We start from the raw sequence: 57,671 nt of genomic DNA on the forward strand, positions 1-57,671 counted from the left end.
GTGCTCATGCGCTCAAACGTTTCGGTGACGTACTGCGATGGGTAAGGGATCGCGGCGGCAAGCCGGCGACCAGCTTGTCAAGCACGGCCTTGGCGCGAAACAGGGCCATGCTGCGACGGGGGACATGATCGCACGAAACTAAATACGTAGCAAATCACGAGTTGGCTAGCGTCGAAGGTTTCGGAATGCATTTGCGCGCGCCTAAATGAAAAGCCGCCCGAAGGCGGCTTTGACGGGGTGAATATATTTAGCCTCGGGTGACGCGCATGCCGATCGATGGCGCCACAAATTCTTTCAGTATCGCAGCGTCAAAGATCTCTTCGCACTTGATATTTTTGGCATCAAACCAGACGCACTTCACGCCGTCCGATGAAGCAGGGCTGTAATCTCCGACATCCGCTACCGACATTTTTTGCCCGCCGCTGACCAACTGAACAACCATACCCTTGGTGAAACTGGACATTTCGCACTCCCATGTTTATTAATGGAAATGCATTATATACCTAACAACTACTCAACCTCGGCCGTCGCGCTTCCGGCCGGTTCAGTTTCGTTCGTCGCACTCGGCGCGCGTCTGGCGCTCGGCGTTGATCAGGGTCAGGCCGAGCTGGCGCCGAATCTCGTCGTTCGACGGCTGCTCGACTACCTCGGGCGTGCCGCGCACCAGGTGGGCGCGGGGCTGATGGTGCGGCGGGCTAATCTTTTATTGCGCTTTTAATAGAAAGCAAAATGCCGACAAAAAAAAGATCTGACAATCGTTCATTGCGTTATTATTAAATTTCCTACAATTAACAAAGGAATAGCTATGGCAAACCTTAAATTAAAGCTTGGCCAAGAAGTGGAAATAGGAAAGATTGACAGTGCTATAACTATCACGAACACGAACAATAAGAAAATCGGCGAACTGCATTTCAGCAAAGGCTCGGTTGAGTGGTGGCCAAAAGGCAATAGTGTCAATTGCCGCACATACAATTGGACTAAGCTTGCAGAATTATTAAGCGCTAATGGGCAGTTGAAAAAAGTGCCAAAAATAAAGGAGGTCAAAACCACGGCAAAAAAAATGCCCGTCGAGGTAGTTAAGCCGGTCGTTAAACGGATCCCGAGAACCCCGCTGAAAGAGGTAGGTTAAAAACTGGGGGAGCAATGCAAAAAGCCACCGCATGGGTGGCTTCTATCTGCTCCCGCACTATCTGCGTGGTGAGCGTTTCATTCGGGCGCGGCGAAGCATCAAACTTCTCGGCTTCAGGTGCACCGCTGCCCTGCTCCGCGCTTTGCGCTCGGCTTGAATTATGCGCGCTGGATGGATCGTAAGGCGAGCAGTGAGGCAATTATATACCTGTGTTTACAAACAGTGAATCGTTTTTCGCACAGGTGTCACAAATCCATTTCCGACGCCAGGCGCTTCATCGTTTTTCCGGCCGCGTGCGCCACAATGGCGTCCAACGCCTCGACCATATCCTCGACCAGGTGCACCAGGTTGTGCTTCGCCAGCACCGCGCGCTTGCCGCCGCCGGCGCACGCACGGTACGTCCGACATGGTGCTTGCCTTGCCGCGCACCGGCTCGTAGCCGCGCCCCGTGCACGCCAGGCAGACGTCGTTGAGCCAGTGGTCGAGCGACAGGCGCGCCACCTTCGCGGGGCTGACGTCGGCCGGCCAGGTGCGATGCGCCGCCTTGGTAATGACCACTTCGCGCCACGCTTCCAGCAGCGCCGGGTAGCTCGTCGCGTCGCCGGCGTACTTCACGCGGAACAGCTTGGTGCCCAGGTCGTGGCACAGCGCCGCGGCGGCCAGCACCTCGGTGCTGTGGTGGTGCGCGTCGTCGCGCAGGTTGGAGGAGCCAAGCGCCCGGGTATATTTTTGGATTACGTTCATTTCAGTCCTTGTTCAATTTTCGTTGTCGATCTGCTGGTGCGCGCGGGTCAACTGCTGGCCGCGTTGCGCAGTCGGATCGTCCGCTCGTAGCCTGACATTTTCGGACACTTCCATTTGATAAACTTGTCAAAGGGAGTGAAAACATGAAATCAACTACATACACGCCGGAGTTCCGGGCCGAGGCGGTCAAACTGGTACTGGCGCAGGGATTGACGCTAGAGGAAGCCGCGCAGCGGATCTTGGTGCCCAAAGGGACGTTGGCTAATTGGGTGAGCGCTGCCAAGCGCGGCACGGACCCCAAGGCGCCACCCGGCAGCCGCAGCGTCGCCGAGCTGGAAGCCGAAGTAACCAAGCTTCGCAAGGAGCGGGCAGTCGAACGGATGGAAAAGGAAGTGCTAAAAAAGGCCACCGCGTACTTTGCGAGGGAGTCGCTGCCCGGTACGCGTTCATGAAGTTGGTGCGACTCGAATACCCGCTGGGCTTGTTGTGCCGCGTCTTCGGTGTGTCGCGCAGCGGCTTCTATGCGGCGCTCGAGCGCCCGCCATCGCAACGCGCGCAGGACGACGAACGGTTGAAGGTCGCCATCAAGGCGGCCCACGTCCAGACCCGTGAAACCTACGGGCCGTTGCGCCTGCAGCCGGAACTTGTCGCCCAGGGATTCGACACCGGCCGTGATCGTATCGTTCGACTGCGGCGAGAACTTGGCCTGCGCTGCAAGCAAAAGCGCAAGTTCAAGGCCACGACGAATTCGAGCCATAGCTTCCCGGTGGCACCGAACCTGTTGGAGCAGACCTTCGCACCGACGCGCCCAAACGAAGCCTGGGTCAGCGACATCACTTACGTCGCCACCGACGAAGGATGGCTCTACCTGGCAGGCATCAAGGACGTCTTCACGTGCGAGATGGTGGGCTACGCTCTCGGCGCAAGGATGACGCAGGAGTTGACGGCGCAAGCGCTGTGGCGAGCCGTTCGAGAAAAGCGGCCTGCGCCAGGGCTGATTCTCCACTCGGATCGCGGCAGCCAATACTGCGCCGACGACTATCGAAAATTGGTGGCGCAGTTCGGCATGCAGGCATCCATGTCGCGCAAAGGGAACTGTTACGACAATGCCCCGATGGAGAGCTTCTGGGGCAGTCTGAAGAACGAAATGATTCATCATCAGAGGTATGCGACGAGGGCCAACGCGGAAGCAGCCATCAAGGAGTACATTGAAATCTTCTACAACCGCCAGCGGCGTCATTCGCGCCTTGGCTATGTGTCGCCGGCTTCGTTCGCTGAAAATTATAGAAAACAGGTGCTGGCTGCTTGAAACGGACGTGTCCACTATTAACAGTGCACCTCAATCAGCATGATCGCGAAGGGCGACATGGCTTAGGCTGCAGGCCGGTTGAATTCGGTATATACCTTACCGAATGGCGAATTTTGCAATGCAAACTTGCTATCATCTGCTTGCTGCTTGTATTCGACAGGCAACAGTTCCCCGGAACCATTCGTATCGAAGACACGCACGACCTTACCTTTTTCCAGTATTCGAGCGTGTCGGGACTCATGGATGTGGCTGGGGTGATGATGTTCATGATTTACCTTCAGGAGTGATTAATGTCAAAAACTTGTTACGACACCGCGCACGAGGCAATCAACGCACTTGAGCTATTCGAGACCGCCTATGCATCAAGCACTGAGTTTCAAAACCGTAAGACCGAGATAATCGCGATCCTTAAAAATCGGGGAGAGCAACAACAGAGCCCTGGCACATGGCTCGTTCGCGCATTAGCTTCCGGCCTGGAAGGCACGAACTAAGCCGCGCTGAAGAAGAAAAGCCGCTGACGCATGGATGCGGTCAGCGGCGAAGGGCCAGTGGACGCCGAGCGAGGAGACTCAGGAGCGGATATCTCGACAACGTGATGGCCTAGCGCCATACGAGTTCCAGCTCTGGTTGCAGATGTGACACTATCGATAAGCAGCCAAATCTGGGGCTGTAACCCACATCAATGAGAAATAGCGAATGAATACTGAAAAATTGAACGAATATGTGTTTTCCCAAATGGTTTTAAAAAGAGCCAAAGAGATAGCAAGGGATGCAAATGGAAACTCTGTTCTGCCGACAGAGCAACATATACAGAATGCGTATGAAGAACTTGCGTCCGAAAAAGCGCAAGTTTTGAAGGTAATTCAATCTCGGCCAGGGCGGGTATCCGCGCTCACCGCAGATTTCTCCGACGAAAACTAAGCCTCGGCGCAATAAAAAAGCCCGCGACCATAAGGTGGCAGGCTTTTTTGTTCAGACGTAGCAGAGCATCAAACTTCTCGGCTTCAGGTTGGCCGCTGCCCTGCTCCGCGCTTTCGCGCTCGGCTTAAGTTATGCGCGCTGGGTGGATCGCAAGGCGCGCAGTGAGGCAATTATATACCTGTGTTTACGAACAGTGGAAAATTTCGTCTTGCAATCACAATAAATTTTGAAGAGGGATCATGGACTTAGAACAATGGTTAAAATTGGCCACCTGGCTGGCCCCTGCTGCACTCGGCTGCGCAAGCCTATGGTTATCCACTCGCCAATTTCCATGGGGCGCGCGCACCGCATACCGAGAGGAATACAAATTCGCCAAGAGTTTCTTTGAAGATCTGGAACAGCATCCAAAAATGCATGCGTTCGCTCAACAAAAGGGCTACCAAGCCATCGTAGGAAGTCAGGATTTATCCGCCAGCCTGATCAAACATTTGATGTCGCTATTGGATCCCGGTCTGGCACTGCAAGATTATGTCCTTTCCAAAAGCTATTTAAAGCATACGCCTGGCCGGTCCAATCGCCAACTGAGTTTTGCAAGCGCTGCCTTCTCCACACGTAAGCGGTGTCAGGCCATTGGCGTTGCGTACTTTGTTGGTTTTCTGGTCTTCTATACTAGTGCATTTTTGCCACTTTTTCTTTGGACTTGGGCAAAAATTTCCTCCCCGCTCGCGATCAGCCTGACGGTATTCACGCTTCCAGTTGGCCTATTCTGCGCCTTTTTCTTTGCCCGAGAATTTAGGCGGCTACGAGGAGCAATGGGCTTAATTAAACGACAAAATGATGAGGCTGACAGTAATGAGCTCGCTGACGATGAAAGAGATTAAATCTCAACCGCCAGCCCTTCTGACGGGAAAGTAACAGAAATCCGCCTACAGCTTCATGTCCAATGCCAGGCACTTCGTCGTCTGGCCGGCCGCGTGCGCCGAAATCGCATCCAGCGCCTCGACCATATCCTCGACCAGATGCACCAGGTTGTGCTTCGCCAGGACGGCTAGCTTGCCGCTTCCGGCGCACGTGCGACACGCCACATCCGACATCCGCGCCTGCAGCACGTCAGCGTAGTCGGACATCATGTCCTCGATGCGTTCGGGCTCGTGCGCGGTCTTCCTCTGCGCCATCGCCTCCAGCTTGGGTGCCACCAGATCGATGCAGGCGGCGACCTGCTGCTGCGACGTCAAGCTCCTGCATTTCGATGCCGAGCGCCACCAGCGCCCGCTTGCCGGCCTTGTCCGCAATAATTTCGGCGTGGTGCCGGATATTGACGGCGCTGACGGCGGAGTGGCGCAGCGCGGCCAGGTACTTCAGGCAATCCTCGACCTTGTCGCCGACCTTGGCGAACACCGTCATCGCATCGGCGCGCTGGCCGGCCACCACCTGGCGCCGGATCTCGTCGAAGACGACGCGGTGGTCGTGACGGTAAAAATGCGCGGCCTCCAGGTCGTCTACGCGGTCGAGGGCATCGTAGTCCAGCAACAGGGCGCCAATCACCGCCTGCTCGGCGCGGATCGAAACAGCGTGGTCTTCGTGGTGCTCGGTCATGCGATTTCCTTGTGGGCGTTTTCGGTTTGAATGCCGGTGGTGGTCAGCGCATAGCTGCCGTCGTTCGATGCGTACCCTCTTCCAGACCGATATGGATGCCGCGCGCCGGGCCGCCAAGAAGCTCGAACTGGCGTCGCCATTCAACGCCAACCGCGTGGCACTGCTGCGCGCCGAAGCCGACGAGATTAAGCCGAGGTTCCGCAGGGCCATGGAGATGCAGCGCAAGATAGGTGCCGTCCTGCTCAACAACGCCGCCAATCTCGACGCCGCGACGACGCTGGAGCAGCACTTCGAGCTGCTCAACACGAACGTCGCCGACCGTGCCGACGTACCCGCCGGCACCGGCCTAACCCACCTGGTGCTGGTTTATTGCGTAGAGGACTCGGCGGCGCACCGCGGCGAGGACTGGCACGACGCCCCCATGGGCAATGCCGCGCGCTGGGCCGTGTTCCATAAGATGGCCACCACGCCCGAGGGCAAAGTGGCCATGGATGAGATGTGGGAAAAGGAGGCCGCCCCGGGCGGCCTGTTCGAAGGCATGTTCGCCACCTACCACAGGCAGCCGGATGGCAACATGCGCCGTGCGCCACCGCGCCTGACGGTGGTCGGCGCCACCCCATCAACAACAGAGCAAAGATCCGAACAATGAGCACAACGAAAAAATTCCTGCGGCTGCCGGCCGTGATCGACGCCACCGGCCAATCGCGCAGCACCATCTTGCGGGCGGTGAAGGCCGGGAAGTTCCCGTCGCCGGTCCACATCGACCCGCACGCCATCGCCTCGGATTCCACCAATGTATCGAAATGGCAAAAACGATTGCATCGCAGCCAGAAAGCCCCCCGCCTATTGATTTCAGGTGGTGCCAAAGCGTCTTTTATGAGGCAAAAAAAACTGTAGGGGTAAATATAGGGGTAATTTTCACGAATAAGAAAAAGGCCAACCCGAAGGTTGGCCTAAGTCTTTGATTCTATTGGTCGGGGCGAGAAGATTCGAACTTCCGACCCCTTGCACCCCATGCAAGTACGCTACCAGGCTGCGCTACGCCCCGACGAGCTGCGAATTATAACAGAGCCTTTTACGTTTTTGCCATCCTTGCCACGGACAAAGTGCAAATACCCGCAAAATTGTTGCACCCCGCCCCGGGGCGCAGCGCCGCGGCCGCATATTTCTATGCTTAACTGAACAGCAACGGCGTCAGCGCCAGCCGGAACGAGGCGACCAGGCTGGCCACGTCCAGGCCGGGGTGGTGCAGCGCGCGCAGCGACAGGCCCTGGTACATGGCGATCATCATTTCGACGCGGCCGTCCAGCGTGGCGTCGTCGACCGCCAGTTGACGCCGCTGCCGCGCCCGTTTGATGATGCTGCGCAGCTCGCCGCGCGGACGCGCGTCCGCGTCGTGCAGCACGGCGGCAATGGTCGGGTTGCGCGCCGCCTCGGAGAAAATTTCCAGTTGCAGCCCCCACAACACCGGGTCGAGGTTTTCCTTGACGTGCTGTTCGGCGTTGTCGAACATCGCTTGCAGCGGCTCGTCGTGCTGCTCCAGGTCGCGCAGGATGGCGGCGACCCGTTCCAGGTTTTGTTCGACGAAGGCTGCGATGATGGCGTCCTTGCTGTCGAAGTAGTTGTAGATGTGGCCCGCGCTCATGCCGGCCGCCTTCGATATCTGCGCCATGCTGGCGCCGTGGAAGCCGCTGCGCCGGAAGCAACTGGCTGCCGCGTCCAGCACCTGCTTGCGCCGGCTGAGCGTGCGTTGCTGGTCGCTGCGCTGTTTTTCTGTGATGATCATGTACTTTTCCGTTGTCACGCTGGCGCGGGGGACTGCCCGGCCACCACCGGCCACTTTACCCGATGCGGGCCGCCGTTACCACCGTCGGCGCGCAAAATGCTGTTTTTTTGCCATCACGTGTTGAATGGGCGGCCGGCCTAGTGCAGCAGCAGCGCCGTGAGGGCCAGGCGATAGCCGTCGATCACGGCCGTCTGATCCATGCCGGGGTGGTGCAGCGCGCGCACGTGCAAGCCCTGGTACATGGCGATGATGGTGTCGACGCGGCCGTCGAGCAGGCCGTCGTCCGTCGCCAGCCCGCGGTGTTGCCGCGCCGTCTTGAGGATGGTGCGGAACTGGGCGCGCATGCGCCGGTCGGCGCCGTGCAGCAGCGCGGCGATTTTCGGGTTGCGCGCCGATTCGGAAAAGATTTCCAGCGGCAGCGCCCAGATCTCCGGGTCCAGGCTTTCGCTGACGTTCTGGGCGACGTTGTCGATCATCTTTTGCAGCGGGTCCTCGTCCTGCTCCAGGTCGCGCATGTGGGCCGACACGCGCTCCATGTTTTGCTGGACGAAGGCGGCGATGATGGCGTCCTTGTTGTCGAAGTAGTTGTAGATGTGGCCGGCGCTCATGCCGGCCGCCTTCGATATCTCGGCCATGCTGGCGCCGTGGAAGCCGCTGCGCCCGAAGCAGCTGGCGGCCGCGTCCAGCACTTGCTTGCGCCGGCTGTGCGCGCGCTCCTGGTCCGGGTGTCTCTTCTCTGTCGAGTTCACGGTGCTGTCCTGTGCTGCGGCGGCCGGAACGCGCGCCCGGCCGCCTGCTTCGCTGTCGCGGTTATCGGGCGCCGGCGGCGCCCTGCACGGCCGCCGTCGCCGGCGCCCCCTCTGGCTGCCAGCCGCCGCCCAGCACCTTGTACAGGGTCACCAGGTTGGCCTGCTTTTGCAGGCGCGCGCCGATCAGGCTTTGCTGGGCCGCGTACTGGGCGCGCTGCGACACCAGCGCGTTCAGGTAGGACTCGGCGCCCTGGCGGTAGCGCGCCTCGTGGATGCGGTAGCTTTTCGACGCCGCCTCGACCAGCGCTTCCTGCGAGGCCAGGCGCTCGCCCAGCGTGCCGCGCTGCGCCAGCGCGTCCGACACTTCGCGGAAGGCGCTCTGGATGGACTTCTCGTAGCGGGCCACGGCGATGTCGCGCTCGACCTTGGCGATGCCCAGGTTGGCGCGGTTGACGCCGCCGTCGAAGATCGGCAGGCTCACTTGCGGCATGAAGCTCCACGTCGAGCTGCCGCCCTTGAACAGGCCAGACAGATTGTCGCTGACCGTGCCGGCCGAGGCCGTCAGCGAGATGCGCGGGAAGAAGGCGGCGCGGGCCGCGCCGATGTTGGCGTTGGCGGCGCGCAGCGTGCGCTCGGCCTCCAGCACGTCGGGACGGCGCTGCAGCACCTCCGACGGCAGCCCGGACGGGATGTCGGTCAGCGCCGTGACGCTTGCCTGCGGCCCCTGCGGCAGCAGGCCGGCCGGCAGCGGCGCGCCCACCACCAGGGCCAGCAGGTTCTGGTCCAGCGCCACCTGGCCCGTGTACAGGGCCACGTCGGAACGGGCCGCCTCGACGCTGGTCTGCGCCTCGTACATGTCCAGCCCAGAGGTGGCGCCGGCCTGGAAGCGGCTCTGGCTCAGCGCATACGACACTTGCTGGCTTTTCAGGGTTTCCTGCGCCAGGCGCAGGCGCTCCTGGTCGGCCAGCAGCGTCAGGTAGTGGCCCGCCACTTCCGCCACCAGGCTGATCTGCGCGGCGCGGCGCGCCTCCTCGGTGCCCAGGTATTGCTGCAGGGCCGATTCGGACAGGTCGCGCACGCGGCCGAAGAAGTCCAGCTCGTAGGCGGCCGCGCCCAGGTTGGCGCTGTACTGGTGCGTCACTTGCGCCTGCCCGTTCGGGCTGGCATTGGCCGCCGAGCGCTGCGCGCTGCCGCTGCCGTTCGCCGCGATCTTCGGCAGCAGCGCGGCGCTTTCGATGCCGTAGCGGGCGCGCGCCTTTTCGATGTTCAGCGTGCTCACGCGCAGGTCGCGGTTGTTCGCCAGCGCCAGCTCGATCACCTGGCGCAGGCGGGCGTCGGCGAAGAAGTCGCGCCACTGGATGTCGGCCGCCGGGCGGGCGTTCGCCGCCGCCGCGTCCGCCTGGTAGGCCGGACCGGCCGGCCAGCCGCCCGCCACCGGGCTGTCGGGGCGCTGGTAGGTGGGCGCCAGGCTGCAACCGCCCAGCAGGGCCAGCGCGGCGAGGGAGAGTAGGGTTTTTTTCATGTTAATGCGCTTCCGTTATGACTGTGGCGGCTGGCTGCGGCGCGGCTGGCTTGGGTTTGAAAAAGCCGCGCACCAGCACGAAGAACACCGGGACGAAGAAGATGCCGAGGAAGGTCGCCGACAGCATGCCGCCCAGCACGCCGATGCCGATGGCGTTCTGGCTGCCGGAGCCGGCGCCGCTGCTGGTGGCCAGCGGCAGCACGCCCAGGCCGAAGGCGATCGAGGTCATCAGGATCGGCCGCAGGCGCAGGCGCACCGCCTGCAGGGTGGCCTCCTTCAGTTCCACGCCCTTGTCCTGCAATTCCTTGGCGAATTCGACGATCAGGATCGCGTTCTTCGCCGACAGGCCGACCACGGTCAGCAACGCCACCTGGAAGTAGACGTCGTTCGACAGGCCGAAGAAGGTGCTGCCCAGCACCGTGCCGATGACGCCCAGCGGCACGACCAGCAGCACCGAGAACGGGATCGACCAGCTTTCATACAGGGCGGCCAGGCACAGGAAGACGATCAGCAGGGAAATGGCGTACAGCTGCGGCGTCTGCGAGCCGGAATCGCGCTCCTCGGCCGACACGCCGGTCCACTCGAAGCCGATGCCCGGCGGCAGTTGCGCCACCAGTTTTTCCACTTCGGCCATGGCCGCGCCCGAGCTCTTGCCCGGCGCCGGCATGCCCAGCACCTCGACCGACGACAGGCCGTTGTAGCGCTCCAGACGCGGCGAGGCATACACCCACTCGCCCGAGGCGAAGGCCGAAAACGGCACCATGTCGCCGGCGTTGTTGCGCACGAACCATTTGGCCAGGTCTTCCGGCACCATGCGCGAGTCGGGCTGGCCCTGCATGAACACCTTCTTGACGCGGCCGCGGTCGATGAAGTCGTTCACATAACTACTGCCCCAGCCGACGCTGAGCACCTTGTTCACTTCGGCCAGCGACAGGCCAAGCGCGGTGGCTTTCTGCTGGTCGATGGTGATCTTGTATTCCGGCGTGTCTTCCTGGCCGTTCGGGCGCACGCCCATCAGCAGCGGATTCTTCGACGCCATGCCCAGCAACTGGTTGCGGGCGCCCATCAGGGCATCATGTCCGAGGCCGGCCTGGTCCTGCAGCTGCAAGTCGAAGCCGCTGGCATTGCCCAGCTCCAGCACGGCCGGCGGGGCGAAGGCGAACACCATCGCGTCCTTGATTTTCGAGAACGAGGCCATCGCCTTGCCGACCACGCCGGGGGCGCGCAGATCGGGGCGCTTGCGCACGTCCCAGTCCTTCAGGCGCACGAAGGCGATGCCGGTGTTCTGGCCATTGCCGCCAAAGCTGAAGCCGGCCACGGTGAAGATGGACGCGACCGCCTCCTGCTGCTCGACCATGAAGTGCTCCTCGACCTTTTCGATCACCTTCAGCGTGCGCTCCTGCGTGGCGCCCGTCGGCAACTGGATCTGCGAGAACAGCACGCCCTGGTCTTCGGCCGGTAGGAAGGACGTCGGCAGACGCATGAAGACGAAGGCCAGCGCGCCCAGCAGCAGCGCGTACATCAGCATCGAGCGGCCGCTGCGGCGTATCATGTTGCCGACCCAGCCCTGGTACTTCGCGCTGCTGCTGTCGAAGCTGCGGTTGAACCAGCCGAAGAAGCCGCTGTTGCTGGCGTGGTGGCCTTTTTCGACGGGCTTCAGGAAGGTGGCGCACAGCGCCGGCGTAAACACCATCGCGACGATCACCGACAGCACCATCGCCGAGACGATGGTGATCGAGAACTGGCGGTAGATCACCCCGGTCGAGCCGCTGAAGAAGGCCATCGGCACGAACACGGCCGACAGCACCATGGCGATGCCGACCAGGGCGCCGGTGATCTGGCCCATCGACTTGCGCGTCGCCTCGACGGGCGAGAGGCCCTCCTCGCTCATCACGCGCTCGACGTTCTCGACGACGACGATGGCGTCGTCGACCAGCAGGCCGATCGCCAGCACCATCGCGAACATGGTCAGGGTGTTGATCGAATAGCCGAACGCCGACAGGATGGCGAAGGTGCCCAGCAGCACCACCGGCACGGCCAGCGTGGGGATCAGGGTGGCGCGGAAGTTTTGCAGGAACAGGTACATGACCAGGAACACCAGCACGATCGCCTCGGCCAGGGTCTTGACCACTTCCTCGATCGACAGCTTGACGAAAGGCGTGGTGTCGAAGGCCACCTGGGCCTTCATGCCGGCCGGGAACTGCTTGCCCAGCTGCTCGACCTTCTTCTTGACCAGCTCGGCCGTTTCCAGCGCGTTCGCGCCCGAGGCCAGCTTGATGGCGATGCCGGTGGCCGGCTTGCCGTTGAAGCGCGCCACGGTCTTGTAGTTCTCGCTGCCCAGCTCCATGCGGGCGACGTCGCGCAGCATCACGCTGGCGCCGTTGGGCGTGGTCTTCAGCAGGATGGCGCCGAACTGCTCGGCCGTCTGCAGGCGGCTCTGGGCCGACACGGTGGCGTTCAACTGCTGCCCCGGCGCGGCCGGCGTGCCGCCCAGCTCGCCGGCGGACACCTCGGTGTTTTGCGCGCTGATGGCGGCGCTGACGTCGGCCGGCGTCAACTGGTAGCTTTGCAGCTTGGACGGGTCCAGCCAGATGCGCATCGCGTACTGCGAGCCGAACAGCGTGACCTCGCCCACGCCCTGCACGCGGCTGAGCGGATCGACGACGTTGGCGGCCACATAGTCGCCCAGGTCGACCTGGCGCATGCTGCCGTTCTCGGACGTGAAGCCGAGCACCATCAGGAAGTTTTTCGTCGCCTTCGACACCACCAGGCCCTGCTGCGTCACCGCGGCCGGCAGCAGCGGCGTCGCCAGTTGCAGCTTGTTCTGCACCTGCACCTGGGCGATGTCGGGGTTGGTGCCGCTCTTGAAGGTCAGCGTCAGGCTGATGCCGCCGGTCGAATCGCTGCTCGACGACATGTAGTTCAAGCCGTCGATGCCCTTCATCTTCTGTTCGATGACCTGGGTCACCGCGTCCTCGACGGTCTTGGCCGACGCGCCCGGATAGGTGCCGCTGATCGAAATCGACGGCGGCGCAATGCTCGGGTACTGCGACACCGGCAAGCCGAGGATGGCAATCACGCCGGCCAGCATGATCACAATCGCGACCACCCAGGCGAAAATCGGGCGGTCAATAAAGAAACGTGCCATTCTTAATCTCCTGAATTAGTGGGCGCTTTTGGCGTTCGCGGCGGGCGCGGCGCCGGCCGGCGCGCCGGCGACGGCCGGGGCGGCCGCGGCGACATTGGCCTGGGCGCCCGGCTTGACCTTTTGCACGCCCTCGACGATGACGCGGTCGCCGGCGGCCAGGCCGGACGTGACCAGCCACTTGTCGCCCAGCGTGCGCGCGGTCGTCAGGATGCGCTGCTCGACCTTGCCCTCGGGGTTCAGCACCAGCGCCGTCGCCTGGCCTTTCGGATTGCGCGTCACGCCCTGCTGCGGCACGACGATGGCGCTGTCGTTCAAGCCGTTTTCCAGCACGGCGCGCACATACATGCCCGGCAGCAGGTCGCCCTTCGGGTTCGGGAACAGCGCGCGCAAGGTCACGTTGCCCGTGCCGGGGTCGACGCTGACGTCGGAGAATTGCAGCTTGCCCGCCTCGGCATACTTGCTGCCGTCGGCCAGCAGCAGCGTCACCCTGGCCTGGCCTGAGCCGGCCTTCTTCAGGCTGCCGCTATCCATTTCGCGCTTCAGGCGCAGCAAGTCGTTGCTGGACTGGGTCACGTCGACGTAGATCGGGTCGAGCTGCTGCACGGTGGTCAGCGCCGTGGCCTGGTTGGCCGTCACCAGCGCGCCCGGCGTCACGTTCGAGCGGCCGATGCGCCCGCCGATAGGCGCGAACACATTGGTGTAGCGCAAATTGATGCTGGCCGCTTCCAGCGCCGCCGTGGCCGACTCGACGTCGGCCTTGGCCTGCTCGCTGGCGGCGACGGCGTCGTCGTAGTCCTGGCGGCTGACGCCCTCGATGGCGACCAGCTCCTTGTAGCGCGCCACTTTCGGGCCGCTCGTCAGCAGGTTCGCCTTGGCCTTGTTCAAGGCCGCCTTGGCGGCGTTGTAGGCCGCCTGGTAGCTGGCCGGGTCGATCTGGTACAGCGCGGTGCCGGCCTTGACGTCGGCGCCCTCGACGAACAGGCGTTTCTGGATCAGGCCGCCCACTTGCGGACGCACCTCGGCCACCTGGTAGGCGGCTGTGCGGCCGGGCAATTCCGTCGTCATCGACAGGGCTTGCGTGGTGACCGTGAAGACGCCCACCTCCGGCACCTTGGCCGGCGGCGCGCCGGCCGGGGCTTTGTTGCAACCGGCAACGATCAGGGTGGCGCAAACGGCGGCGAGGGTGCCGGCGACGCGGCGCGACGGCAGGGAGAAGCTGGATTCCATCATGGATTTTCCTGTATGAACACTACGCAAAACGATGTATAGAAAGCGGAATTCGATTGTCACAGGTCAAAGAATGAACGATCATTCTATTTCCGTCAAGCGTAGTTACAATTGTCACAGGCGCGCCGGCAAAGCGGGCGCGGGCCCGCCGCAAGCCGCCCCATGCACCTGCTTTTCAGGCAATTCTATTGAAATGTCACGTTTTTCCCCATTTGCGCTAATATTAATGATGTACGCGCCGCCGCGCGACGTTTGGGAGTGCGCTCATGGGCCAACAGGACGACAACTACCCCCACCTCGCCTCCACCGGCGTGCCGGGCCTGGACAAGGTGCTGGCCGGCGGCCTGACGCCGGAGCGCCTGTATCTGGTCGAGGGCGAGCCCGGCACCGGCAAGACCACGCTGGCGCTGCAATTTATCGGCGAGGGCGTGCGCGCGGGCGAGGCGGCGCTCTACGTCACGCTGGGCGAGAGCGCCGCCGAGCTGCGCGCCAGCGCCCGGTCGCACGGCTGGGACATGGCCGGCGTGTCCATCGAGGAAATCATCCCCGGCGAGGACATCCTCGACCCGGAGCAGCAGTACTCGATCTTCCACCCGTCCGAAATCGAACTGGGCATGACGACCCAGCGCATCCTCGCGGCCGTCGAACAGCACAAGCCGCGCCGCATGGTGCTCGACTCGCTGTCGGAACTGCAGTTGCTGGCCGAGAGTCCGCTGCGCTACCGGCGCCAGATGCAGGCGCTCAAGCAATACCTGTCCAGCCGCGCCTGCACCGCCCTGTTCGTCGACGACCGCGCCGCCTTCAGCGGCGAACTGCAGGTGCGCAGCGTGGCGCACGCCGTCATCGCCCTGGAACTGCTGCCCCAGGCCTACGGCGCTGACCGGCGCCGCCTGCACATCACCAAGTACCGCGGCGTGGCCTTCCGCAGCGGCGCCCACGACTACAAAATCGTCACCGGCGGCCTGCGCGTGTTCCCGCGCCTGGTGGCGGCCGACACGCGCCAGGAGGGGCCGCGCGCGCGCCTGTCGAGCAACCTGGCGGCGCTCGACGCGCTGATGGGCGGCGGCCTGGAAGAAGGCATGAGCACGCTCATTTCCGGCCCGCCCGGCACCGGCAAGTCGACGCTGGCGACGCAATTCGTGCACGCCGCCACGCAGCGCGGCGAGGCGTGCGCGATGTTCCTGTTCGAGGAATCGCGCAACAATCTGCTGAACCGCGCCAGCGAGGTCGGCCTGGGGCTGCAGGCGGCGCTGCAAACGGGCCTGCTGAGCATCCAGCAAGTCGATCCGGCCGAGCTGTCGCCGGGCGAGTTTTCCCAGTCCGTCGTCGACGCCGCCGAACGGGGCGCGCGCCTGGTCGTCATCGACAGCCTGAACGGCTACCTGAACGCGGTGCCGGACGAGCGCTTCCTGCCGACCTATCTGCACGAGGTCCTCAGCTACCTGGGCCAGCACGGCGTCGCCAGCGTGCTCGTCGGCGTGCAGCAAAGCATGCTGGGCACGACCATGACGACCTCGGCCGACGCCAGTTATGTGGCCGACAACGTCATCATGCTGCGCTACTTCGAGTCCGGCGGCGAGGTCATGCAGGCCATCTCCGTGTTCAAGAAACGCGGCGGCGCGCACGCGCGCACCATACACCGCTTTGAAATTGGCCCCCGCGGCATCGAAATCGGCCCGGCGCTGCGCGGCTTCCACGGCATCCTGACGGGCGTGCCGACGAGCGACAGGCACGCCGCCGCGGCCGCCGGCGGCTAGGCGCGATGGAAAGGCGCATCCTGATCCTCGCCCCGACCGGGCAGGACGCCCCCCTGGCGGCGCAGGTGCTGGCGTTGGCGATGATCCAGGGACACGTCTGCCAGTCGGCGGCCGAGCTGGCGGCGCAACTGGAGCTGGGCGCGGCCGGCGTGCTGGCGGCCGATGAGGCGCTGCCGGCGGGCGCCTTCGCGGTGCTGGGCGAGTACATCGCGCGCCAGCCGGCCTGGTCCGACCTGCCCATCATCCTGCTGACGGCGCGCGGCGGCAGCGATTCGCCGCGCGTGCGCCAGGCCGTCGCCGGGCTGGGCAATCTGACGCTGCTGGAACGCCCGGTGAACACGCTGACCCTGGTGGCGTCGGCGCACGCGCTGCTGCGCGCCCGCACCCGCCAGTACCAGGCGCGCGAGGCGGAGCGGCGCAAGGACGAGTTCCTCGCCAGCCTGGGGCACGAACTGCGCAACCCGCTGGCGCCGATCAAGACCTCGGTGGCGCTGCTGGGCCAGTTGTATCCGGACGTGGCGGCCGTGCAGCGCATCAAGGACGTCATCGACCGCCAGGTGACCCATTTGACGCGGCTGGTCGACGATCTGCTCGACGTCGCCCGCATCACCAGCGGCAAGATCGCGCTGCGGCGCGAGCGCGTCCTGTTCGGCGCGGTGCTCGACCATGTCAAGGAACTGTGCCTGCAAAACGCCGCCAACAAGCACATCCGCATCGACTTCGCGCTGCCGCCGCACGACGTCGCGCTGCACGCCGACGCCGCGCGCGTCGTGCAAATCCTCGCCAACATCGTCTCGAACGCGATCAAGTTCACGCCCGTCGACGGCCGCATCGCCGTGCGCGCCTGGCTCGACGCCGGCCAGTTGAGCATCAGCGTCAAGGACAACGGCGTGGGCCTCAAAGCCGAGGCGATTCCGCGCATTTTTTCCATGTTTGAACAAAGCCAGACCGTCTCCGGCCAGATGGCCAGCGGCCTGGGCATAGGATTGAGTCTGGCGCGCAAATTCGCCGAGATGCACGGCGGCAGCGTGCAGGCGAGCAGCGAGGGGCCCGGCAAGGGCAGCGAGTTTGTGATACGCCTGCCGGTCGCGGCGGCGGAGACGGCGGCGCCGGCCGCGCCGCCGGACGCGGCGCCGGCGGCGGCGCAGCCGACCCGGGTGCTGGTCGTCGACGACAACCGCGACGCCGCCGACTCGCTGCAAGCCCTGTTCCAGATGGCCGGCTACGACGTTGCCACGGCCTACGACGGCCAGGCGGCGCTGGCCGCCGTCCAGGCCGGCATGCCGCAGTTGATCGTCATGGACCTGGGCATGCCGGGCATGGACGGCTACGAGACGGCGCGGCGCATCCGCCAACTGCCGCGCGCCGGGCGCATCATGATGATCGCGCTGACGGGCTGGGGCCAGGGCGACGCCCGCAGCCGCACGCTGGAGGCCGGCTTCGACTTCCACCTGATCAAGCCGGTCGACTTCGCCGACATCGTCGCCCTGGCCGGGGCGGCGCCGCAGCCGCCGGCGCCATGAGCGCCGCGCTTACTTGGCGCGGCGCCAGCTCGACACGGTGACGAACACGCCGTCGCTGCCGCGCCTGTCCTCGACGAGGACGCGGTAGCGGCCGGCGCCGTCGGCGCCGTCAAACGTGGCCTTGCGCTCGGACTCCTCGAAGCGCGCGCCCTTGGCCAGACCGCGGTACTGGTCAACGACGCTGTCGAAGTCGGCATAGCTGAGCAGGATCACCTGGGCGTCGGGCCATTTTTCGCCCTGCTGCTGGGCCGCCTGGTACTGCGTGTACATCGGCAGGCCGGCCAAGCCCTTCGGCAGCACCACCTTGCCGGCGCTGGCCGTGCTGCGGATCTCGGCCGTCGCCACCAGCAGCGGCGCCAGCGACGCCGGGAAGCCGCGCGGCACCTCGGCCTTGCTCCAGCCGGCCACATCCAGCGGCGCCGTCACATACTCGACGCTGGCGATTTTCTGCGCGGCGGCGACTTCCTCGGGATCGTCGCTTTCGGCGGCCAGCGCCAGCATGCCCGGCAGTTTTTTGCTCCACGCCAGCAGGGGCGCGGCGTCCGCCTCCTTGGCGCCGGCCGGCTGGAACACCGTCAGCACGGTTTGCGGCTCGGGATTGCACACTTTCGCGTCGTCGCCCTTGCGCGGGCGGCAATGGCCGTTGACCAGGCCCGCGGCCAGCAAGTTGTCCTTGCCGTCGAGCAGCAGCGCGGCCCGTTCGCGGCCGTGGGCCTCCGGGTTGATCGAGGCGAACACCTTGCGGCCGTCCGGGAACACGGTGCGGGTGATGTCGTGCCGGGAACGCATGCTCTCCAGCAGCTGGGCGATGACCAGGCCATCGCCGTCCGTGTAACTGCCGCGGGCGTAGCCGACCAGCTTGAGCACGCTGGCGCGCACGCGCGGATTATCTTTCAGGCTTTGCGCCGGCGCCGGCACCTCGCTGGTGATGCCGGCTTCGGCGCCGGCCTGCGCCAGCGCGCCGTTCGCCGCGCCCAGCGTCAGCGCGAATAAGAGGGATGCTGCTTTCAATTCGACTCCTTGACCACCCCCCTGCCCGAAACCAGTGCCGGGACCGAAGAAGCATGGCGGGCCAATTATAGAACCTCCGCAACAATCTGGCGCACGCAGCAAGATTGCCTTGCAATCAATGCAAGGCGGCGGCGCCGGGCGCCGCTATTTCCAGTTGCCGCGCAGCTTGCTGACCTGCTGCTGCAGGAACTCCGGCGTCGCCTCGGCCGGCGCCACCGGCTGGCCGACGGCCAGCGCCAGCCGCGAGCGCCAACCGCCGCGGAAGGTGCGCTCGAAGACATTGCTCTTGTTGCGGCTGAGCCAATGCCCCCACAGGCCGCGCAGCGCCATCGGGATCACCGGCACCGGCGAGCGCGCCAGGATCTTGGCGATGCCACCCTTGAACTCGTTCATCTCGCCCGTCGTCGTCAGCTTGCCCTCGGGGAAGATGCAGACCAGGTCGCCCTCGTGCAGCGCCTGGGCGATGTCGACGAAGGCTTTTTCCATCAGCCACGGGTCTTCCTTGGCCGAGGCGATCGGGATCGCCTTGCCGGTTTTGAAAATCCAGCCCAGCAGCGGCATCTTGAAGATGCGGTGGTCCATCACGAAGCGGATGGGGCGCGGGCTGGCCGCGACGATGACGATGGCGTCGACGTAACTGACGTGGTTGCACACCAGCACCGCCGCGCCCTCGGCCGGGATGCGCTCGGCGTCGACGCACTTGACCCGGTGTATGGTGTGGATCAGCAGCCAGGCGAGGAAGCGCATCAGGAATTCCGGCACCAGCGAGAAGATGTAGACGGCCACCAGCGCGTTCAGCACGGCCGTAATGAGGAACAATTGCGGGATCGTCATGCCCTGCCCCAGCAGCACGATGGCGACGCCGGCCGCCGCGACCATGAACAGCGCGTTCAGGATGTTCATGCCGGCGATGGTGCGGGAAATGTGTTCGCGGTCGCAGCGGGTCTGGATCAGCGCGAACAGCGGCACGATGAAGAAACCGCCGAAGACGCCGATCATGACGATGTCGAACAGGATGCGGTAGGCGCCCTGCTGCGCCAGCAGCGCGACGGCGTCGACGACGTAGGTATTCACGTAGCTGTTGCTGGCGAAGTAGAGGTCGACGCCAAACAGCGACAGGCCGATCGAGCCGAACGGCACCAGGCCGATTTCGATCTTGCGCCCGGACAGGCGTTCGCACAGCAGCGAACCGGCGCCTATGCCCAGCGAGAACACGGTCAGCAGCAGCACGAAGACGCCGTGGGTGCCGTGCAGATAGTCTTTGGCGTAAACGGGGAACTGGGCCAGGATCAGCGCGCCGTAGAACCAGAACCAGGAGTTGCCCAGCATGGCCAGGAAGACGACGCGGTTCTGCCGCGAAAAGCCGAGGTTGCGGATGGATTCCGACAGCGGGTTCCAGTTGATCTTCAGTTCCGGCGCGGCGGCCGGCGTCAGCGGCACGCGGTAGCTGGCGATCAGGCCGACGACGGCGACGGCGATGGTGGCGCCGGCCACCAGCTCCACGCCCAGCGGCTTGTGCACGACCAGCACGGCGCCGAGGATTTCGCCGAGCAGGATGCCGACGAAGGTGCCCATTTCGATCAGGCCGTTGCCGCCGATCAGCTCGTCCGCTTTCAGCTGCTGCGGCAGATAGGCGTATTTGACGGGACCGAACAGGGTCGAATGGATGCCCATGCCGACCACGGCCGCCACCAGCAGCCATAAGGTGTGCGTCATCCAGCCCGCCGCGGCGATGGCCATGATGGCCACCTCCAGCCATTTGACGAAGCGGGCCAGGCCGGCCTTCTCGAATTTGTCGGCGATCTGCCCGGCCGTCGCGGAAAACACCACGTAGGGCAGGATGAACAGGCCGGGTATCAGGTTGGTGATGGTCGAGGCGTCGAGCGTGGTCCAGCTCAACGCATCATAGGTGAGTATCACCATCAGGGCGGTCTTGAACAGGTTGTCGTTGAAGGCGCCGAAAAACTGCGTCCAGAAAAACGGCCCGAAACGGCGCTGCGACAACAGGGAAAACTGGCTGGCGTGACTCATGGGCGGGATGGGTAAGTGGGAACAGGATGACAAAATACAGGACTACGCCGCGCACGACAATCTTAATTACCGTGGCGCGGGACGGTTCGGCCGGCAAGCTGCGCCAAAACAAATCGGGCGGGCGGCGCGGGCCTGGCGTCCAACTGAAATTCAGTTGCCGGAACTTTTACATTATCATCCGAGTAATAGTGAAACGATACACTTGTTTTCCAGCAGTAAGGCCAGCGTCGTTTCCCATCATAATAAACACCAGATAAACACAAGAATCGAGCATCATGGAATCATTGATCAGCGTTCTCATTCTGGCCGGGGTGGTGTACCTCCTGCTGCCGTTCATCGCCATGGCCAAGGCCAGCGGCGCGCGCCGCCGCGTCGACGCGCTGGAGTCCGAAACCAGCCGCTTGAAAGAGGAATTGCGCGACCTGCAATCGCAGGTCGCGACGCTGCGCAACGCCGCCGCGGCCAGGGCGGCGCCGGCCGAGGCGCCGGCGACGGCCAGCTACGCGCCCGCGTCCAAGCCGGCGCCGGCCGCCGTTGTGCCGCCCACGTTTGCGCTACCCGCCGCCGCGCCGCCGGCGCCCGCCCGGCCGGAAACCAGCCAATCCACCCTGCCCGCCTACCCCAGCCTGCCCGAGCGGGCCGACACGCCCGCCGCGCCACGGCCGGCGCCGGCGGCCGACGGCCGCGCCGACGAGTTTTCGCCCGGCTATGTGCAGCCGCCGCCGGCCTGGGCCGGCGCGGCCAGCGCCCTGTTCGGCAAGGCGAAGAACTGGCTGCTCAGCGGCAATCTGGTGGCGAAGCTGGGCCTGATCATCCTGTTCATCGGCGTCAGCTTCCTGCTCAAGTACGTCGCCGGGCAAATCAGCGTGCCGATCGAGCTGCGCCTGGCCGGCATCGCGCTGGCCGACATCGCCCTGCTCGGCTGGGGCTGGCGCATCCGCCAGACGCGCCCCGGCATCAGCCTGCCCGTGCAGGGCGCCGCGCTGGCCATCCTGATGCTGGTCGTGTTCGGCGCCTTCCGCCTCTACCACCTGATCCCGGGCGGCCTGGCCTTCGCGCTGCTGCTGGTGCTGACCGCCTTCACCTGCCTGCTGGCCGTGCTGCAAAACGCCGTCTGGCTGGCCACCTTCGGCATCGTCGGCGGCTTCGCCGTGCCGCTGCTGGCCTCCACCGGCGGCGGCAGCCACATCGGCCTGTTCAGCTATTACGCGCTGCTCAACGCCGGCGTGCTGGCGATCGCGCTGAAACGCTCGTGGCGCATGCTCAACCTGCTCGGTTTCGCCTTCACCTTCATCGTCGGCACGGCCTGGGGCGTGCTGAAATACGCGCCGGAACACTATCTGTCGACCCAGTTGTTCCTGATCCTGTTCTTCCTGTTCTACGTCGCCATCGCGCTGGCTTACGCGGCCCACGAGGCGCCCAAACTGCGCCACTACGTCGACGCCACGCTGGTCTTCGGCACGCCGCTGCTGGCGATGGGCCTGCAATACGGCCTGGTCAAGGCGCTGCCGTTCGGGCTGGCCTTCTCCGCGCTGGCGCTGGGCCTGTTCTACACGGGGCTGGCGCTGGTCCTGTGGCGCCGCGCCGCCACCTTCAAGCTGCTGGCCGAAACCTTCCTCGCGCTGGGTATCGTCTTCGGCACGCTGGCGCTGCCGTTCGCGCTCGACGGCCGCTGGACCTCGGCCGCGTGGGCGCTGGAAGGCGCCGGCATCGTCTGGGTCGGCCTGCGCCAGCGCCAGCCGCTGGCCTGGATCTTCGGCCTGCTGGTGCAGGCCGGCGCCTGGCTGTCCTTCCTCGGCGCCGTCAGCGGCCTGGACCCGGCCGCCGCGCTGCAGCAAAACCTGTGGCTGGGCTTCCTGATCCTGGCGGCCAGCGCGCTGTTCATGGCGACGACGCTGCGCAAGGCGCCGGCCGAATCGGGCGGCGCCGCGCTGTCCTGGCTGGCGCTGCTGTTCCTCGGCGGCGCCACGCTGTGGCTGCTGGCCGGCAGCTGGACCGAAATCTTCCTGCGCACCGACGGCGCGACGCAACTCAATCTGCTGACCGGCAGCGCCGTGCTGATCGCCATCGCGCTCGGCCTCATCGCCACGCGCCTGCAATGGCGCGCGGCCGGCAACTATGCGCTGCTGGTGCAGGCCGCCGCCGGCGTGGCGCTGCTGGCCAAGGTCGGCACCGGCTGGATCGACGCCTCGCCGGCGCTGTTCGACGGCCCCTTCCTGAGCGCCCTGATGCTCGGCGCCGCCGTCTTCCTGAGCGCCTGGTTCATCGAACGCCAGGCGCGCCGCGACCAGGCCCCGCAACTGGCGCGGATGGCGGCCATGCTGCTGCCCGGCGCCGGATTTTGCTGGTTTGCGCTGGTGTTGACGGCGCTGGCGAGCTGGTTCACCGCCTACGCCCCGCCGCAACTGCCCGCCGACGACTACCTCCATCCGGAACGCTGGTTCTCCGCCTACGTCATCGCGCTGGCCCTGTCCACGCCGCTGTTCGGCTGGCTGGCGCGGCGCCTCGACTGGCCGGCGCTGCGCTGGTTCACGGCGCCGGCGTGGCTGGCGCTGGCCGCGAGCTGCGCCGCCATGCTGGCCGCCCTGTACCTGGAGGAGCGCATCCCCGGGCGCCTGGCGTGGACCGCGCTGGCGGCGGCCTGGCTGGCCGGCGAATACCTGCTGCAACTGTGGCCGCGCGCCGGCTGGCGCCTCGGCGTCAAGGCGCAGCAGGCACTGCACAGCGTGCGCACCGGCGCCCCGTGGCTGATGCTCTGGCCGCTGGGCGTGCACTACCTCTCCGCCTGGCTGCTGGCCGGCGCCAGCGAGCCGGAGCGCATGCTGGCGCAAGCCGGCTGGGAAGTCAGCGGCAGCTGGGCCCGCTATCTGCCGGCCTGGGCGATGATGCTGCTGGCGGCCCTGCTGGCGCGCCGCAGCCGCGACGGCGGCTGGCCGCTGGCGCCGGTGGCGGCGTGGTATCGGCGCTGTCTGATTCCGCTGGCGGCGCTGTGGTCCTGCCTGCTGGTGGCGGTCTGGAACATCGCCTACAACGGCGCGATGGCGCCGCTGCCCTATCTGCCGCTGCTCAACCCGCTCGACCTGAGCACCGGCTTCGCCATATTGCTGGCCGTCACAGCCTACCGCCTGCTGCGCGCCGAACACCCCGCGCTGCCGCAACTGTGGCGGGGCCGCCTGCCCGTCGTCGCCGGCTGCGTCGTCTATGCCTGGCTCAACCTGATGCTGCTGCGCAGCGTGTCGAACTATATGGACGTGCCCTACCGCTTCGAGGCCATGCTGGACTCGCGCTTCGTGCAGGCGCTGCTGTCGCTGGTGTGGAGCGTCACGGCGCTGATCCTGATGCGCCACGCCACGCTGCGCCAGGCGCGCAAGCAATGGAGCCTGGGCGCCGTCCTGCTCGGTCTGGTGGTGCTGAAACTGTTCACCATCGACCTGTCCAACGTCGGCGGCATCGAACGCATCGTCTCCTTCGTCGGCGTGGGCGGGCTGATGCTGCTGATCGGCTATCTGGCGCCGTTTCCCGGCAAGCTGGAAGCGGCCGACACGGCGGCGCCTGAAACGCCCCGCCCCATTTGATATAGAAAGTTATTCCCGATGAGAGCAGTCTTGATCCTGATGGCCACGCTGGCGCTCGCGCCCGGCGCGGCCGCCGCCAAACCGGACAGCGACACGCCGGCCGATTACACGCACAGCCTGCCGCTGAGCGTCAGCGGCAAGGCCGGCGTCGTCGCCTACCGGCTGCCGCAGGCCGTCTACCTGCACGCCAGTTCGTCCGAGCTGGACGATGTGCGCCTGTTCGACCGGCAGGGCAGCAAGCTGGCCTTCGCGCTGCGGCGCCCGCCCGCGCAGGCGCGCACCAGCCGGCGCGACCTGCCGGTCAGCATCTTCCCCGTGGCGGGCGGCCAGCCGGATACCGGCGCCGGCGACGAGGCGGGCGGCCTCGACATCCGCACCGGCGCCGACGGCCGCCTGCTGTCCGTCACGCGCAGCGCGCGCGGCGGCGCCACCGCCTCCAAACCCGGGCTGGGCAGCCTGGTCCTCGACATCGGCGCGGCCGGCAAGGACCCGGCCGCGGCGGTCGGCGCGCTGCGCTTCCGCCTGCCGGCCGGCACCGGCAACTACAACGCCCAGGTCTGGCTGGAAGTGAGCGACGACCTGAAGCGCTGGGACGCGCTGGGCGCGGCCTCCCTGAACTGGCTCGTCAACAGCGACACGCAGACGCTGGCCAACGACAGGATCGAATTCGAGCCGCGGCGTTTCCGCTACGCCCGCCTGAGCTGGCGCGAGGGCGCGCCGCTGCTGTTTGCCGGCATCAGCGCCGAATCGCTGAGCCAGACCGAGGTCGCCGCGCCGACCGAGCAATTGCTGCTGCAGCCGGCGCCCGGACAACTGCCCCAGGACCTGGTGTATCGCGGCGCCGCCGCCATCCCGGTGGAAAAGGTGGGCCTGCAGTTTGCCGAACAAAACATCGTGCTGCCGGCCGTACTGGGGCGCTACCGGGAAGTGCCCAGCCGGCAACTGGGCCAGCCTTCCACCCTGGCCTTCGAGCCGCTGCTGCGGACGACTTTTTACCAGATCACGCAGGCCGGCCAGCGGCGCGGCGCGGCCGACCTGGCGATGGCGCAGCAGCACGCGGCGCAGTGGGTGCTGCGGCCGGACGCCGCCAGCGGCGCCAGACCGGCGCTGCGCCTGGTCTGGTCGCCGTCCTCGCTGGTCTTCCTCGCCAACGGCATGGGGCCGTACACGCTGGCCTTCGGCCGCGCCGGCGCCCACCGCGCCGCCATTGCGCTGGAACAAGTGGCGCCCGGCTTCAGCGAGGCAGAATTGCTGAACCTGGAACAAGCCCGGGCCGGGCCGCTGGCGGCGAACCCGGCGGCCGCCGCCGCGCCCGGCGGCGAGGCGGACCGCGCGGCCCAGTTGCGCCTGGCCGCCCTGTGGGGCGCGCTGCTGCTGGGCGTGGCCGTGCTGGGCTTCTTCGCCTGGCGGCTGCTGCGGCAAATGCAGGCGCAGGACCGGACGCCCTGAGCGCCGCGCGCCGGCCGGCGCGCCCCGTGCGTGCGCGCACACTGAATTAAAGTACAATCATTGCATCACAGCATCATCACAAGGGAAAACTCATGAAACGCATGCTCTCCATTTGTCTGTTTTGCGCCGCGGCCACCAGCGCCCACGCCGGCGTGTCGGAAGTGTCGTCGGCGTCGGAAAACGTCGGCATGGCCTCCGGCATCGTCTTGCTCGGTTCCATGTCCATGCTGGCCGCCTCCGGGCAAGTCATCGTCAGCGGCGTCGAATCGGTGGCCGAAGGCAGCGTCGTCGTGCTCAAGGGCGCCTCCGACGCCGGCACCGCGTCGATCAAGCTGACCGGCAAGGCGGCGCGCGGCCTGTCGCTGGCGGCCGGCACCGTCGTCAGCGTCGTCGCCGTCTCGACGGGCCACGCGCTGGTGCTGTCGGGCAAAATCATCGCCTACATTCCGAATGAAATCGGCAAATCGCTGCTGCACCACTCGCGCGTGCCGGGGGCCGGCGCGTGAGCCTCGCCCGCCTGGCCCTGCCGGCCCTGCTGCTGGCGCTGGCCGCGCCGGCCCAGGCCGGCCGCCCCTGCGAGCCGAAGGCCGGCGACCCGGCCATCGTCGTCAAATCGCTGGACCTGGCCTACAAGGCGCGCCAGGCGCTCGACGCCAGCGGCGCCCAGGTGGCGCTGATCGCCCGCGCCGGGCAGGACTTGAGCAAATACAATCTGCGCTATTCCCACATGGCGCTGGCCTGGCGCGACCATCCGGCCGGGCGCTGGGTGGTGGTGCATGAATTGAACGACTGCGGCAGCGCCGAATCGGCCCTGTTCAACGAGGGCCTGGGCAATTTCTTCCTCGACGACATCTTCGAGTACAAGACCAGCATCCTCGTGCCGAATGCCGCCACCCAGGCGGCGCTGGCGCGGCTGCTGGCGTCGGACACGCCGCGGCGCCTGCACGGGGCGCACTACAATATGCTGGCCTACCCGTATTCGACCAAGTACCAGAACTCCAACCAGTGGGTGCTGGAAACGTATGCGGCCGCCAGCGCCGCCCAGGGCAAGATCGAAAACCGCGACGAGGCCCAGGCCTGGCTGAAGAAGGCCGGCTACGCGCCGATCACGCTGCACATCCCGGCGACGACGCGGCTGGGCGCGCGCATGTTCCGCGCCAACATCGCCTTCGACGACCATCCCTTCGACCGGCGCATGGCCGGCCAGATCGACACCGTGACGGTCGATTCGATGCAGCAGTTCATCAAGCGGCGCGACATCGAGGTGCGCGAAATCAATATCGCCGCCGATTAAGCGCCGGCGCGCCGGCGGCCCGCCCGCCTGCGCGCCCTCCCCCGGGCGCCAAAGTATTGCCAAACGACACCAAAATACCAGCCAGGCGATACGCCGGGAAATTCTATTGAACAAGCAGCCGGGATCGACAATGATGGCCGCGCCCTGTCCGCAATGACGCGGACGGCCCATCCATTCAATAGGACTTCCGAACATGAAACAAGCACTTGCCCTCACCCTGATCGCCTCCGCCCTGAGCCTGCCCGTCGCGGCCCACGCCCAAAGTTTCTACGTCGGCGGCAACATCGGCAGCGCCAAGGCCAAGGTCAATTCGACCAGCCAGACGGCCGACGACAGCGGCGCCGGCTTCAAGGTCTACGGCGGCTACCAGCTGACGCCGAACTTCGGCGCCGAAGTCGGTTACAGCAAATTGGGCAACACCGACGCCAGCTACAAGGGCGTCAAGGGCGCCCACATCAAGCCGCACGCGCTGTACGCGGCCGCCACCGCCACCATGCCGCTGTCCGATCAATTCTCCCTGTTCGGCAAAGTCGGCCTGTCGGCCAACCGCAACAAGTTTGAACAGCCGGGCGGCAAGCTGACGGACAAGTACAGCAAGAACGGCATCATGTTCGGCGTCGGCGCGGCCTACAACATCACGCCGGCGCTGGCGCTGGTGGCCGAGTATGAAAACTACGGCAAAGTGCAGAACAACAACCTGGCCACGGTCAAGGCGGACATGTTCTCGGCCGGCCTGCGCTACAAGTTCTAAGCCTGGCCGCCCGCCTGCGCCTGTTCCCGGCGCGCCTTAAAACGAGGCGCGCAGGCTCAGGCGCATGGTGCGCGGCTCCAGCGGATGCACCAGGCGGCCGGCTATGCCGCCGCCGCAACTGCCGTCGGCCTGTTCGCCGCGCGTGCAGGCGCCGCCCCAGTATTCGATGTCATTGGCCTTGCGGTCGAACAGATTGAGCACGTCCACGCCCAGTTGCAGCGTCGGCGTGATGCGGTAACCGAGCTTCAGGTTGGCCAGCCAGAACGGCACCGACTTGTGGGTGTTGCTTTCCTCCAGGGCGTAGGCGCCCAGATAGCGCAGGCGCAGGCCGCCGAACCAGGCCCCGCCCGGCTCGTAACTGAGGCCCAGCGAGGCCGTCAGCGGGATGGCGTTCGGCACATGCGCGCCGCCGCCGTCGACCGGCTCCCTGAAGCGGGCGTGCGACCAGGCCAGGTCGGCGTCGATGTTGACGGCGCTGCTGGGCGCGAAGTAATTCGACCATTCCACACCATGCCGGCGCGACGCGCCGCGCGCCTCGGTGACGCCCTCGTCACCGACAAACACCAACTCCGACGCGGCGCTCATCCGCCACAGGGACAGACTGGTATTCCAGCCCGGCAGCGGCTTGCTGCGCAGCCCGATTTCCGCCCCCGTCGACTTGGCGAACAAGGCCAGCTTGTCGGCCGGGCTGCCGTCGGCCGGATGGGTCGCCGAGGTGGCGCCGCGCACGTCGTTGCTGTGGAAACCGTAACCCCAGTTGAGATACAGCTCGGTGTCGCCCCGGGCGCCGGACGGGCGCAGCACCAGTGCCAGTTTCGGGCTGGTCTGGCCGGCGCCGACCTTGCCGCCATTGTCCATATTGAAGGCGCCGCCCGTCGGCGTGACGCTGGCGCGGATCTGGTCGCGGCGCAGCCCCAGCGTGCTGCGCAACCACGGCGTCCACTGCCGGCGCGCTTCGACGTACAGGCCGACGGCCGTCTCCGTCAGCCGGTCCTGGCGCACCGTGCCGCTGCGCACCCGGTCCACGGTTTCATACAGGCCGACCTGCCTGACGCGGTCCTGGCGCAACTGCACGCCGGCCGTCACGTCGACCTCGCCCAGGCGCAGCGACTGGCGCGCCGCGCCGCCCCAGATGAGGCGCCGGTCGGCCTGCTCGTGCTGGTCGCCGCGCGGCCCGCTGATGAAACCGGACGGCGCGGCGAAGTAATTCAAGCCGTAGTCGATCACATAGGCGTTGACGCGGCTGGCGCCGGCCGCGTTGGCGCCGGCCCATTCGCCGGACAGGCTGTAGCGGTGCGTCTGGCCGCCGTCGCTGCCCGACAGCGCGCCGTAGCGGCCGATCTCGCCGCCGGCGATGGCGCGCTGCGGCACGTGTTCGGTGGCGCGCCAATCCGACTCGTAAGCCATCGCCGTGACGCTGAAACCGTCGTCGGCGCTGCCCTTCGACAGGCGCGCGACGCCGTTGCGCTTGCGCAGCCGGGCCGGCAAGTCCCAGGGGCCGTCGTTGCCGGCCGCCTCCACGGCGCCCATCAGGTCGAAGCCGCGCCATTCGCCGCTGCCGGCGGCCAGCACGCGGCGGTGGCGGTGCGCGCCCAGCGTCACGTCGACGAAGGGTGCCTTCAACTGCCGCTGGTACTCGATGCGCGACGAGCCCGTGTTGGAAAAATCGCCGTCCTCGGCCGCGTAGACACCCTTGTGGAACTGGATGCCGGCTATCAGCTCCGGCATCAGGAAATTCAAGTCCATATAGCCCTGGCCATGGGCGTGGCTGGCGACGTTGGCCGGCATGCCCATGACGCTGGTGGCGAAATCGCTGCCGTGGTCGAGATTGAAGCCGCGCAGGAAGTACTGGTTGGCCTTGCCGTCGCCCGAATGCTGGGTGACTATCATGCCGGGCAAGGTTTCCAGCAACTCGGCGGTGCGCAGCAGCGGCCGCGTCGCCAATTGCCTGGCCGTCACCGTGGCGTCGCCGGCGGCATCGGCGACGCCGATCAGGCCGGGCCGGTTGCCGATGACGGTCACTTCCGGCAGGGGCGGCGCGGCGGCGGCGCCGGCCTGTTGGCTGGCCGCCAGCAAGGCCGCCAGCAAGGGTGTTCGAATAATTATATGTCGCATCTGTTTCATTTCCTAAGATCACATCGATGATCCGGGCATGACACGAGAGAGCAGTGGCCGCGTGGCCCCGGCCGGCGTCGCCGGCGCACGCCGCGCGCGCGGGCACGGGCGCCTGAAGGCGCCGCGCATACGGGACGGCAACATTGGAAACGGACGGAAAACGGGACACGACGGACAAAACCAAACCCCGGGTTTTGCACCAGCAATACACGCGATGGCCGGTCTTCTGGCTCGCCCTCATCCTTTCCTGCCCTGCCTTCCCATGCAATGCACAGTGGCTTACGGACAAGATCGTCAGGCATACAGCAGCGGGGGCTGCGCCGGCATGCAGGGAAAATCCCTGGTCACCGGCTTCCCGTTTCACCCTCCGGCAGACCAGCCGGAGGACACCATCGCGTCAGTGGCGCATTTTACATCAGCCGCGCCGGATGGCCTCTGCGCTTTTTACGCTCGCGCAATTGGCATAATACAAACCAGATAAAAATAATGAATAACAGATATTCAAAAATATAATATCTCGCCGCCGCGCGGCAATATCCAGCCCCTTATCGGCATTCAAAAGGATTCATCCAATTTCCTTAAACCGCGCATTCCGCAAATACGCGTTGCCCGAAAACAACATATCTAATTTAATTTCATTTTAATTAAACTTTCTATTGGGGAATCCACGCTCCAGCGTATAAAATCCACCCGTCTCAAGTTGCAGCGTGAGCCACAACTCAGAGCCTCTGCCAACAATTTAATTTAGGATGAATCATGAAAAAACAATTTATCGTTGCCCTGATCGGCGCCGCTTTTGCTTTCCCTATCGCTGCCCAAGCTGACAACACCTACGTTGGCGTGAACGTCGGCCGCGGCGAGCAAAAAATCAGCATCCCAGTCGTGTCGGGCAAAGAAACCAAAACCAGCTACAAGCTGTATGGCGGCTACAACTTCGACAAGAACTTTGGCGTCGAAGGCGGTTATGTTGATTTCGGCAAAGCAAAATTCACCAACAAGACTTATTCCAGCGAAGCGAAAAGCAAAGCGTTTTACGTTGCAGCAACGGGCACCCTGCCAGTCAGCGACGAGTTCGGCGTGTTCGCTAAAGTTGGCCTGTCGGCAAACCGTGTGAGCTACGATTTCAAAGACACCGGCATGCGTGGCAGCTCCAGCGCAAACCGCAGCTCGCTGATCTTCGGTCTGGGCGCGTCGTACAATGTAACGAAGGAAATCGCTATCGTTGCTGAATATGAAAACTTCGGCAAAATCGCCAAAGGCGACGGCGGCGGCGACATCAAAGCCAACACCTTCTCGGCTGGCCTGCGTTACAAGTTCTAATTCAGAACGCGTTTTCGCATGAAAAAAAGCCGGCTGCGAAGCCGGCTTTTTTGCGTCTACCCTTCCCTCTTCTCAAAACACCCAGAGCTTGTCGGCAGGCATCTGCAACCAGTACATGCCGGCCTCCAGCTTGTATTTCGAGTAGGCCCGCAGGCTGATCTCGTTGTGGCCGCTGCGGTGGAACAGGCACTCCCAGCGGTCGCCCAGGTACATGCAGGTCAGCAGCGGCAGCTCGATCGCGTTCTCCACCGGCGTCGCGCTGATCTTCACTTCCTCGACGCGGATCACGGTGGCCACGTCGGCGCCCGTATTGGCGCCGCGCGCCGTGCCCTGCATCGTCACGCCGTCGACGCTCAAGACCACCTTGCCGCCGTCGCGCCGGATCACCTGGCCCGGCAGGCGGTTGTTGCTGCCCATGAACTCGGCGGTGAACAGCGTGTCGGGCGTCTCGTACATGCTTTGCGGCGAGCCCTGCTGCTCGATCTTGCCGTTGTTGAGCAGCAGGATGCGGTCGGAGATCGCCATCGCCTCGGCCTGGTCGTGCGTCACCATCAGCGCCGACAGGCCCAGGCGCACGATCAGCTCTCGCAGGAAGGCGCGCGCCTCCTCGCGCAGCTTGGCGTCCAGGTTCGACAGCGGCTCGTCGAGCAGGATCACGGGCGGGTTGTAGACCAGCGCGCGGGCGATCGCCACGCGCTGCTGCTGGCCGCCCGACAACTGGTGGGGGAAGCGCTCGCCCAGCAGGCCCAGGCCCAGTTGGCCCAGCACCTCGTTGACGCGGGTGGCGATTTCGCCGGACGCCATCTTGCGCAGCTTCAGGCCGTAGGCGACGTTGTCGAACACGGTCTTGTGCGGCCACAGCGCGTAGGACTGGAACACCAGCCCCAAGTTGCGCTGCTCGGCCGGCATCTCGAAGTCGCTGGCGCCGTCGAAGACGCCGCGCTCGCCGATGTGGATGCTGCCCGCCTTCGGGCTTTCCAGCCCGGCCACGGCGCGCAGCAGCGTCGTCTTGCCGCTGCCGGAAGGCCCCAGCAGCGCCACCACTTCGCCTTTTTTCAAATGCATCGACACGCCCTTCAGGATCGCGTTGGCGGCGGCGCCGGTGCCATAGTCGAGGTACAGCTCGTTGACGGATAATTCATTCATGATGGTGTCTCGTTATAGGTGGAATTAGTTGTGCAGCTTGACGCCGAAGCGCAGCGCCACGCCGAGGCCGACGGCGACCAGGGCGATGTTGATGAAGGACAGCGCCGCCACCAGGTCGGTCGACCCGCCCGCCCACAGCGACACCAGCATCGCGCCGATCACCTCGGTGCCGGGCGAGAGCAGGTAGACGCCGGTCGAGTATTCGCGCTCGAAGATCAGGAACACCATCAGCCAGGCGCCCAGCAGGCCGTATTTGATCAGCGGCAGCGTGACGTCGCGCGTCACCTGGCCGCGGCTGGCGCCGACGGCGCGCGCCGCCTCCTCCAGCTCCGGCCCGACCTGCAGCAGCGCCGTCGAGATCAGCCGCATGCCGTAGGCCAGCCACACCACCGAGTAGGCCAGCCACAGCGCGAAGATGGTCGAGCGCACCTCGCGCAGCACGGGGATCACATGGCCGCTGAGCCACAGCGCGACGCCGTTGTCCATGCCTTTCAGGATGCCGTCCAGCCAGGCCGGCACGAACAGGAACATCCACAGGAAGGACAGGCCGGCCAGCAGGCCGGGGATGGCGCGCGGCACCAGCACGCTGTAGTCGAGCAGGCGGGTGATGCCGTCCGGCTTGCGGTGCATGGCCAGCGCGATGCCGCTGTAGCACAGCACGGCGAGCGCGCCGCCGACGACGCCGATGAGTATCGTGTTGACGATGCCGCGCACCAGCGAGGGCTGCTCGAAAATATCGCGGAAATGCTGCAGCGTCAGCACGTCGGCCAGCTTGACGCCCTCGCCCCAGTACTGGACGAAGGAGCGCAGCAGGATGCCCGACAGCGGCAGGATGATCGTGAACAGCAGCCAGCCGGCCAGCAGCGCGAACGCCAGCCATTTCCAGCGCCCCAGCGGCATGGCCTTGCTGCGCGCGCCCTTGCCCTTGATCGACACGTATTTGTTGGCCGACTTCAGCAGCCAGCGCTGCAGCATCACCAGCGGCATCGTCACCATCACCAGGCAGACGGCGACGGCCGCCATCAAGTGGTAGGACGGCGTGCCGAGCTTGTTGGTGAGCTTGTACAGATAGGTCGCCAGCACCAGGTGGCCCTCCGGGTCGCCCAGCACCAGCACCAGGCCAAACACCTCGAAGCCGAGGAAGAACACCAGCACGCCGGCGTAGGCCAGCGCCGGCATGATCATCGGCAGCGACACGTTGAGCATCACCTGCAGCGGCGAGGCGCCGGCCACGCGGGCCGCCTCCTCGACGTCCGAGCCGAGGCTTTTCAGCGCCGACGAGGCGTACAGGTAGACGTGCGGCACGTGGGTCAGGCCGGCGATGACGACGATGCTGGTGAAGGAGTAGATGTTCCAGGGGATGAAGCCGAGCAGCTGCTTGGCCCACAGCGAATAGAAGCCGACCGGCCCCATCGAGACGACGTAGCCGAAGCCCATCACCATCGGCGAGACGAAGATCGGCACCAGCAGCATGGGCGCGATCCAGCCGCGTCCGGGCAGGTCGGTGCGCACCATCAGGAAGGCCAGCATGCCGCCCAGCGGCACGGCGATGACGGCCAGGCCGGTGGCGAGGATCAGGCCGTTCTTGAACGCCATGCCGAAGTCCGGGTCGTCGAGGATGAAGCGGTAGGCGTCCAGGCCCAGTTCCTTGACCGGCATGAAGAACGGCGCCGACAGGAAGCTTTGATAAAAAATCAGGAACAGCGGCAGGAAGATGGCGACGCAGGTCAGCGTCACGACGACGCCGCGCGGCCAGTTCAGGCGCCGCCGCGAGGGGCGCGCAAGGGTTGCAGTTTGCATGACGAATCCGATGAATGTGGGGCCGCCCGGCTCCATGGAGCCAGTGGCCGGAATCTGGGGGCGGAGGGCAATCGCCGCGGCGGCTGCAAGCGGCTGCGACGCCCGCCGCGGCGGCGCGGGCTTACTTCTTGCCGGCCGTTTCTTTCCACTGCTTCAGGAAGGCCATGCGCTTGGCCGGCCCGAGAAACTGCAGGATGATGGGATGCACCGGCACCGGCTTGACGTTGGCCGCGCCGATCACCTTGATCAAGTCGGCCGAAGTGGTTTCGCCCGTCACGTCGGCGCGGATGGCGAACAGCTTGGAGTCGTTGGCGATGATGGTCTGGCCGCGCTTGGACAGGATGTAGTCGAGCCACAGCTTGGCGGCGTTGGCGTTCTTCGCCGCCTTGTTGATGAACTGCACGCGCGAGAGGATCAGCGTGTAGTCCTTCGGCAGCACCACGCCGATCGACGGGTCGGTCTTGGCGCGCACCAGCGCATACGAACCCAGCACGTTGTAGCCGATCAGGTTCTCGCCCGAGGAGATGCGCTCCATCATCGTGCCGGTCGAGGACTGCACCCGCACCCGGGCTTCGCCGAAGGCCTGCTCCAGTTCGAGGAACTTGGGGTACTCGCGCGCGTCCTGGGTCATGAACATGAAGCCGACGCCGGACTTCTCGATGTCGTAGGTGGTGACCTTGTCCTTGAACTTGGGCTGGACGATCAGCTTGGCGAAGTCGGTGTGGTTCTGCGGCACCTCCTTGGGGTCGAGCAGGCGCTTGTTGTAGACGATCGCGGCCGGCTCGAACGTGGTGCCGTAGGCGGTGTCGTTCCACACGGCCCAGCCGGGGATCTTCGCCGCCTCGACGGACTTGTACTGCAGCGCGTAGCCGTCCGAGGCCAGGCGCATCTGCAGGTCCATCGCCGACGACCACATGACGTCGGCCGTGTTGCCGCCGGCCGCCACCTCGGAGATGAAGCGGTTGTACACCTCGGTCGAGTTCATGTCGTTGTATTCGACCGAGATGCCGGGATACAGGGCGCCGAAGTCTTTGATCAGCGGCGCGGCGGCCTTGCTGTCGGTGGCGCCGTAGACCACCACCTTGCCCTCTTTTTTCGCCGCGTCGACGATCTTCTGGTAGTCGGCCGGATAGCCGGGCGGCAGCTGCGCCAGCGCCGAGGATGCCAGGGTTGCCAGTGCCGCGCCCATCAAGGTTTTTGCAAACATGTCTGTGTCTCCGTTATCGTTAATTATGTGCCGGCTTGTGCGGCGTATTACCATCCTGGCGGCGAAGCCGGGTCTGCCCCCGCCTTTGTTCTAGCGCACCAGCCCCAACTCGCTGGCCCGTTTGCCGTAGTCGTCCACGGCCTTCTTCACGTACTCCGTCAGCGCCGCGCCGGTCAGGCCGAAGGGGTACAGGCCGTAGTCGGCGCGCAAGCGCGCGAATTCCTTCGTCTCCAGCATGCGCGCGAAGGTCGCCACCCATTTCTGGTAGTCGGCGTCGCTGACCTGCGGCCCCATCCAGACGCCGCGGATGACGGGCCAGACCACGTCGATGCCCTGCTCGCGCGCCGTCGGCACATTCGCCAGCACGCCGGGCAGGCGCCGCTCGGACAACACGGCCAGCACGCGCGTGTTGCCGCGGCCCTCGTTGAGCGTCGCCTCCGAGGCGTCGCCCGGCACCACCTGCACATGACTGGCCTGCATCGCCGTGAACGCCTCGCCGCCGCCCTCCAGCGCGACAAAGCGCAGCGCCTTCGGATTGATGCCGGCCTGCTTGGCCACCAGCGCCATCTTCACCCAGTCCTGGCTGCCGATGGTGCCGGAGACGCCGATCAGCACCTGCTCCGGGTTGCGCTTGAGCGCCGCCAGCAAGTCGGCCAGCGTCTTGAACGGCGAATCCTTGCGCACCGCGATCATGCCGTAGTCGGCGCCCAGCGCCGCCACCCAACGCACGTCGCCGGGGCCGGCCTTGCCGAACTTGCCCTGCGCCAGATTCAGCAGCGAGCCGCCGGAAAACACCACCAGCGTGTCCGGCTCGGCGCGGCGGCGCTGCGACACCAGCGAATGCCAGGCCACGGCGCCGATCCCGCCGGGCAGGTAGCTGATGCGGACCTCGCGCGGCGCGTCCGGCAGCAGCTGGAAACCCTGTTGCGCCAGCTTGCAGGTCAGGTCCATCGCCCCGCCCGGCTTGGACGGCACGATGCACTCGACCGGCGCCGCGGCGGCCGGCCGCGCCAGCGCCAGCAGCGTCAGCAATATGATGAGCTTGTGCGGCATCGCGTCTCCGTGATTCAGGCAAGCGCCGTCGGCACCCGGCCGGGCCGGGTGCGCCGGCGGCTTAGAAGCGATGCTGGATGCCGGTGATGATGCCGCGCTGGCTGCCGCCCAGGCCGGCGTCGTCGCGCGACAGGCCGACCAGTTGGCCGTTCTTGGCCTTCGCGTAGGCGGCCGCGACATACAGGTCGGTGCGTTTGGAGAGCGCGTACTTCAGGCGCGCCACGTACATGATCGGATCGGCGTCGGCGCCGGCGGCGACGTTCTTCACGTTCTGGTAGTAGAGCGCGCCGGTGAGCGTGATGGCGGGCGTGCTCTGGTAGTTCACGCCGGCCCAGTACATCGTGCCCTTGACGTCGGGGGAACCGATCTTGGCCGGGTCCATCTTGTAGTCGCGCAGCGCCGCCTGCACCTTCAGCGGGCCGTTCGAGTACATCGCGCCCAAGTGGTAGGTGCGGGTCTTGTCGCGCTCGACCAGCGGCGCCACGGTGTTGCCGTTGATCGCCTCGTAGGTCGCCAGCAGGGTGACCGGGCCGATGGCGTAGGTGGCGGCCAGCGCGTACTTGGCGCTGTCGGCGGCGCCGCTGGACTGCTCGCCGAAACCGTAGGTTGCGCCGAACTTGAAGTCGCCGGCCTGGCCGGTGTACTTGACCAGGTTGTCGAAGGCCGTGTTCATGCCGAACTTGCCCTGCTTGGTGGTGGCGTTGCCCGACGTCGCCCACGAGTAGGACGGCGCGTAGGCCATCGGATCGAAGGGCAGCACGAAGTCGTACACCGAGGTGAAGGAACGGCCCACCACGACGCGGCCGAAAGCGCCGTCCAGGCCCACATACGCCTGGCGCTTGAACAGCACGCCGTCGGAGTTGCCGCTGTCGAGCAGGATGCCGCCTTCCAGGTTGAAGACGGCTTTCAGGCCGTTGCCCAGGTCCTCGTTGCCGCGGATACCCCAGCGCGAGGTGTTCATGCCGCCCGAGCTGACGCGGGTCGACGTCGGCGCGTTGCTGGTGTTGTCGACGCCGGCGTCGATCAGGCCGTACACGCTCACGTTCGATTGCGCCTGGGCGCCGAAAGCGGCGCTCAGGGCGGCCAGGGCGACCAGCGAGGATGCGGTTTTCTTCATGTGGATCTCCAGATATAGTTATTGGTGATGAGCCTGATCAATTGCATGAATCAGGCGTCCACTATAGGATCGGCTTCCTTTCAATTCCCTTTCAACGGCGGCGCTGTCGCTGCCGCGCCACAGTCGGCGCCGACAAATTCGCCGCCGGCCCCGTTGGCGCGGCGCTTCTGGGCTTACACTGCATCATTTCCAGGGCGGTTGCGGGCATATATGCGGATTTTATTAGTGGAAGACCACGAGGAGCTGTCGCGCTGGCTGGCCAAGGCGCTGCGCGACGCCCACCTGACCGTGGAGACGGTCGACAACGGCGCCGACGCCGACGCGCTGCTGCACACCCAGGAATATTCGCTGGTGCTGCTGGACCTGACCCTGCCGCGCATGGACGGCCTGGACGTGCTGAAACGGCTGCGCGCGCGCGGCGGCCCGCGCGGCAAGACTCCCGTCATGATACTCACGGCCCGCGGCGGCCTGGACGACCGCGTCCAGGGCCTCAACCTGGGCGCCGACGACTACCTGGCCAAGCCCTTCGAGCTGGCCGAGCTGGAAGCGCGCGTCAAGGCGCTGCTGCGCCGCAGCCAGGGCAACGAGGCGCTGGTGCACCACTGCGGCGCGCTCAGCTTCGACACCGTCACGCGCATGTTCAGCTACGCCGGCGCGGCGCTGGCGCTGACGCCGCGCGAGCACGCCGTGCTGGAGGCGCTGATCACCCGCTCCGGGCGCGCCGTGTCGAAGGAAAAGCTGTTCGACGAGGTGTTCGCGCTGGAAGACGACGCCAACCTCGACGCCATCGAGCTGTACATCCACCGCGTGCGCAAGAAACTCGAAAGCAGCGCGCCGGACGCGGCCGCCATCACGACGCTGCGCGGCATCGGCTACCTGCTGCAACCGCGCAGCGCGGCGGCCGCGGCGCGCTGACGTGGGCGGCGCGCTGGCCAGGCTGACGGGCAGGCTGGCGCCGGGCGCGCCGCTGGGCAGCCTGCGCAACGAGCTGCTGCGCTGGCTGCTGATCCCGCTGGCGCTGCTGGTGGCGCTGAACGCCGTGTCGGTCTACCGCAACGCCCTCGACGCCGCCGACATGGCCTACGACCGCTCGCTGCTGGCCTCGACGCGGGCGCTGGCCGAGCGCGTCTCCATCGTCGCCGGCAAGGTCGTCGCCGACGTGCCCTACGTCGCCCTGGACAGCTTCGAGACGGACACGCTGGGGCGCATCTACTACAAGGTCACCGGCATCGACGGCGAACTGGTGTCGGGCTACGGCGACCTGCCGCCGGTGCCGGCCAACGTGCCGCGCTCGGAAACCTACCCGGCGCTGGTGCGCTTCTACCACGCCGACTACAACGGCGAGCCGGTGCGCATCGCCGCCCTGCTGCAGCCGGTCTACGACGACTCGATGCGCGGCATCGCCCTGATCCAGGTCGGCGAAACGCTGGACGCCCGGCGCGGCCTGTCGAACCAGATCCTGTTCGACACGCTGCTGTGGCAGGCCGGCATGCTGCTGGCCGTGGCGACGCTGGTCTGGGTCGCCTTGCGCCTGGTGCTGCGCCCGCTGATGCGCCTGAAAAGCGCGCTCGAAACGCGCGCGCTGACGGACCTGTCCGACGTCGATCCGGCCCTGGTGCACAAGGAAATGCGCCCCCTCGTGAAAGCCATGAATGTCTCGACGGCGCGGCTGCAGAACCTGATCGCCAGCCAGCGCCGCTTCATCGCCGACGCCTCGCACCAGCTGCGCACGCCGCTGACGGTGCTGAAGACCCAGGCCGAGCTGGCGCAGCGCGAAATCGAGCGCGGCCCGGCCGACCCGGCCGCGCTGCGCGAAGTGCTGCGCTCGATCGCCGCCACCACCGACTCCACCGTGCACCTGGCGAACCGGCTGCTGACGCTGGCCCGCATCGAGCATGGCGGCGAGGCGGCCGGCATGGCGCCCGTGTCGCTGCGCGCCGCCGTCCACCAAGTGGCGCTGGAAATGGCGCTGGCCGCCGTCAAGCGGCGCATCGACCTGTCGCTCGAAGCCGAGCACGACGTGATGGTGCGGGGCCAGGCCCTGCTGCTGCACGAACTGGTGGCCAACCTGGTCGACAACGCGCTGTGCTACACGCCGGCCGGCGGCAGCGTCGTGCTGCGCGTGGCGCGCCAGGACGGCGGCGGCGCCACGCTGCAGGTGGAAGACAGCGGCGCCGGCATCGCCGCCGCCGAGCGCGAGCGCGTCTTCACGCCCTTTTACCGGGCCGCCGCCGCGCTCGAAAGCAACCCCGGCGGCGCCGGGCTGGGGCTGGCGATCGTGCGCGACATCGCCGCCCTGCACGGCGCCGGCATCGCGCTCGACGACGGTGCCGGCGGCCGCGGCCTGAAGGTGACGCTGGCATTTCCCGCCGCGCCGGCCTGACCCTCCCCTTCCGCAACGCCATTGACGCGCCGCATTCTGCGCCAAAAAAACCACACCCGCGCGCAATAAATATATTTAAAACATATTAAAAATATGGCATCGAAGCTAAGATGTCGATGCCATCACGCTGTTTGGCGGATGCCAGCGCGGAACCCGGCCAAAGGCATTCCGCGCCTGTCTCATTCTCGGTAATTTGGCTTGTCAAAACCACGCACTCACCGTGCTTAATTTTCCAGCTTCAAATTTCTACATAGGAGACTCACCAAATGCATTTCCACCGTAAATCCCTCTCGATCGCGGCACTGCTGGCGGCCAGCCTCAGCCCCGCCCTGCACGCCGCCGACCAGTCCAGCGCGCATGCGGGCGCGGCGGCCCGCGTCAAACAGGCGCCTATGCCGCGCGAGCCGCAAGCGCTGCCGCCGTCGGCCGAGCAATCCCGCTTCAACCTGTCGAAAACGGCCAAGCCGCGCCTCGACCTGCTGACGCCGGCGCAGCGCAAGAGCAGCCCGCAGGCGCTGGCCGCGCCGCCCGAGTGCCAGGACATGAACAAACTGGCGGCCCACAGCGGCGCGGCGCTGGCCGACTACCTGAGCGCCCTGCCGGACTACGAGTGCCATTACGGCCTGTTCTCGCTGGCCGCGGCGCAGGCGGCGCAGGTGTATTCGGCGGCCAACTTCAACGCCGTCGCCAGCCGCTTCGCGCAGGAGGCGGCCGCCTACAACGCCGACAACATCAAGCTGGTCAATTTGCTGATCTACCTGCGCGCCGGCTACTACCTGGCCGACGGCGGCACCGTGGCTGCGCCCCCGGCCGCGCTGCTGGCCACCTTGCGCGCGCCGCTGAAACAGCTGATCGAGGGCAGCAAGCTGTTCAGCAGCAACGTCAAGGCCACCAGCACGGCCGGCGAAACCCTGAAGCTGGTGACGAATATGCGCGACGAGGCCCACCACCTGCCCAGCGTGAAAAACCTGGTGCTGCGCTACACCAACAGCGCCGCCAATCCGAACGCCGCCGACGGCCTCCGGCAAGCCACCGCCGGCGCCGGCTTCACCGGCGCGCTGACGGTGCTCTACTACGCGCACTTCCGCGACGAGGGCCGGGCGCTGCTGCAAAACGACCTGTCCTACGCGAGCGCGCTGAACAACTTCGCCGTCAACAACAAGGCGGCCCTGCTGGCCAGCGCCGGCTACCAGTTGCACGACGCCGCCAACGAAGCCTTCCGCTTCATGCAGTACCCGGCCCTGAAAAACGCCGTCAAACCCATGGTCAAGGGCATGCTGGCCAGTAGCACGATGACCGGCGCCGACAGCGCGCTGTGGCTGGCCGCCGCCTCGGCCGTGAAATACTACGACGCCGCCAATTGCGGCGAATACGGCACCTGCAACTACGAAACCCGGCTGGCCGACGCCGTCTTGAAAAACAATTACACCTGCAGCCCGACGCTGCGCATCCGCGCCCAGGAAATGACGACGGCGCAGTTGCAGGATTCCTGCGCCAGATTGCAGGCCGAGGAAAGCTATTTCCACGACATGCTGCAAACCCGCCGCGTGCCGGTGGCGAACGACAACAACACCTCGCTGGAACTGGTGGTGTTCGACGACTACGCCAACTACAGCAAGTACGCCGGCGTCATCTACGACATCAGCACCGACAACGGCGGCATGTACCTGGAAGGCAATCCGGCCGCCGCCGGCAACCAGGCCCGCTTCATCGCCCACGAAGCCTCGTGGCTGCGCCCGGCCTTCCAGGTGTGGAACCTTGAGCACGAATACGTCCACTACCTGGACGGCCGCTTCGACATGCACGGCGATTTCGGCGCCGGCACCGCCAAGCCCACCGTCTGGTGGATCGAGGGCATCGGCGAGTACCTGTCGAACAAGAACAACAACCAGGTATCGATCGACGCGGCGCGCAGCGGCGCCTACCGGCTCAGCCAGATTTTCGGCAACACCTACCAGATGCCCGACTACGTCACGCGCGCCTACCGCTGGGGCTACATGGCGACGCGTTTCATGATGGAGAAGCACCGCGCCGACGTCGACGCCATCCTGGCTAAATTCCGCGTCGGCGACTACGCCGGCTACCAGACCTATATCGACTACATCGGCACGCGCTACGACGCCGAATTCGCCGCCTGGGCCAGCACGGCGACGACGGCGGGCGAACCGCCGATGCCGAGCGATCCCCTGGCGCCGGAATGCGCGTCGAAGACTTACCTGGGCAAGAACTGCTCGATCCGCAATCTCGGCTCCGCCACGCAGACCCACGTGTTCCTGATGCTGCCGGCCGGCGCCAAGAACGTCAAAGTCGGCAGCGGCGGCGGCAGCGGCGACGTCGACATGTACCTGGCGCTGGACCGCTATCCGAGCACCAGCAACTACGACGCCGCCTCGGCCACGCCGGGCAACCGCGAAAGCGTCGGCATCGCCGCCCCCGTCAGCGGCCGCTGGTACTACATCCTGCTCAAGGCGAAACAGCCGTTCAGCGGCGTCAACGTCAGCGCCAGCTACGACTGAGGCGCCATCCGGCCACGAAAAAACGGCGAGCCGCCCGCCGTTTTTTCCGCCCCCTCCCACCCCGCGCACAATTGAAATACGGCAATGTTTACCAAAAGCAATTATTGTGGATAATACACGCATGCGCCGCGGGCCGCGGCACGCCCGGCGCATCAACTTACTCTACAAGGAGCCGTATTCATGTTTTTACATAGTAAATCGTTGTATCTTGCCGGCCTAGTCGCAGCCAGCCTCAGCCCGGCCCTGCACGCCGCCGACGCGCCGCGCCCGGCGCCGCCGGAACGCGAGCGCCTGCAACAGGCGCCTCGGCCGCGCGCGCCGCAAAGCCTGCCGCCATCCGCCGAGCAAGCGGCATTCAACCTGGCCAACAGCAGCAAGCCGCGCCTCGACCTGTTGCCATCCAAGGCCAAGAGCAGCGCCAACAAATTCAGCATGCGCATGATGGCGGCCACGCCGGATTGCCAGGACATGGACAAGCTGGCCTCCTACAACGGCGCGGCGCTGGCCGACTACCTCGTCAAACTGCCCGACTACGAATGCCACTACGGCCTATTCTCGCTGAACGCGGCGCAGGCGGCCAAGGTGTACTCGGCGGCCAATCTGCAAGCCGTCGCCAGCCGCTTCACGCAAGAGGCGGCAAGCTACAACGCCGGCAATATGGCGCTGGTGAATTTGCTGATCTACCTGCGCGCCGGTTACTACCTGGCCGACGGCGGCACGGTGGCGGCGCCGGCGCCCGCGCTGGCCGTGCAATTGCGCGCGCCCATCCGCCAACTGGTCGACGGCGCCACACTGTACGCGGCCAATCCGCTGGCCCCGAGCACGGCCAGCGAGACGCTGAAGCTGGTTACCAACATGCATGACGAGACCCACTACCTGCCCAGCGTGAAAAACCTGGTGCTGCGCTACACCAACAGCGCGGCGCGGCCGACGGCGGCGGACGCCTTGAAGGAAACCAGCGCGGCCGGCGGCTTCACCAGCGCGCTGACGGTGCTGTTCTATGCCCACGGCCGCAGCGAGGGCCGGGCGCTGCTGCAAAACGACCTGTCCTACGCGAGCGCGCTGAACAACTTCGCCGTCAACAACAGGGCGGCCCTGCTGGCCAGCGCCGGCTACCAGTTGCACGACGCCGCCAACGAAGCCTTCCGCTTCATGCAGTACCCGGCCTTGAAAAACGCCGTCAAACCGATGGTCAAGAGCACGCTGGCCGGCAGCACGATGACCGGCGCCGACAGCGCGCTGTGGCTGGCCGCCGCCTCGGCCGTGAAATACTACGACGCCGCCAATTGCGGCGAATACGGCACCTGCAACTACGAAACCCGGCTGGCCGACGCCGTCTTGAAAAACAACTACACCTGCAGCCCGACGCTGCGCATCCGCGCCCAGGAAATGACGACGGCGCAGTTGCAGGACTCCTGCGCCCGATTGCAGGCCGAGGAAAGCTATTTCCACGACATGCTGCAAACCCGCCGCGTGCCGGTGGCGAACGACAACAACACCTCGCTGGAACTGGTGGTGTTCGACGACTACGCCAACTACAGCAAGTACGCCGGCGTCATCTACGGCATCGGCACCGACAACGGCGGCATGTACCTGGAAGGCAATCCGGCCGCAGCCGGCAACCAGGCCCGCTTCATCGCCCACGAGGCGTCGTGGCTGCGCCCGAGTTTCCAGGTGTGGAACCTTGAGCACGAGTACGTCCACTACCTGGACGGCCGCTTCAATCTGGCCGGCGATTTCGGCGCCAGCACCGCCAAGCCCACCGTCTGGTGGATCGAGGGCATCGGCGAGTACCTGTCGAACAAGAACAACAACCAGGCGGCGATCGACGCGGCGCGCAGCGGCACCTACCAGTTGAGCCAGATTTTCGGCAACACCTACCAGATGAGCGACTACGTCACGCGCGCCTACCGCTGGGGTTATATGGCGACGCGTTTCATGATGGAGAAGCACCGCGCCGACGTCGACGCCATGCTGCCCAAGCTGCGCGTGGGCGACTATGCCGGCTACCAGACCTATATCGACTACATCGGCCGGCGCTACGACGCCGAGTTCGCCGCCTGGGCGCGCACCGCCGGCACCACCGGCGAACCGCCGCTGCCGAACGGCCCGGCGCTGCCGGAATGCGCATCGCCGAGCTACCTGGACAAGGGCTGCGCGATCCGCAACCAGGCTTCGGCGAGCCAGACCTATCTGTACATGGTGCTGCCGGCCGGCGCCAAGAACGTCAAATTGAGCAGCGACGGCGGCAACGGCGATGTCGACATGTACGTGGCGCTGGACCGCTATCCGAGCGCCAGCAACTATGACGCCGCCTCGGCCACGCCGGGCAACCGCGAAAGCGTCGGCATCGCCGCCCCCGCCAGCGGCCGCTGGTACTACATCCTGCTGAAGGCGAAACAGCCGTTCAGCGGCGTCAGCGTCAGCGCGACTTACGACTGACAGGCGCGAAAAAAAAGCGGCGAGTTCATGAACTCGCCGCTTTTTTCTTATCGCCCCCCGGTATCAGCTGAGGTTTTCCAGGCGGATCTTGGTGACGCTGCCGGCCACGCTGGCCAGCGCTTCCATCTTGGCGATGGCCGCCACCACATTCTTCTCCTGCGTCTGGTGCGTCAGCATGATGATGTCGGTGTGCGTCTCGTCCTCGGCCGGCTCCTTCTGCAGCATGGCGTCGATCGAGATCGTCGCGTCGGCCAGGATGCGGGTCAGGTCGGCCAGCACGCCGGGACGGTCGGCCACGTGCATGCGCAGGTAGTAGCTGGTGGTGATTTCCGACATCGGCAAAATCTCGATGTTGGTCATCGCGTTCGGCTGGAACGCCAGGTGCGGCACGCGGTGCTCGGGGTCGGCCGTGGCCAGGCGGGTGATGTCGACCAGGTCGGCGATCACGGCCGAGGCGGTCGGCTCGGCGCCCGCGCCCTTGCCGTAGTACAGCGTGGCGCCGATGGCGTCGCCCTGCACCAGCACGGCGTTCATCGCCCCTTCGACGTTGGCGATCAGGCGCTTGCTCGGGATCAGCGTCGGATGCACGCGCAACTCGATGCCCTCGCCGCCGTTCACCCGGACGCGCTTGGTGATGCCCAGCAGCTTGATGCGGTAGCCGAGCTGCTCGGCGTAGCGGATGTCGACGGCTTGCAGATTGGCGATGCCCTCGACGTGGGCCTTGGCGAACTGCACCGGGATGCCGAAGGCGATCGCCGACATGATCGTCGCCTTGTGCGCCGCGTCCACGCCCTCGATGTCGAAGGTCGGGTCGGCCTCGGCGTAGCCGAGTTCCTGCGCCTGCTTGAGCGCCGTGGCGAAGTCCAGGCCCTTGTCGCGCATTTCCGACAGGATGAAGTTGGTGGTGCCGTTGATGATGCCGGCGATCCAGTCGATGCGGTTCGCCGTCAGGCCCTCGCGCAGCGCCTTGATGATGGGGATGCCGCCGGCCACGGCCGCCTCGAACGCCACCATCACGCCCTTGTCCTGGGCGGCGGCGAAGATCTCGTTGCCGTGCGTGGCCAGCAGTGCCTTGTTGGCGGTGACGACGTGCTTGCCGTTGGCAATGGCCTTCAGCACCAGTTCCTTGGCGATGCCGTAGCCGCCGATCAGCTCGATGACGATGTCGATCTCGGGATCGTCGACGATCTGCTGGGCGTCGCCGACGACGGCGCAGGCGCCGCCCGTCAGTTCCAGAGCGCGCGCCGTGTTCAAGTCGGCGACGGCGACGATCTCGATGCCGCGGCCGGCGCGGCGCTTGATTTCTTCCTGGTTGCGGCGCAGGACGTTGAAGGTGCCTAAGCCGACGGTGCCAAGCCCTAACAGGCCTACTTTGATGGGTTTCATAGATGTCTTTTCTGCGGCGGCGCGTGCCCGGCACGCGCCGCCAGGTTAATTGGTCAACGCAGGCTGGCGCGGCGGCGGTAGCCGTCGAGGAAGCGCGCGATACGGCCGAAGGCGTCGCTCAGGTCGTCCGAGTTCGGCAGGAACACGACGCGGAAATGGTCCGGCGCGATCCAGTTGAAGCCCGTGCCCTGGACGATCAGCACCTTTTCCTCGGCCAGCAGCTCGTAGGCGAACTGCTGGTCGTCGGCGATCGGATACATGACCGGGTCCAGGCGCGGGAACATATACAGCGCCGCCTTCGGTTTCACACAGGTGACGCCCGGAATCTCGGTCAGAAGCTGGTGCGCCAGGTCGCGCTGCTTCAGCAGGCGTCCGCCCGGCCCCACCAGCTCTTGTATGCTCTGGTGGCCGCCGAGCGCAGTCTGGATCGCAAACTGGCCCGGCACGTTCGCGCACAAACGCATCGAGGCCAGCATGTTCAGGCCCTCGATGTAATCCCTGGCGTGGCGCTTCTCGCCCGACACCACCATCCAGCCGGCGCGGTAGCCGCAGGAGCGGTAGTTCTTCGACAAGCCGTTCATCGTGATGAACAGCACGTCGTCGGCCAGCGAGGCCATGGACACGTGCTCGGCCATGTCGTACAGGGTCTTGTCGTAGATCTCGTCGGCGAAGATGATCAACTGGTGCTGGCGCGCCAGCTCGATGATGTCGCGCAGCACCTCGACCGGGTACAGCGCGCCGGTCGGGTTGTTCGGGTTGATGACGACGATGGCGCGCGTGTTAGAGGTGATCTTGCGGCGCATGTCCTCGATGTCGGGATACCACTCGGCCTGCTCGTCGCAGACATAGTGCACCGGATGGCCGCCCGACAGGCTCACGGCCGCCGTCCACAGCGGATAGTCGGGCGCCGGCACCAGCACCTCGTCGCCGTTGTTGAGCAGCGCGTTCATGGCCATCACGATCAGCTCGGAGGCGCCGTTGCCCAGGTAGATGTCGTCGATCGTCACGCCGGCGATGTTCTTGCTCTGGGTGTAGTGCATGACGGCCTTGCGCGGCGCGAACAGCCCCTTCGAGTCCGTGTAGCCGGCGGCGTTGTGCAGGTTGACGATCATGTCGTGGACGATCTCGTCGGGCGGATCGAAACCGAACACGGCCAGGTTGCCGATATTGAGCTTGATGATCTTGTGGCCCTCGTCCTCCATCTGCCTGGATTTTTCCAGGACCGGGCCGCGGATGTCGTAGCAGACGTCCGCCAGTTTGTTCGATTTCTGAATCAGTCGCAAAGTAAAGTCCTGTCTTGAGGGGGCGCCGCCGCGCGCGGCGGACGCGCATGCTGCAATGCGAAAAGACCCATTCTGCCGAAACCCTACGATTTTATCAACCTTATTAGTCGGCGCTACGAAAAACGCTACAATGGCGCTTCTTTTGCGGGCGATCCGGCCCCCGAAAGGCCAGCAATACGCGCTTTTATGCCAGTTATGGCATGTTCACGCCCTTTGGCGCCGCAGCAGCAATGGCGGACGGCCCGGGGATCGCCGACCAATTTGACGCATTGACACGCCCATGAAGCTCCATCCCAGCACCACCAAGCAGTACCAGACCGTCACCGGCTACGACGACAGCGGTGTCGAAATCAACGCCCGGCGCTACGCCGGCAGCCTGATCGTGATGCCCGAGACGGCCCCGCGCGACTGGGACGTGGCCGCCTTCGAGCAGCTCACGGCGGCGCATTTCGCGCAGATCCTGGCCGACCGCCCCGACGTGGTGATCCTCGGCACCGGCGCGCGCCAGCGCTTCGTCCACCCGCAGCTGAGCGCCGCCCTGACGATGGCCCGCATCGGCGTCGAATGCATGGACAACCAGGCCGCCTGCCGCACCTACAACATCCTGATGGGCGAGGGCCGCAAGGTCACGCTGGCCCTGATCATCGAGACAGGCGCAAACGCCTGATGAACGACCTGCACAAATCCAAAACCCTGGTCTGGTCGCTGTTCGCCACTTTCGTCATCGTCACCCTCTACATGCTGGGCGTGCGCACGCTGGTGCCGCCCGACGAGGGCCGCTACGCCGAAATGGCGCGCGAAATGTTCGTCACCGGCGACTGGGTCACGACGCGCCTGAACGGCATCAAGTACTTCGAGAAGCCGCCGCTGCAAACCTGGATGAACGCGCTCTCCTTCGCCGCCTTCGGCCTGGGCGAATGGCAGGCGCGCCTGTGGACCGGCGTCTGCGGCATGCTCGGCGTGGCGCTCACTGCGCACGCCGGCAACAAGGTGTTCGGCGGCCGCGTCGGCCTGTACGCCGGCCTGGTGCTCGGCTCCAGCCTGTTCTGGGTCGCCTCCGGCCAGATCGACTCGCTCGACATGAGCCTGTCGGGCATGATGGCGGTGAGCCTGTGCGCGCTGCTGATCGCCCAGCGCGACGCGGCCGCGCCGGCCGAGCGGCGCAACTGGATGCTGGTGTGCTGGGCCGGCATGGCGCTGGCGGTGCTGGCCAAGGGCCTGATCGGCCTGGTGCTGCCGGGCGCCGTGCTGGTGCTGTACACGCTGGCCGCGCGCGACTGGGCCATCTGGAGCCGTTTGCACCTGCTCAAGGGCTGCCTGCTGTTCTTCGCCATCGCCGCGCCCTGGTTCGTGCTGGTGGCCCTGCGCAACCCCGAGCAGCCGCACTTCTTCTTCATCCACGAGCATTTCGAGCGCTTCCTGCTGAAGACCCACCACCGCGAAGGCGCCTGGTACTACTTCTTCGTCATGCTGATCCCCGGCATGATGCCGTGGCTGGCCCTGCTGCCGCACAGCCTGGCCGGCGCGCTGCGGCGCGCCCCCGGCACCTTCCAGCCCAAGCTGATGCTGCTGGTCTGGAGCGTCTTCATCTTCGCCTTCTTCAGCTACTCCAGCTCGAAGCTGCCGGGCTACATCTTGCCGATCTTCCCGGCGCTGGCCCTGCTGACGGCCTGCTACCTGGAAACGGCGTCGCGGCGCAGCCGCATCGTCGCCTGCGCGCTGCTGGCCGTGGTCGGCGCGGCCGGCATCGCCGCCGTGCCCTACATCGTCAATATCTCGACGCGCCACCCGTCCGAAGTGACGCTGCTGCAAGCCTACCAGCCCTGGGTGCTGGCGGCCGCCTTCGTCGCCCTGGCCGGCGGCGCGCTGGCGCTGCTGCACGCCCGCCACCTGCGGCGCGACATGACGGTGCTGACGCTGGCCTGCGCCGGCTTCGCCGCCACGCAACTGATCCTGGCCGGCTTCGAGCCTTACGGCCGCCACCGCGCCGGCATCGCGATGCTGCCGCAGATCCAGGCCGAACTGGGCCCCGACACGAAAATCTACTCGGTCGGCATCTACGAGCAGTCGCTGACCTTCTACCTGCAGCGCACCGTCACGCTGGTCAACTACTGGGACGAGTTCAGCTTCGGCCTGAAGCAGCAGCCGGAACTGTCGATACCGACGCTGGACGCCTTCGTGGCGCAATGGCGCCGCGACGCCCAGGCCGGCGTGCGCGACGTCGCCATCATCCACGAGAACGTCTACAACGAGCTGCGGCAACGCGGCGTGCCGATGCGCCTGGTGGCCCAGGACGGCCGCCGCACCGTCATCGCCAACCGCTGAGCGGCCGACGGCGCCCGCGGGCGCCGTTACTTGCTGCGTTGAATTAGTAGTACTGGCCATTCGATTAAGATTTAAAATATGCGCTACCCGCCCCGGCCGACACGGCCCGGGCCATAGCGAACAAGCAACCCCGAGATACCTATGACTTCAGCCCTGCCCTTCCTGCCCTTCTCCCAACCCACCATCGACGAAGCCACCATCGCCGCCGTCGGCGACGTGCTGCGTTCAGGCTGGATCACCAGCGGCCCCAAGGTGCAGGCGTTCGAGGCCCAGCTCTCCGCGTACTTCGGCGGCCGGCCCGTGCGCACCTTCAACTCCGGCACCTGCACGATGGAAATCGCGCTGCGCATCGCCGGCATCGGCCCCGGCGACGAAGTCATCACGACGCCCATTTCCTGGGTCGCCACGGCCAACGTCATCATCGAAGTGGGCGCCACCCCCGTGTTCGCCGACATCGACCCGGCCACCCGCAACATCGACCTCGACAAGCTGGAGGCGGCCATCACGCCGCGCACCAAGGCCATCATCCCGGTCCACCTGTCCGGCCTGCCCGTCGACATGGACCGCCTGTACGCCATCGCCGCCAAGCACAAGCTGCGCGTCGTCGAGGACGCCGCCCAGGCCATCGGCTCGCGCTGGAACGGCAAGCGCATCGGCTCCTTCGGCGACTTCGTCTCGTTCAGCTTCCAGGCCAACAAGAACATCACCACCGGCGAGGGCGGCTGCCTGGTGCTGAACAACGCCGAAGAAGCCCGCCTGGCCGAGAAATACCGGCTGCAGGGCGTCACCCGCAGCGGCGTCGACGGCATCGACGTCGACGTGCTCGGCGGCAAATACAATATGAGCGACATCATGGGCGCCATCGGCCTGGGCCAGCTGGCCAACATCGAGCAGATCACGGCCCACCGCCGCGAGCTGGCGCGCCACTACTTCGCCCAGTTCGGCGCCGACTTCGAGGCCGCCAGCGGCGCGCAACTGCCGCTGGCCGACTTCGACAACAGCAACTGGCATTTGTTCCAGATCATCCTGCCCGACCGCGGCCCCGGCACGCGCGCCGCCTTCATGACGGCCATGGCGGCGCAGCAGGTCGGCACCGGCTACCACTACGCGCCCATCCACCTGTTCACCATGTACAAGGAGCGCGGCTTCGGCGAGGGCATGTTCCCCGTCGCCGAAAAGATCGGCCGCCTGACCGTGACGCTGCCGATGTTCTACGCGATGAGCAAGGCCGACGTCGAGCGCGCCGTCGCCGCCGTCAAAGCGATCCTGATCAAATGATGGCCGTCCCGATGAAACCCGAACTGTCCGTCGTCATCCCGATCTACAACGAGCAGGCCGGCCTGGCCGCGCTGTTCGCCCGCCTGTACCCGGCCCTCGACGCCATGCGCATCGGCTACGAGATCGTCTTCGTCAACGACGGCAGCCGCGACAACTCGGTGTCCATCCTGGCCGAGCAGTTCCGCCAGCGCCCCGACGTCACGCGCGTGGTGCTGTTCAACGGCAACTACGGCCAGCACATGGCCATCCTCGCCGGCTTCGAGGCGGCCCGCGGCGAGATCATGGTCACGCTCGACGCCGACCTGCAAAACCCGCCCGAGGAAATCCACAACCTGGTGGCGAAAATGCGCGAGGGCTACGACTACGTCGGCTCGATCCGCCGCAAGCGCCAGGACAGCGCGTGGCGCACCCTGGCCTCGAAGATGATGAACCGCATCCGCGAAAAGATCACCAACATCAAGATCACCGACCAGGGCAATATGCTGCGCGCCTACGGCCGCAACGTCATCGACCTGGTCAACCAGTGCGCCGAGGTCAACACCTTCGTGCCGGCGCTGGCCTACACCTTCGCCCGCAAGCCGACGGAAATCACCGTCGAGCACGAGGAGCGCGCGGCCGGCGAGTCGAAATACTCGCTGTACAGCCTGATCCGCCTGAATTTCGACCTCGTCACCGGCTTCTCGCTGATCCCCCTGCAAATGTTCTCGATGCTGGGCATGGCGCTGTCGGCCGGCTCGGCCCTGCTGGTGGCATTCCTGCTGCTGCGCCGCTTCGCGCTGGGCGCCGAGGCCGAGGGCGTGTTCACGCTGTTCGCCATCGCCTTCTTCTTCATGGGCGTGATCCTGTTCGGCATCGGCCTGCTGGGCGAGTACGTGGGCCGCATCTTCCAGCAAGTGCGCGCCCGCCCCCGCTACGTCGTGCAGACCATCCTGCAGCAGCACGGCGCGGGCCAGCACGAGTTGCTGTCGGACGCGGTGGAAAAACGCACGGTGGGCCGCTGATGGGCGCCGCCGCGCGCAAGGGCGCCGTCGTCTTCGCCTACCACAGCGTCGGCGTGCGCTGCCTGAAGGTGCTGCTGGCCGGCGGCGTCGACGTGCGCCTCGTCGTCACGCACGAAGACAACCCGGCCGAGACGATCTGGTTCGAGTCCGTCGTGGCGCTGTGCCAGGCCGAGGGCATCGCCTACATCACGCCGCCCGACGCCAGGTCGGCCGAGCTGCTGGCGCGGGTGCAAGCGGCGCGGCCGGACTTCCTGTTCAGCTTCTACTACCGCCACATGCTGCCGGCCGAACTGCTGGCCGTGGCGCCGGCCTTCAATATGCACGGCTCGCTGCTGCCGCAGTTCCGCGGCCGCGCCCCCGTCAACTGGGCCGTGCTGCACGGCGCCGGCGCCAGCGGCGCGACGCTGCACGAAATGACCGTCAAGCCGGACGCCGGCGCCATCGTGGCCCAGACGGCCGTGCCCATCCTGCCCGACGACACGGCCTTCGAGGTGTTCGGCAAGGTCACCGTGGCGGCCGAGCAGACGCTGTGGACGGTGCTGCCGGCCCTGCTCGACGGCACGGCGGCGCGCCTGCCCAACGACCTCGGCCAGGGCGGCTACTTCGGCGGCCGCAAGCCCGAGGACGGCCGCATCGACTGGCGCTTGCCGGCGCAAACCGTGTACAACCTGCACCGCGCCGTCGCGCCGCCGTATCCGGGCGCCTTCACCGAGGTAAATGGTGTCACTTATACAATAGAACGGGCCAGATTGAGCCCGCGGCCGGCCGGAAGTTTGCCACCGGGCTTGGCAGTAGTGGATAATTGCGTCTTTGGCGTTTGCGGCGATGGCCGCATGCTGGCGATTTCCGCCCTGACGGCAGGCGGCGCGGCCGTGACGGCCGCACAACTGCAAGACAGTCTGGCCGCCGCGCCGGGCGCACACTGAACATTACACAAGAGAAGATCACATGAAAAAAGTCCTCATCCTCGGCGTCAACGGCTTCATCGGCCACCACCTGTCGAAACGCATCCTGGAAACGACCGACTGGCACGTGTATGGCATGGACATGATGTCCGACCGCATCAGCGAACTGCTCGACAACGAAGCCTACAAGGCGCGCATGCACTTCTTCGAGGGCGACATCACGATCAACAAGGAATGGGTCGAGTATCACGTCAAGAAATGCGACGTCATCCTGCCGCTGGTGGCCATCGCCACGCCGTCGACCTACGTCAAGCAGCCGCTGCGCGTCTTCGAGCTGGACTTCGAGGCCAACCTGCCCATCGTCCGCTCGGCCGCCAAGTACGGCAAGCACCTGGTGTTCCCGTCCACCTCGGAAGTGTACGGCATGTGCCACGACGCCGAATTCGACCCGGAAAACTCGGAACTGATCTGCGGCCCGATCAACAAGCCGCGCTGGATCTACTCGAACGCCAAGCAATTGATGGACCGCGTCATCTGGGGCTACGGCATGGAAGGCTTGAACTTCACGCTGTTCCGTCCCTTCAACTGGATCGGCGCCGGCCTGGACTCGATCCACACGCCGAAAGAAGGCTCGTCGCGCGTGGTCACGCAATTCTTCGGCCACATCGTGCGCGGCGAAAACATCTCGCTGGTCGACGGCGGCGCGCAAAAACGCGCCTTCACCTACATCGACGACGGCATCGACGCGCTGATCCGCATCATCGCCAACAAGGACGGCGTGGCCAGCGGCAAGATCTACAACATCGGCAACCCGACCAACAACTACTCGATCCGCGACCTGGCCGGCATGATGCTGACGCTGGCGGCCGAGTATCCGGAATACGCCGACGGCGCCAAGCAGGTGAAGATCGTCGAAACGACCTCGGGCGCCTACTACGGCACCGGCTACCAGGACGTGCAGAACCGCGTGCCGAAGATCACCAACACCTGCGAGGAGCTGGGCTGGGCGCCGACGACGACGATGGCCGATTCGCTGCGCAACATCTTCGACGCCTACCGCAGCCAGGTGGCCGAAGCCAAAGCCTTGATGGATTGATGATTTGACGGAAACGATCAAGCACACGGGGCCGCTGTTGACGTTGAAAATCGACGTCGACACCTACCGCGGCACACGCGAAGGCGTGGGCAATCTGCTGCGCCTGCTGGGCGCCTACCAGGCCCGCGCCACCTTCCTGTTCTCGCTGGGGCCGGACCACACCGGCTGGGCGCTGCGGCGCGCCCTCAAACCCGGCTTTTTCAGCAAGGTGTCGCGCACCTCCGTGGTCGAACACTACGGCTTGAAGACGCTGATGTACGGCACCCTACTGCCGGGGCCGGACATCGGCAGGCAGTGCGCGGCCGAGATGCGCGCCGCGCGCGACGCCGGCTTCGAATGCGGCATCCACACCTGGGACCATGTGCTGTGGCAGGACAACGTCGCCGCCCGCGGCGCCGCCTGGACCACGGCCATGATGCGCAAGGCCGCCGCGCGCCACGCCGAGGTGTTCGGCGCGGCCGCCGCCACCCACGGCGCGGCCGGCTGGCAGATGAACGCGGCCGCCTTCGCCGAGCACGACGCGGCCGGCTACCGCTACGCCTCGGACGGCCGGGCGCCGCTGGAAGAGAACGGCGCGCTGCGCAGCGCCGCCAGCGGACCGCACCGGCTGGCCGACGGCGCGCGCGTGCTGTCCTGCGTGCAGCTGCCGACGACGCTGCCGACGCTGGACGAACTGCTGGGCCGGGAAATCGACGGCACGCTGATCACGACGGCCAACATCGCCGCCCATTTGCTCAAGCTGACGGCGGGCGCCGCGCGCGACCACGTCTATACCTTGCACGCCGAACTTGAAGGGCAAAAACTCGCCCCCATTTTCGAACAATTGCTGGCCGGCTGGCTGGCGCAGGGCTATCGGCTGGCGTCGATGGCCGACTATTACGACAAAGTGAAAGACGCCGACCTGCCGGTGTGCCCCATCAGCTGGGGCGAAGTGCCGGGACGCTCGGGCCAGTTGATGGTGCAAGGCAAGGCGCGCTGATTGTCCGCGCCCGCGCGCGTCCCCCTGCTTGCGCTGTCAGGTCCGACATCAGCGCTGAAGTTCACCGTTCAGGAGAGAAGCCGTGGCTGATAGCCAAACCGCAACCGTAGTGCCCGATTTTACCGCCCCGATGACGGGCGGCCAGAGCTTCCAGCTGGCCGGCCGGCCGGCCAAGTACACGGTGCTGTACTTCTACCCGAAGGACAACACCCCTGGTTGCACGACGGAAAGCATGGCCTTCCGCGACCACTACCAGCAATTCCAGCAGGCCGGCATCGACATCTACGGCATCAGCCGCGACTCGCTGCGCTCGCACGAAGGCTTCAAGGCCAAGCTGGGCCTGCCCTTCGAGCTGATCGCCGACAGCGACGAAGCCGTCTGCCTGCAGTTTGGCGTCATGAAGATGAAACAGATGTATGGTAAGACTGTCCGTGGCGTCGAACGCAGCACGTTTATCATTGACGCTGAGGGCAAGTTGGTGAAAGAATGGAGAGGCGTGAAAGCCGCAACCCACGTCGACGAAGTGCTGGAATTTGTGGCGCGTCTGAAGTAATGCGCGTTGCCGGCTTCCAGAAAGTTGCTCAACCGTAGTAAACAGTATGCGAACCTGCCCATTTTGAATCACCGAAGAGCATTCCCATCCATGACCGGCGGGCGGACTGTACGCCCCGCCACGCCATCCACCTCGGGCCAGACCGCGGCCCGAAGCCAGTTCTATAACCCGATTATCCATCGCATCCCCCACATGCGCAGCGCCGCCGCGAGCGGGTTGCCCGTGGACGGATCATTCCAGAAATTTTTTGATTGAGATCCTGATGCCACTGCCGAAACTGCCTAGCAAGCCAGCCACCATTTTGCTGGCCGAAGATTACCCAACGGCGGACCGCGTGCGCACCGCCCCGGCCCCGCGCAAGGCCGCCGTGCAAGCCGTCGCCCAGGCGACAACGGCGCCGGTCGCCGCCGCGCCGGCCGCGCCTAAACCGCGCAGCAACGCCGCCACCAAGATCAAGCAAGTGGCCGCCCTGATGGTCGCCAAGCCGGCCGCGCCGGCGCCCCAGCCGGCCGCGCCGGTGGCCGCGCCCGCCGCCAAGGCCAAGGCGCCGGCCGCGCGCGCCAAGGTCACGCCCATCACCCCGGTCGAGAAACCGCACCCGGCCAAGCACAAGCCCGTCGAAGTGCCGATCAAGTCCTCGGCCAGCCGCGCCGCCGACAAGGCCGGCGTCACCAAGCTGTTCGTGCTCGACACGAACGTGCTGATGCACGACCCCTCCTCGCTGTTCCGCTTCGAGGAACACGACGTGTATCTGCCGATGATGACGCTGGAAGAGCTCGACAACCACAAGAAGGGCATGACGGAAGTGGCGCGCAACGCCCGCCAGGTCTCGCGCACGCTCGACGCGCTGGTGGGCAGCACGGACGACGACGCGATCGAAAAAGGCATCCCGCTGTCGAAACTGGGCAACAAGGACGCCAAGGGCCGCCTGTTCTTCCAGACCCGCCTGCAAAGCGCCGACCTGCCGATGAGCCTGCCGGTTGGCAAGGCCGACAACCAGATCCTGGCCGTGGTCCGCTCGCTCGAATCGGAGCAGCCGGAGCGCCCCGTCGTGCTGGTGTCGAAAGACATCAACATGCGCATCAAGGCGCGCGCGCTGGGCCTGCCGGCGGAGGACTACTTCAACGACCACGTGATGGAAGATACCGACCTGCTGTACTCGGGCATCGTCCAATTGCCGGACGACTTCTGGAACAAGCACGGCAAGGACATGGAGTCGTGGCAAGAGAACAAGGGCGGCGTCAGCTCCACCTACTACCGCGTCACCGGCCCGTTCGTGCCCTCGATGCTGGTGAACCAGTTCATCTACCTGGAGCCGAAAAACGGCGAAGCGTCGTTCTACGGCCAGGTCAAGCAAATCAACGGCAAGACGGCCGTGCTGCAAACGCTGCGCGACTTCAGCCACACGAAGAACAACGTCTGGGGCGTGACGGCGCGCAACCGCGAGCAAAACTTCGCGCTGAATCTGCTGATGAACCCGGAATGCGACTTCGTCACCCTGCTGGGCCAGGCCGGCACCGGCAAGACGCTGCTGGCGCTCGCGGCCGGTCTGGCGCAAGTGCTGGAGACGAAGCTGTACAACGAAATCATCGTCACCCGCGTCACCGTGCCGGTGGGCGAAGACATCGGCTTCCTGCCGGGCACCGAGGAAGAAAAGATGTCGCCGTGGATGGGCGCCTTCGACGACAACCTCGAAGTGCTGAACAAATCCGACTCGGACGGCGGCGAATGGGGTCGCGCGGCGACGCAAGACCTGATCCGCTCGCGCATCAAGATCAAGTCGCTCAACTTCATGCGCGGCCGCACCTTCGTCAACAAATTCCTGATCATCGACGAAGCGCAGAACTTGACGCCGAAACAAGTCAAGACCCTGGTCACGCGCGCCGGCCCCGGCACCAAAATCCTCTGCCTGGGCAACATCGCGCAGATCGACACACCCTACCTGACGGAAGGGTCGAGCGGCCTGACCTACGTGGTTGACCGCTTCAAGGGCTGGTCGCACAGCGGCCACGTGACACTGGCGCGCGGCGAACGCTCGCGCCTGGCGGACCACGCCAGCGAAGTGCTGTAACACCGATCCATAGCGGGCCGCCAGCGGCCCGCGCGGCACCCCGAAAGCCCCGCCTGCCTGCGCAGCGGGGCTTTTTTTACAGCTGGGGACAGACCACGATTTTCGAGAAAGTATTTCTCGAAAATCGTGGTCTGTCCCCAGCTGTGCCGGCTCAGTCGACCTGCATGTGTTTG

At 65.8% G+C, this 57,671-nt stretch carries 48 protein-coding genes, 1 tRNA gene and 1 riboswitch (1 of these 50 running past the window's edge); of the genes, 28 read left to right on the forward strand and 21 right to left on the reverse strand.

Annotated features, from left to right (window positions below):
• Window positions 1-247: 247 nt before the first annotated feature.
• Window positions 248-463: a DUF2158 domain-containing protein gene (locus OIK44_RS15795; RefSeq protein WP_273672003.1), complete on the reverse strand. Its 216-nt coding sequence runs from the start codon at window positions 461-463 to the stop codon at window positions 248-250.
• Between the two features lie 21 nt (window positions 464-484).
• On the opposite strand from OIK44_RS15795, the gene OIK44_RS15800 reads away from it, so the two are divergent.
• Complete coding sequence (locus OIK44_RS15800) at window positions 485-718, forward strand: hypothetical protein (RefSeq protein WP_273672005.1); 234 nt, start codon at window positions 485-487, stop codon at window positions 716-718.
• Between the two features lie 87 nt (window positions 719-805).
• Window positions 806-1,129 (forward strand): hypothetical protein, encoded by a 324-nt coding sequence (locus tag OIK44_RS15805; protein ID WP_273672007.1) that lies wholly within the window; start codon window positions 806-808, stop codon window positions 1,127-1,129.
• A gap of 213 nt (window positions 1,130-1,342) precedes the next feature.
• Here OIK44_RS15805 and OIK44_RS15810 read toward each other — a convergent pair whose 3' ends face one another.
• On the reverse strand, window positions 1,343-1,873 hold the full coding sequence (locus OIK44_RS15810; protein ID WP_273672008.1) for a hypothetical protein: 531 nt from the start codon (window positions 1,871-1,873) through the stop codon (window positions 1,343-1,345).
• A gap of 143 nt (window positions 1,874-2,016) precedes the next feature.
• On the opposite strand from OIK44_RS15810, the gene OIK44_RS15815 reads away from it, so the two are divergent.
• The 3 genes from OIK44_RS15815 to OIK44_RS15825 all read left to right on the forward strand — a co-directional run bounded on the left by OIK44_RS15815 (window position 2,017) and on the right by OIK44_RS15825 (window position 4,984).
• Window positions 2,017-3,182 (forward strand): IS3 family transposase gene (locus tag OIK44_RS15815; RefSeq protein WP_273672009.1). Its coding sequence is split into 2 segments (ribosomal slippage): window positions 2,017-2,293 and window positions 2,293-3,182, totalling 1,167 coding nucleotides; the frame shifts between segments, so codons are not numbered across the junction.
• Between the two features lie 696 nt (window positions 3,183-3,878).
• The gene (locus OIK44_RS15820) at window positions 3,879-4,103 is read left to right on the forward strand and encodes a hypothetical protein (RefSeq protein WP_273672011.1); all 225 of its coding nucleotides are present in this window, start codon (window positions 3,879-3,881) and stop codon (window positions 4,101-4,103) included.
• A gap of 239 nt (window positions 4,104-4,342) precedes the next feature.
• Window positions 4,343-4,984 carry a hypothetical protein gene (locus tag OIK44_RS15825; RefSeq protein ID WP_273672013.1) on the forward strand — a complete coding sequence of 214 codons (642 nt, stop codon included), beginning with the start codon at window positions 4,343-4,345 and terminating at the stop codon, window positions 4,982-4,984.
• A gap of 45 nt (window positions 4,985-5,029) precedes the next feature.
• Here OIK44_RS15825 and OIK44_RS15830 read toward each other — a convergent pair whose 3' ends face one another.
• Together OIK44_RS15830 and OIK44_RS15835 are read right to left on the reverse strand one after the other, a co-directional pair.
• Window positions 5,030-5,233 carry a hypothetical protein gene (locus tag OIK44_RS15830; RefSeq protein ID WP_273672015.1) on the reverse strand — a complete coding sequence of 68 codons (204 nt, stop codon included), beginning with the start codon at window positions 5,231-5,233 and terminating at the stop codon, window positions 5,030-5,032.
• Window positions 5,214-5,699, reverse strand: a complete 486-nt coding sequence (locus OIK44_RS15835; protein ID WP_273672016.1) for a DnaB-like helicase N-terminal domain-containing protein — start codon at window positions 5,697-5,699, stop codon at window positions 5,214-5,216. The genes OIK44_RS15830 and OIK44_RS15835 overlap by 20 nt, the downstream gene beginning before the upstream one ends.
• A gap of 67 nt (window positions 5,700-5,766) precedes the next feature.
• Here OIK44_RS15835 and OIK44_RS15840 point away from each other — a divergent pair, with 67 nt between their 5' ends.
• Together OIK44_RS15840 and OIK44_RS15845 are read left to right on the forward strand one after the other, a co-directional pair.
• Window positions 5,767-6,348, forward strand: coding sequence for a hypothetical protein (locus tag OIK44_RS15840; protein ID WP_273672018.1), 582 nt, complete (start codon window positions 5,767-5,769; stop codon window positions 6,346-6,348).
• The gene (locus tag OIK44_RS15845) at window positions 6,345-6,596 is read left to right on the forward strand and encodes an AlpA family phage regulatory protein (RefSeq protein WP_273672020.1); all 252 of its coding nucleotides are present in this window, start codon (window positions 6,345-6,347) and stop codon (window positions 6,594-6,596) included. Before OIK44_RS15840 ends, OIK44_RS15845 begins: the two co-directional genes overlap by 4 nt.
• 74 nt (window positions 6,597-6,670) lie before the next feature.
• On the opposite strand, the gene OIK44_RS15850 is transcribed toward OIK44_RS15845, so the two are convergent.
• From OIK44_RS15850 to OIK44_RS15875, 6 genes are all read right to left on the reverse strand, one after another.
• Window positions 6,671-6,747 (reverse strand) — tRNA-Pro (locus OIK44_RS15850).
• Between the two features lie 126 nt (window positions 6,748-6,873).
• Complete coding sequence (locus tag OIK44_RS15855) at window positions 6,874-7,485, reverse strand: TetR/AcrR family transcriptional regulator (protein WP_273672022.1); 612 nt, start codon at window positions 7,483-7,485, stop codon at window positions 6,874-6,876.
• 137 nt (window positions 7,486-7,622) lie between these two features.
• The gene (locus tag OIK44_RS15860) at window positions 7,623-8,234 is read right to left on the reverse strand and encodes a TetR/AcrR family transcriptional regulator (RefSeq protein ID WP_273672023.1); all 612 of its coding nucleotides are present in this window, start codon (window positions 8,232-8,234) and stop codon (window positions 7,623-7,625) included.
• Window positions 8,235-8,295: 61 nt separating this feature from the next.
• On the reverse strand, window positions 8,296-9,756 hold the full coding sequence (gene adeC / locus OIK44_RS15865) for an AdeC/AdeK/OprM family multidrug efflux complex outer membrane factor (protein ID WP_273672025.1): 1,461 nt from the start codon (window positions 9,754-9,756) through the stop codon (window positions 8,296-8,298).
• Window position 9,757: 1 nt separating this feature from the next.
• Entirely contained in the window at window positions 9,758-12,904 is a 3,147-nt protein-coding gene (locus tag OIK44_RS15870) for an efflux RND transporter permease subunit (protein WP_273672027.1), read from the reverse strand.
• A 15-nt stretch (window positions 12,905-12,919) separates the two neighbouring features.
• Window positions 12,920-14,131, reverse strand: a complete 1,212-nt coding sequence (locus OIK44_RS15875) for an efflux RND transporter periplasmic adaptor subunit (protein ID WP_420213859.1) — start codon at window positions 14,129-14,131, stop codon at window positions 12,920-12,922.
• Window positions 14,132-14,397: 266 nt separating this feature from the next.
• Between OIK44_RS15875 and OIK44_RS15880 the strand changes: the two genes are divergently transcribed.
• Both OIK44_RS15880 and OIK44_RS15885 read left to right on the forward strand, forming a co-directional pair.
• Window positions 14,398-15,888, forward strand: a complete 1,491-nt coding sequence (locus OIK44_RS15880; protein ID WP_273672029.1) for an ATPase domain-containing protein — start codon at window positions 14,398-14,400, stop codon at window positions 15,886-15,888.
• A gap of 5 nt (window positions 15,889-15,893) precedes the next feature.
• Window positions 15,894-17,411 (forward strand): response regulator, encoded by a 1,518-nt coding sequence (locus tag OIK44_RS15885; protein WP_273672030.1) that lies wholly within the window; start codon window positions 15,894-15,896, stop codon window positions 17,409-17,411.
• 9 nt (window positions 17,412-17,420) lie between these two features.
• Here OIK44_RS15885 and OIK44_RS15890 read toward each other — a convergent pair whose 3' ends face one another.
• Both OIK44_RS15890 and OIK44_RS15895 read right to left on the reverse strand, forming a co-directional pair.
• Window positions 17,421-18,422, reverse strand: coding sequence for a hypothetical protein (locus OIK44_RS15890; protein WP_273672032.1), 1,002 nt, complete (start codon window positions 18,420-18,422; stop codon window positions 17,421-17,423).
• Window positions 18,423-18,566: 144 nt separating this feature from the next.
• The gene (locus OIK44_RS15895) at window positions 18,567-20,453 is read right to left on the reverse strand and encodes an MFS transporter (protein WP_273672033.1); all 1,887 of its coding nucleotides are present in this window, start codon (window positions 20,451-20,453) and stop codon (window positions 18,567-18,569) included.
• Window positions 20,454-20,728: 275 nt separating this feature from the next.
• Between OIK44_RS15895 and OIK44_RS15900 the strand changes: the two genes are divergently transcribed.
• From OIK44_RS15900 to OIK44_RS15920, 5 genes are all read left to right on the forward strand, one after another.
• Window positions 20,729-24,028: a DUF2339 domain-containing protein gene (locus tag OIK44_RS15900; protein WP_273672034.1), complete on the forward strand. Its 3,300-nt coding sequence runs from the start codon at window positions 20,729-20,731 to the stop codon at window positions 24,026-24,028.
• 18 nt (window positions 24,029-24,046) lie between these two features.
• Window positions 24,047-25,477, forward strand: coding sequence for a DUF3999 family protein (locus OIK44_RS15905; protein WP_273672036.1), 1,431 nt, complete (start codon window positions 24,047-24,049; stop codon window positions 25,475-25,477).
• Between the two features lie 92 nt (window positions 25,478-25,569).
• Window positions 25,570-25,983, forward strand: coding sequence for a hypothetical protein (locus tag OIK44_RS15910; protein ID WP_273672038.1), 414 nt, complete (start codon window positions 25,570-25,572; stop codon window positions 25,981-25,983).
• Window positions 25,980-26,771, forward strand: a complete 792-nt coding sequence (locus OIK44_RS15915; protein WP_273672039.1) for a DUF2145 domain-containing protein — start codon at window positions 25,980-25,982, stop codon at window positions 26,769-26,771. Before OIK44_RS15910 ends, OIK44_RS15915 begins: the two co-directional genes overlap by 4 nt.
• A 193-nt stretch (window positions 26,772-26,964) precedes the next feature.
• The gene (locus OIK44_RS15920) at window positions 26,965-27,522 is read left to right on the forward strand and encodes an outer membrane beta-barrel protein (RefSeq protein ID WP_273672041.1); all 558 of its coding nucleotides are present in this window, start codon (window positions 26,965-26,967) and stop codon (window positions 27,520-27,522) included.
• 36 nt (window positions 27,523-27,558) lie between these two features.
• Here OIK44_RS15920 and OIK44_RS15925 read toward each other — a convergent pair whose 3' ends face one another.
• Window positions 27,559-29,637: a TonB-dependent receptor gene (locus OIK44_RS15925; RefSeq protein WP_273672042.1), complete on the reverse strand. Its 2,079-nt coding sequence runs from the start codon at window positions 29,635-29,637 to the stop codon at window positions 27,559-27,561.
• Between the two features lie 199 nt (window positions 29,638-29,836).
• A riboswitch (cobalamin riboswitch) is annotated at window positions 29,837-30,046 on the reverse strand.
• Window positions 30,047-30,393: 347 nt separating this feature from the next.
• On the opposite strand from OIK44_RS15925, the gene OIK44_RS15930 reads away from it, so the two are divergent.
• Complete coding sequence (locus OIK44_RS15930; protein WP_273672044.1) at window positions 30,394-30,957, forward strand: outer membrane beta-barrel protein; 564 nt, start codon at window positions 30,394-30,396, stop codon at window positions 30,955-30,957.
• Window positions 30,958-31,029: 72 nt separating this feature from the next.
• On the opposite strand, the gene OIK44_RS15935 is transcribed toward OIK44_RS15930, so the two are convergent.
• The 5 genes from OIK44_RS15935 to OIK44_RS15955 form a co-directional block, all read right to left on the reverse strand.
• Entirely contained in the window at window positions 31,030-32,103 is a 1,074-nt protein-coding gene (locus tag OIK44_RS15935) for an ABC transporter ATP-binding protein (RefSeq protein WP_273672045.1), read from the reverse strand.
• Between the two features lie 24 nt (window positions 32,104-32,127).
• A complete protein-coding gene (locus tag OIK44_RS15940; protein ID WP_273672046.1) occupies window positions 32,128-33,903 on the reverse strand; it encodes an ABC transporter permease in 1,776 nt (591 codons plus the stop codon).
• Window positions 33,904-34,024: 121 nt separating this feature from the next.
• A complete protein-coding gene (locus OIK44_RS15945; RefSeq protein ID WP_273672047.1) occupies window positions 34,025-35,110 on the reverse strand; it encodes an ABC transporter substrate-binding protein in 1,086 nt (361 codons plus the stop codon).
• Between the two features lie 90 nt (window positions 35,111-35,200).
• The gene (locus OIK44_RS15950; RefSeq protein ID WP_273672048.1) at window positions 35,201-36,163 is read right to left on the reverse strand and encodes a tripartite tricarboxylate transporter substrate binding protein; all 963 of its coding nucleotides are present in this window, start codon (window positions 36,161-36,163) and stop codon (window positions 35,201-35,203) included.
• A 61-nt stretch (window positions 36,164-36,224) separates the two neighbouring features.
• Window positions 36,225-37,280 (reverse strand): porin, encoded by a 1,056-nt coding sequence (locus OIK44_RS15955; RefSeq protein ID WP_273672049.1) that lies wholly within the window; start codon window positions 37,278-37,280, stop codon window positions 36,225-36,227.
• A gap of 210 nt (window positions 37,281-37,490) precedes the next feature.
• On the opposite strand from OIK44_RS15955, the gene OIK44_RS15960 reads away from it, so the two are divergent.
• The 4 genes from OIK44_RS15960 to OIK44_RS15975 all read left to right on the forward strand — a co-directional run bounded on the left by OIK44_RS15960 (window position 37,491) and on the right by OIK44_RS15975 (window position 44,621).
• Window positions 37,491-38,195 carry a response regulator gene (locus OIK44_RS15960; protein WP_273672050.1) on the forward strand — a complete coding sequence of 235 codons (705 nt, stop codon included), beginning with the start codon at window positions 37,491-37,493 and terminating at the stop codon, window positions 38,193-38,195.
• Between the two features lies 1 nt (window position 38,196).
• Entirely contained in the window at window positions 38,197-39,663 is a 1,467-nt protein-coding gene (locus tag OIK44_RS15965; protein WP_273672052.1) for a sensor histidine kinase, read from the forward strand.
• 266 nt (window positions 39,664-39,929) lie between these two features.
• A complete protein-coding gene (locus tag OIK44_RS15970; protein ID WP_273672053.1) occupies window positions 39,930-42,179 on the forward strand; it encodes a M9 family metallopeptidase in 2,250 nt (749 codons plus the stop codon).
• A 180-nt stretch (window positions 42,180-42,359) separates the two neighbouring features.
• The gene (locus OIK44_RS15975) at window positions 42,360-44,621 is read left to right on the forward strand and encodes a M9 family metallopeptidase (protein ID WP_273672055.1); all 2,262 of its coding nucleotides are present in this window, start codon (window positions 42,360-42,362) and stop codon (window positions 44,619-44,621) included.
• 63 nt (window positions 44,622-44,684) lie between these two features.
• On the opposite strand, the gene OIK44_RS15980 is transcribed toward OIK44_RS15975, so the two are convergent.
• Entirely contained in the window at window positions 44,685-46,007 is a 1,323-nt protein-coding gene (locus OIK44_RS15980) for a homoserine dehydrogenase (protein ID WP_273672056.1), read from the reverse strand.
• A 53-nt stretch (window positions 46,008-46,060) separates the two neighbouring features.
• A complete protein-coding gene (locus OIK44_RS15985; RefSeq protein ID WP_273672057.1) occupies window positions 46,061-47,290 on the reverse strand; it encodes a pyridoxal phosphate-dependent aminotransferase in 1,230 nt (409 codons plus the stop codon).
• Window positions 47,291-47,570: 280 nt separating this feature from the next.
• Between OIK44_RS15985 and OIK44_RS15990 the strand changes: the two genes are divergently transcribed.
• From OIK44_RS15990 to OIK44_RS16030, 9 genes are all read left to right on the forward strand, one after another.
• On the forward strand, window positions 47,571-47,957 hold the full coding sequence (locus tag OIK44_RS15990; protein WP_273672058.1) for an Mth938-like domain-containing protein: 387 nt from the start codon (window positions 47,571-47,573) through the stop codon (window positions 47,955-47,957).
• The gene (locus OIK44_RS15995; RefSeq protein WP_273672059.1) at window positions 47,957-49,615 is read left to right on the forward strand and encodes a glycosyltransferase family 39 protein; all 1,659 of its coding nucleotides are present in this window, start codon (window positions 47,957-47,959) and stop codon (window positions 49,613-49,615) included. The genes OIK44_RS15990 and OIK44_RS15995 overlap by 1 nt, the downstream gene beginning before the upstream one ends.
• A 141-nt stretch (window positions 49,616-49,756) precedes the next feature.
• Window positions 49,757-50,893, forward strand: a complete 1,137-nt coding sequence (locus OIK44_RS16000) for a DegT/DnrJ/EryC1/StrS family aminotransferase (RefSeq protein ID WP_273672060.1) — start codon at window positions 49,757-49,759, stop codon at window positions 50,891-50,893.
• 11 nt (window positions 50,894-50,904) lie between these two features.
• Window positions 50,905-51,894 (forward strand): glycosyltransferase, encoded by a 990-nt coding sequence (locus OIK44_RS16005; protein WP_273672062.1) that lies wholly within the window; start codon window positions 50,905-50,907, stop codon window positions 51,892-51,894.
• Window positions 51,894-52,820, forward strand: a complete 927-nt coding sequence (locus OIK44_RS16010) for a formyltransferase (protein ID WP_273672063.1) — start codon at window positions 51,894-51,896, stop codon at window positions 52,818-52,820. The genes OIK44_RS16005 and OIK44_RS16010 overlap by 1 nt, the downstream gene beginning before the upstream one ends.
• A 22-nt stretch (window positions 52,821-52,842) precedes the next feature.
• Window positions 52,843-53,895, forward strand: coding sequence for a bifunctional UDP-4-keto-pentose/UDP-xylose synthase (locus OIK44_RS16015; protein WP_273672065.1), 1,053 nt, complete (start codon window positions 52,843-52,845; stop codon window positions 53,893-53,895).
• Between the two features lie 4 nt (window positions 53,896-53,899).
• On the forward strand, window positions 53,900-54,874 hold the full coding sequence (locus tag OIK44_RS16020; RefSeq protein WP_273672066.1) for a polysaccharide deacetylase family protein: 975 nt from the start codon (window positions 53,900-53,902) through the stop codon (window positions 54,872-54,874).
• A 109-nt stretch (window positions 54,875-54,983) separates the two neighbouring features.
• Complete coding sequence (locus tag OIK44_RS16025; RefSeq protein WP_273672067.1) at window positions 54,984-55,427, forward strand: peroxiredoxin; 444 nt, start codon at window positions 54,984-54,986, stop codon at window positions 55,425-55,427.
• Window positions 55,428-55,689: 262 nt separating this feature from the next.
• Complete coding sequence (locus OIK44_RS16030; protein ID WP_273672069.1) at window positions 55,690-57,498, forward strand: PhoH family protein; 1,809 nt, start codon at window positions 55,690-55,692, stop codon at window positions 57,496-57,498.
• 151 nt (window positions 57,499-57,649) lie between these two features.
• On the opposite strand, the gene OIK44_RS16035 is transcribed toward OIK44_RS16030, so the two are convergent.
• On the reverse strand, window positions 57,650-57,671 hold the final stretch of the coding sequence (locus tag OIK44_RS16035; protein WP_273672531.1) for a DUF3422 family protein. Its footprint extends 1,337 nt past the window's final position; only the last 22 of its 1,359 coding nucleotides appear in the window; the start codon falls outside the window, past its right edge; it ends in the stop codon at window positions 57,650-57,652.

This window comes from Janthinobacterium fluminis (assembly GCF_028595325.1).
Taxonomy (GTDB): domain Bacteria; phylum Pseudomonadota; class Gammaproteobacteria; order Burkholderiales; family Burkholderiaceae_D; genus Janthinobacterium; species Janthinobacterium fluminis.

Excerpts from the sequence above, each read along its gene's own strand:
- OIK44_RS15870 (WP_273672027.1), bottom strand. The coding sequence starts at position 12,904 with ATGGCACGTTTCTTTATTGACCGCCCGATTTTCGCCTGGGTGGTCGCG.
- OIK44_RS15830 (WP_273672015.1), bottom strand. The coding sequence starts at position 5,233 with ATGATGTCCGACTACGCTGACGTGCTGCAGGCGCGGATGTCGGATGTG.
- OIK44_RS15855 (WP_273672022.1), bottom strand. The coding sequence starts at position 7,485 with ATGATCATCACAGAAAAACAGCGCAGCGACCAGCAACGCACGCTCAGC.
- OIK44_RS15795 (WP_273672003.1), bottom strand. The coding sequence starts at position 463 with ATGTCCAGTTTCACCAAGGGTATGGTTGTTCAGTTGGTCAGCGGCGGG.
- OIK44_RS15905 (WP_273672036.1), top strand. The coding sequence starts at position 24,047 with ATGAGAGCAGTCTTGATCCTGATGGCCACGCTGGCGCTCGCGCCCGGC.
- OIK44_RS15840 (WP_273672018.1), top strand. The coding sequence starts at position 5,767 with ATGCGTACCCTCTTCCAGACCGATATGGATGCCGCGCGCCGGGCCGCC.
- OIK44_RS15925 (WP_273672042.1), bottom strand. The coding sequence starts at position 29,637 with ATGCGACATATAATTATTCGAACACCCTTGCTGGCGGCCTTGCTGGCG.
- OIK44_RS15910 (WP_273672038.1), top strand. The coding sequence starts at position 25,570 with ATGAAACGCATGCTCTCCATTTGTCTGTTTTGCGCCGCGGCCACCAGC.
- OIK44_RS15945 (WP_273672047.1), bottom strand. The coding sequence starts at position 35,110 with ATGTTTGCAAAAACCTTGATGGGCGCGGCACTGGCAACCCTGGCATCC.
- OIK44_RS15900 (WP_273672034.1), top strand. The coding sequence starts at position 20,729 with ATGGAATCATTGATCAGCGTTCTCATTCTGGCCGGGGTGGTGTACCTC.
- OIK44_RS15970 (WP_273672053.1), top strand. The coding sequence starts at position 39,930 with ATGCATTTCCACCGTAAATCCCTCTCGATCGCGGCACTGCTGGCGGCC.
- OIK44_RS15995 (WP_273672059.1), top strand. The coding sequence starts at position 47,957 with ATGAACGACCTGCACAAATCCAAAACCCTGGTCTGGTCGCTGTTCGCC.
- OIK44_RS16030 (WP_273672069.1), top strand. The coding sequence starts at position 55,690 with ATGCCACTGCCGAAACTGCCTAGCAAGCCAGCCACCATTTTGCTGGCC.
- OIK44_RS15935 (WP_273672045.1), bottom strand. The coding sequence starts at position 32,103 with ATGAATGAATTATCCGTCAACGAGCTGTACCTCGACTATGGCACCGGC.
- OIK44_RS15845 (WP_273672020.1), top strand. The coding sequence starts at position 6,345 with ATGAGCACAACGAAAAAATTCCTGCGGCTGCCGGCCGTGATCGACGCC.
- OIK44_RS15920 (WP_273672041.1), top strand. The coding sequence starts at position 26,965 with ATGAAACAAGCACTTGCCCTCACCCTGATCGCCTCCGCCCTGAGCCTG.
- OIK44_RS15940 (WP_273672046.1), bottom strand. The coding sequence starts at position 33,903 with ATGCAAACTGCAACCCTTGCGCGCCCCTCGCGGCGGCGCCTGAACTGG.
- OIK44_RS15950 (WP_273672048.1), bottom strand. The coding sequence starts at position 36,163 with ATGCCGCACAAGCTCATCATATTGCTGACGCTGCTGGCGCTGGCGCGG.
- OIK44_RS15875 (WP_420213859.1), bottom strand. The coding sequence starts at position 14,131 with ATGGAATCCAGCTTCTCCCTGCCGTCGCGCCGCGTCGCCGGCACCCTC.
- OIK44_RS15880 (WP_273672029.1), top strand. The coding sequence starts at position 14,398 with ATGGGCCAACAGGACGACAACTACCCCCACCTCGCCTCCACCGGCGTG.
- OIK44_RS15820 (WP_273672011.1), top strand. The coding sequence starts at position 3,879 with ATGAATACTGAAAAATTGAACGAATATGTGTTTTCCCAAATGGTTTTA.
- OIK44_RS15825 (WP_273672013.1), top strand. The coding sequence starts at position 4,343 with ATGGACTTAGAACAATGGTTAAAATTGGCCACCTGGCTGGCCCCTGCT.
- OIK44_RS16015 (WP_273672065.1), top strand. The coding sequence starts at position 52,843 with ATGAAAAAAGTCCTCATCCTCGGCGTCAACGGCTTCATCGGCCACCAC.
- OIK44_RS15895 (WP_273672033.1), bottom strand. The coding sequence starts at position 20,453 with ATGAGTCACGCCAGCCAGTTTTCCCTGTTGTCGCAGCGCCGTTTCGGG.
- OIK44_RS15980 (WP_273672056.1), bottom strand. The coding sequence starts at position 46,007 with ATGAAACCCATCAAAGTAGGCCTGTTAGGGCTTGGCACCGTCGGCTTA.
- OIK44_RS16005 (WP_273672062.1), top strand. The coding sequence starts at position 50,905 with ATGAAACCCGAACTGTCCGTCGTCATCCCGATCTACAACGAGCAGGCC.
- OIK44_RS16000 (WP_273672060.1), top strand. The coding sequence starts at position 49,757 with ATGACTTCAGCCCTGCCCTTCCTGCCCTTCTCCCAACCCACCATCGAC.
- adeC (WP_273672025.1), bottom strand. The coding sequence starts at position 9,756 with ATGAAAAAAACCCTACTCTCCCTCGCCGCGCTGGCCCTGCTGGGCGGT.
- OIK44_RS15930 (WP_273672044.1), top strand. The coding sequence starts at position 30,394 with ATGAAAAAACAATTTATCGTTGCCCTGATCGGCGCCGCTTTTGCTTTC.
- OIK44_RS15955 (WP_273672049.1), bottom strand. The coding sequence starts at position 37,280 with ATGAAGAAAACCGCATCCTCGCTGGTCGCCCTGGCCGCCCTGAGCGCC.
- OIK44_RS15975 (WP_273672055.1), top strand. The coding sequence starts at position 42,360 with ATGTTTTTACATAGTAAATCGTTGTATCTTGCCGGCCTAGTCGCAGCC.
- OIK44_RS15990 (WP_273672058.1), top strand. The coding sequence starts at position 47,571 with ATGAAGCTCCATCCCAGCACCACCAAGCAGTACCAGACCGTCACCGGC.
- OIK44_RS15960 (WP_273672050.1), top strand. The coding sequence starts at position 37,491 with ATGCGGATTTTATTAGTGGAAGACCACGAGGAGCTGTCGCGCTGGCTG.
- OIK44_RS15885 (WP_273672030.1), top strand. The coding sequence starts at position 15,894 with ATGGAAAGGCGCATCCTGATCCTCGCCCCGACCGGGCAGGACGCCCCC.
- OIK44_RS16010 (WP_273672063.1), top strand. The coding sequence starts at position 51,894 with ATGGGCGCCGCCGCGCGCAAGGGCGCCGTCGTCTTCGCCTACCACAGC.
- OIK44_RS15805 (WP_273672007.1), top strand. The coding sequence starts at position 806 with ATGGCAAACCTTAAATTAAAGCTTGGCCAAGAAGTGGAAATAGGAAAG.
- OIK44_RS15810 (WP_273672008.1), bottom strand. The coding sequence starts at position 1,873 with ATGAACGTAATCCAAAAATATACCCGGGCGCTTGGCTCCTCCAACCTG.
- OIK44_RS15835 (WP_273672016.1), bottom strand. The coding sequence starts at position 5,699 with ATGACCGAGCACCACGAAGACCACGCTGTTTCGATCCGCGCCGAGCAG.
- OIK44_RS15800 (WP_273672005.1), top strand. The coding sequence starts at position 485 with ATGGAAATGCATTATATACCTAACAACTACTCAACCTCGGCCGTCGCG.